The following is a 54,950-nucleotide window of genomic DNA, read 5'->3' as shown; positions in this document are numbered from 1 at the left end:
GCAGCTCGTACTGCGTCAAGATTTCCGAGGGAATTTCCACCGGATCGCAGTACTGGTAATGCTCCTGCAAAACCCGCTGCAAAATCAGGGCTGGATCGTCGCCCCGGTTTTCGGCCACAAACCCCAGCCGACCCACCAGCTTGCCCGCTCGCACCTGAAACAACTGAATACAAGCCCGCGAGTCGTCCATCGCCAAGGCCAGAGCATCGCGGCTAACTGTCGAGTTGGGCAAAGACACCTTCTGGGATTCGCCCAACTGTTCTAGGCCGCGGATTTGATCCCGATACCGCGCTGCTGCCTCGTAATTTTCTTGCTCGGCCGCCTGGGCCATTTTCTCCTTCAACTCCCGGATGAGCTCGTCCGTCTGCCCCTGGAAGATCATCGCCACTTGAGCAACGGTCTTGCGATACTCCTCGGGGCTGATCAAGCCCTGACAGACACCAGGGCAACGCCCGATGTTGTAGTTCAAACAGGGGCGGTCTTTGTAAAGTGGCTTGGGACGCTGGCGCAAGGGAAAAATCCGCTTCACTAGCCCAAGGGTGTACCGCAGCAGGCCTACATCGGTATAGGGCCCGTAGTACTTATCTTGATTTTGGTCGAGACGGCGGTGGCGGGTAATGTAAATCTGAGGGTAAGGCTCTGACCATGTAATGCACAAATAGGGGTACTTCTTATCCTCTTTGAGGAGAACATTGTAGGGTGGCTGATAGGTTTTAATCAGATTGTCTTCTAGAGCCAGGGCCTCACTCTCGTTATCAGTTACAATAAACTCGATCTCGCACACCTGGGCTACCATGCGCTGAATGCGAGGGGGGAGATCCCCAAGGCAGCGAAAATAGGATCGCACCCTGGAGCGCAACTTCTTAGACTTGCCCACATAGAGGATTTGATCGCTGGCATCTCGCATGAGGTAGACACCAGGCTCAGCTGGGATCTCCTTGAGCCGACTCTCCAGAAGCTCTGGGCTTTGGATGAGAGGGATAGTCATAGCGCTAGCCTCAGGGATCCTGGTTTTGCCCCCATTCCCTTTTCCGGCGGAAGGAGGGGAGTCAAAACTGTAACCCCAATCTAGCAACAGCCCTGCACCGCGGAGTGCAAGCGAGCTGGCTCAGGTAATATGGCTTGGCCAAGAGGGGTTTAGGGGTGAATCTGTACCGGGATCTGCTGCAGCCGCTACTGTTTTCCGGGCTAAGGGCTGACCCAGAAACCCTCAAGGTGGCGCTCCTACGCACCTTGGAGTGGCTAGATGCTACCCAGGCCACGGGGATCTTGAGTCTTTTGGAACGCCTCTTCTGCTACCGGAATCCCTGCTTGGAGGTGCGGCTGTGGGGGCTGAGCTTTCCCAATCCCCTGGGTCTAGCTGCGGGCTTGGATAAGGACGGCGTAGCTTTGGGAGTCTGGCCCTACCTGGGCTTTGGCTTTGTGGAGGTGGGCACCGTCACTCCCCAGCCCCAGCCGGGCAATCCAAAGCCGCGCCTATTTCGGCTGCCCCAGGATCGGGCTGCCCTCAATTGCATGGGCTTCAATAACCAGGGAGCAGCAGCTTTGGCCGAACGGCTGCGCCGGCTGCGTCAACGTCTTATCCCCATTGGCGTCAACCTGGGCAAAGGCAAAGCCACGCCGCTGGAAGCCGCCGCCACCGACTACCTGGCCAGCTTTCGGGTGCTGCGGGAGCTGGGGGACTATTTTGTGGTTAACGTCAGCTCCCCTAACACGCCAGGCTTGCGGTCCCTGCAGGCTGCCCAGCACCTGGAGCCCATCCTGGCCGCTCTCCAAGAGGAAAACCAAGCCAAGAAGCCTCTTTTGGTCAAGATTGCCCCCGACCTAGACTGGCCAGAGATTGACGCCATTCTGGAGCTAGCTCAAGCCTACGGCCTGGCTGGGATCATCGCCACCAACACCACTCTGCGCCGCGACAACCTGAAAACCCGCTTCCTCCCTGGTCTAGGGCCTTTGACAACAGCAGCCGGCGGCATCAGCGGCGCCCCGCTGCGAGAGCGCTCCACCCAGATCATCCGCTACATCCACCAGGCCACGGGGGGACAGCTGCCCATTATCGGCGTGGGGGGCATCTTTACCCTAGACGACGCCCTGGAGAAGCTTGCTGCCGGCGCCAGTTTGCTCCAGGTCTATACCGGTTGGATCTATGAAGGGCCAAGCCTGGTTCCTCGCCTGCTGCGCGGCCTTGCTGCTAGCCGGCAGGGAGCCTGCTCGATCCCATCCGGGCGTAAGATTGTTGGTTAAGGAGTTGGTTAAGGATCCCCAAGGGAGCCTGCCGGTGAGCCTGCTGCAACACCTTTTCAAAACTTCCCATCCCGTGATCGGAGTGGTCCATCTGTTGCCGCTGCCCACCTCCCCCCGTTGGGGCGGCAACCTGGAGCAGGTTATTGCCCAAGCGGAACAGGCCGCCACGGCCTTGGCTGCAGGGGGCGTTCACGGGATCCTGGTCGAGAACTTCTACGATGCCCCTTTTGCCAAGGATCAGGTAGACGCGGCGGTGGTGAGCGCCATGACGGTGGTTGTCCAGCGGATTAAGACGTTGGTCTCCCTGCCCATCGGGATCAACGTCCTGCGCAACGATGGCTGTAGCGCTCTAGCCATTGCCGCCTGTGTGGGGGCGCAGTTTATCCGCGTCAACATCCTCTGCGGGGCAATGGTGACCGACCAGGGCCTCATCGAGGGGAATGCCTACCGCTTGCTGCGCTACCGCCGCGAGCTAGGGGCCCAAGACATTAAAATCTTCGCCGATGTGCTGGTGAAGCACGCCCAGCCTCTCGGCCCCATTAGCCTTGAGGCGGCTATCCTGGATACAGTGGAGCGAGGTCTTGCCGATGCCATCATTGTCTCCGGCGAGGCGACCGGCAAGCCGCCTCTTTTGGAAGATCTCAAGCTAGCCCGCCAAGTTGCTCCTCAGGTACCCCTTCTCATTGGCTCAGGGGCCACCGCTGAGAACATCGGCACCCTCATCCAGCACGCCGATGGAGTGATCGTGGCCAGTTCCCTCAAGCGGCTGGCTCGTTCTGGGGGTACGCTGACAGGCCATGCAGAGCTTTTCCCCCTCATTGACCCCATTCGGGTGCGGGAATTTGTAGAGGCGTTGCAGCAGGCGGTAGGGGAGGGCCCCCCTGCCTCTACCTACTTAGCCACCCCTACTTCTAGTTGTAGCTAGACTTTGGGGGTTTCTCCCCATGCTGCCGTCTGACTACAGGGGCGGGGATTCTTCTAGTCCAGTACCTGAGTCCCTGGAGGAGAAGGCGTGGAGCCAGCTTAAGGATCAGGTTCCCCGCCTTTGGGTCGTCGACGACGATTCGGTGACTCGCTGCTTCGTGGGCGGGGTTCTCAAAGCCTGTGGCTACCAGGTGGAAACCTGGGAAGATGGCCAGATGGCCTGGGAGCAGCTGCAGGCGCTCGACGAAAGCCAGTGGCCGGATGTGGTGATCTGCGATTGGGTGATGCCCAAGCTGTCAGGGCTGGATTTTTGTCGCCGTCTCAAGGGATCCACCGCTGGCCAGTTTGTCTACTTCATTTTCCTCACGGCCCGCTCTGAACTCAAGGATTGCCTTCAGGGGTTGGAGGCGGGGGCAGATGAGTTTATCGCCAAGCCGGTGGCTCCTGAGGAACTGCGGGCACGGGTGCAGGCAGGGCTGCGTTTACAGCGGCTTGTCCAAGCTTTGGCTCAGGCCAACCGCCAACTGCAAGCCCGCAACGAGCTGTTGGAGTCTCTGGCTTTGACGGATCCCTTGACTGGAGCCTTGAACCGCCGCGCCCTTGACCAGGCACTGCCCCGTTTGCTGCAGCAGGTGGGGCCGCAAGGGAAAGCCCGCTACCGCTACCTCTGCCTATTGATGCTGGATGTGGATCACTTCAAGCAGATCAACGACACCTACGGCCACTTCATCGGCGACTGCGTTCTCCAGGCCATTGTTGAACGGCTGCAGCAGCACCTCCGCCCCTCCAGCCTGCTCTACCGCTACGGCGGGGAGGAATTTGTCTGCGTTACCCCTGGTCTAAGCCCCTCGCGCTGTCAACGGTATGCTGAGTCGCTGCGCCAGGCTATCGCCAGCCGTCCCGTTGAGGTTTCGCCCCGTCGCAGCCTGCCCGTAACCATTAGCATTGGCGGGGTCGTGATTAGCGAAGATCACCCTCTGCCGCCAGAGGTTGCCCTCCAGCAAGCCGATGAGGCCCTCTACCAAGCCAAACGGGCAGGACGCAACCGGCTGCAGCTTTTCTGGCCACCAGCACCCTTTTCGGGGAATACGTCGGAGGAGGTCCTCTGAGGGGCTTTACGGGCTGCTGTTAGCTTCTAGGCTGAGATCGGCAGTGGGAGCAATTTTGCTGAGCTTAATCTTGGGATTGCTACTGACAAATTGCTGCAGAGTCCATTCATTCTTAAAGAGCAGAACCGGCCTATCCTGAACATCCTTGACAATCAGAGTGTTAAACAGACTGGGAAGATCCCGAAGGGCCTCCCAGCCGTTTTCTACCCAGCGAGCCAGCGTGTAGGGCAGCATCTCCAGGCGGGTTTCAACGTTGTATTCATGTTCCAGGCGGTACTGCAGCACCTCAAACTGCAACTGGCCCACCGCGGCCACGATTGGATCCCGTTTGGATTCGTCAAGGGAGTACATAATTTGCACCGCCCCTTCTTCCCGCAGCTCTGACACCCCTTTCTGAAACTGTTTAAATTTGGAGGGGTTGGGATTTTTGAGATAGGCAAAAAGCTCCGGGGAAAAGCTTGGGATCCCGACGTAGCGCAGCTTTGGGCCAGTGTAGAGCGTATCCCCAATTGTAAAGAGGCCAGGGTTATTTAGGCCAATCACATCCCCAGGGTAAGCTTCGTCAATGGAGATGCGCTCTTGAGCAAACAATTTCTGGGGGTAGGATAGGCGGATTGGGCGGTTGAGGCGGGCATGGTTGACCACCATGTCTTTCTCGAACTTGCCGGAGCAGATGCGCACAAAAGCAATGCGATCCCGGTGGCGGGGATCCATATTGGCCTGCAGCTTAAAGACAAAGCCCGTGAACTCAGGATACTCTGGAGAAATCAGCCCAGCCGTACTTTCGTGGGGCATTGGCGGCAGGGAGTACTCCAAAAACGCATTGAGAAACAGCTCCACTCCAAAATTGGTCATGGCGCTGCCGAAAAAGACAGGAGTTTGTTTCCCAGCATGAACCTGTTTGAGATCCAAACTGGGCATAAGGCCATCCAGGATCTCCAATTCTTCCTTAAATCGGTAGTAGAGATCTTTTTCGATTAGGTCTTCCACTTGGGGATCCCCGAGTTTAATAACTGTATCTTTGACTCGTAGCCGTCCCCCTGAGACTCGCTCAAAGAAGTGAAACTCCTGGGTGCGTCGGTCAAACAAAGCTGTGAAGCGCTCCCCTGAGCCAATAGGCCAGGTAACAGGATAGGGCTTAAGGCCCAGCTCGCTCTCGATTTCGTCCATGAGCTCGAGGGGATCCCGGCTGGGGCGATCCATCTTGTTGATGAAGGTAAAAATCGGCAGCCGCCGCATTTGACAGACTTCAAACAACTTGCGGGTTTGGGGTTCTAGCCCTTTGCCGGCATCTTCTAGCATCACGGCGTTGTCCACTGCCGCCAGGGTTCGGTAGGTGTCTTCGCTAAAGTCCTGGTGGCCGGGGGTATCGAGGAGGTTGAGGCGAAAGTTGCGATAGTCAAATTGGAGCACCGTCGAGGTGATGGAGATACCCCGCTGTCTTTCCAGTTCCATCCAGTCGGAGGTAACCCGCTTTTGAGCGCGGCGGGCCTTCACGGCTCCAGCCTCCTGAATGGCTCCTCCGTACAGCAACAGCTTTTCCGTAAGGGTGGTCTTTCCAGCATCGGGGTGGGAGATGATGGCAAAAGTGCGCCGCTGCTGGATGGCTTTGGCCAGGTCTACTTCCTTCATCGTCAAGAAGCTCCTCTAGGTCAACCAGGGCGCTGGCAGCATCCAGTTTCCCGCCTTAGAGGGAGGAGAGAAAGCGGTGCAGTCGCTCCAGACCTTTTTCCAGGGTGACGCGGTCGGCGGCGTAGGAGAGGCGAATACAGTGATCGGCTCCGAAGGCCACCCCTGGCACGGCAGCCACATGGTGCTCTTTGAGCAGCCGTTGGCAGAACTCCACCGAGCTCAAGCCGGTCTGGCTGATGTTGAGAAAGATGTAAAATGCGCCCTCTGGCTCTGGACAGCTTACCTTTGGCAGGGTGCGGATCCCCTCCAGCATCAGATCCCGCCGCCGCCAGAACTCTTGGCGCATCTTTTCTACCGCTGGCGCTGAAAGGGGGCTGGTGAGGGCCTCTAGGGCACCGTATTGGGCAAAGGTGCAGACGTTGGAGGTGCTGTGGCTTTGCAGGCTGATGGCCGCCTCGACGATGGGCTTTGGCCCTGCCAAGTAACCGATGCGCCAGCCGGTCATGGCATAAGCTTTGGCAAAGCCGCTGCTAAGGATAGTGCGCGGCAGCAGCTCTGGAGAGAGGGATCCCAGGCTGAGGTGGCGAGCTTCGCCGTAGACGAGCTTCTCGTAGATCTCGTCGCAGACCACGTAGAGATGGGGAACTGAGAGGATCACCTCCGCCAGCGCCTCCAGCTCGTGCCGGTGATAGACGGCGCCGGTGGGGTTGGCTGGCGAGTTAAGAATGAGCAACTTGCTGCGGGGGGTGAGGGCCTGACGTAGCTGGTCGGCAGTGAGCTTGAAGCCCTGGGCCTCTTGGGTCTGAACCCGCACCACTTGAGCGCCTGCCAGAGCCACCATTTCGGGATAGCTGACCCAGTAGGGGACGGGCAGGATGACCTCATCCCCTGGATCCAGCAGCACCATGGCCAGGTTAAACAGGGTTTGCTTGCCGCCGTTGCTAATCAAGATCTGCTCGGGGCTATAGTCCAGGCCGTTTTCCCGACGCAGCTTGTCAGCTACCGCCTGGCGCAAGGCGGGGATCCCAGCGGTGGGGCCGTAGCGGGTTTTGCCTTCCTGCAAGGCGCGAATGGCAGCCGCCCGAATATGTTCAGGGGTGTCAAAGTCCGGCTCGCCGGCGCTCAGGATACAGACGTCCAGACCCTCTGCCTGCATGGCTTTGGCCAGGGCCGAGATCGACAGCGTTGCCGAAGGGGAAAGGCGGGCAACCCGTTGGGACAAGCCAGCAGCAGACACCATCAGTTGGGGATCCTGAGGTACAGTTGGGCTAGTTCTCAGCACCTAGGCTACGGCTGTCAAGAGGCGGCTGCCATCCACCAGCAGCAGCTTGTGACCTTCCCGCTCCGCCAGCAGATCCCAGAACTCCCCCGCTGTAGCCCCTGGCAAAAACCCTTCCAGGCGTAGCCGCAGGGGGGGAAATTGTTTGCTCCCCTGAGGCTTGCGCCGCACTGCTACCCAGATGTAGCCTTCGTGGGGCTCGACAACGCCGCGAATGTTAAAGCCTTCCTCCGCATCTTCAGGGGCAGGCAAAAAAGGCTCATCTTCTGCCGCTGGGTCTTGCTCCTCCTCTGGCAGAGCCAGGATGCGGATGACGCTCAGGCCCAGAGTGCCCCCCGAGCGCGGCTGGGGCTGCACGTAGTACCAGTAGGTGCGGCCGCTCTCAATACAGTGGGTAAAAGGGCGCAGCAGCCCGGCGCGGCCAGGGGTGGCCGGGTACTCCACGCCATCGCTGGCAACCAGCGTCGCCTGGGCATAGGTCTTCGGGATTGGCTTCAGGGATCCCTTAATCAAGCCCAGCGCGCGGAACTGGTAGGGGTGGGCAGGGGGGGGAATAGGGTTCATAGGGCCTAGGCAACGAAGGCAGAGCCTCTAGGTCTTAATCTAACTTTACTCTTACGGCGATAGCCTCCCCAAGAAGTATAGGAGGCTGCTAGTCCAGCAAAAATTGCACCCACTTTGGCGGCGGTGGCAGCGGACAGCGGAAGTGCTCCATGACCAAGGCTGCCACCAAATGCACAGTAAATGCATAGACAAGGGAGTTAAAGGCAATAAACCCTATGACCACCACCTGAACCATCCAAGGTTCCGCCACCCAGTACAGGCCGAATCGGCCCAGAGACACGTCCAGCAGCCAGTTGGTCAGGCCAGTGAGCTGGATGGTGAGATAGATCCAGAGGTTTTCTCCCAGCAGCAGCGAGGAGAGCAGCAATTGGAAAACCAGACCAAAAGTGCTGAGGGCAGCGCCGCTGACCACCGAGAGATACCAGGAGAGGCGTTGCCGCCACAGGCAGGCACACCAATAGCCTAGAAGGCCGTAGGGAATGACATAGAGGATACTGCGGGTAGGCCCCATCAGCACCGTCAGCAGCAAGGCGGAGACCCCCAGCGCCATGGCCCCAGTGTGGGGATCCCAGCGCATCACGGCCAGTGCCACCGGGATAGGGAAAAACAGGCGCATAAGCGGGGCCAGCGGCGTGTAGCTCAAGATCCAGATCAAAGCGGCAGTGCTGGCCAAGAAAGCCGTCTCCACCACCCTCAACGCAGGAGAAGGGGGTGGCGAGGGGGGTAAAGGGGGAGAATCACCCTGCACAGGAGGCTCAGCTAGGAAAAGACAACTGTTCCCAGCTTAGGCCAGCAGTGGCCGAGTTGGCGGAGTGGGATCTTGGCGCCAGGCGCAAGCTCTGGCACCCTCCCAGCGCACCTGCCAAACTTGGCCTGCCACCGCCACTGCATCCCCTGGGCGCAACTTGCGCCCCCGCCGGGTTTCCACCTCGCCGTTGACGCGCACCTGCCCCGCCTGGATGAGCTGCTTAGCCCGCCCGCCGGTGGGGACAACTCCCGTCAGCTTGAGAAATTGACCCAGCTTAATGTAGGGATCTCCCCCTCCAGAAGCTCGAGCTGTTGTGGCCATAGCGTTCTTGCTCGTCGGCTAATTCCATTCTCAGGCGCTCTGCTGGCAAGGTGCTGAGATGGCCTAGGGCTGCAAAGCTGAGGTTGCCGGAGCTTCTACAGTCGACCAGAACTCGTAGGCGGCCTGGGAGAGTTTGGCAATCAGCTCCTCCGCTCTGGGATCGTTGGGGGTTTCCCGCTTCACCCACACCGCTGCTATGTAACGCCGCCCGTTGGGCAGATCGAGGATCCCGGCATCTCCGACCACCGAGCTGAGGGTTCCCGTCTTGTGGGCAATGCGCACTTCTGGGTCTAGGCCAGGGCGAAAGTAGGAGGGCCGCTGCGTGCGCCAGAGGATGTCCAAAAAGCGGTCGCGGCTGCGACGGCTAAGCAGGCGCCCCTGCTCCACTTGGCTGAGCAGCCAGACCATATCGCGCGGGCTACTGGTGTTGGCGCCCTCTAGATCTGGCAGCCATTGGGAGATCTGCGTGTGTTGCAGCCCCCACTGGCGAAACTTTTGGTTGAGGGCTTCTCGACCGCCCAGGCGATCCAGGATCAAGTTGGCGGCGAAGTTATCGCTGACGGTGCTCATGAGGGTGGCTGCCTCAAGAGCAGAGACCTGGGATCCCAGAGGACGGGTTTGCAAAAGGCCAGCTCCCCCCCCCTTGAGCTCTTTCCGCAGCGTCAGCTTTTCCTCTAGCCGCACCTGCCCAGTTTCCACTGCCTGCAAAAAGGCTAGGAGAATCGGGATCTTGAGGACACTAGCAGCAGGAAAAACCTGATCCGGCCTCACCCCCGCAAAGGCGCCAGTTTCCACCTCCCAAAACAAGGCTCCCACTGTTAGGCCCGGCTGGTCGGCCAGGGCCGCTAAGCGCTCCTGCAAAGCAGGGATTTCCTCTCCTTTGAGGAAGTCTGTGGGCAAGGCAGGGGGGGGATCCCCAGATCCTGCTGCCACCTGCTCTGTCTGGGGAGGGGCGGTGGATTGCAGCAGGCGCGACAGGCCAGCCATCGTCAGACCCAAAATTAGGCTGAAGCCCAAGCCCCTGAGCAGCACCTCCTTAAAAGCCCTGGGCCGGCGTAGGCGAGAGGGACGAGTTGCCCGTTGGCGCACTCGGGCAAGGGCCTTTTGGCGAGAAAGGCGCAAGAGGGATCCCGCAGCAGGTAGCAGACGCTCAGAAGCAAGGTGTTGATGAGGCCCTGCCTGCCGGGATCTTTCTGGAGCTGAGCTGCTGATTCTTCCCTCCCTTCCTCTAGCCATGCCTGCCCCAACGCCACTCTTTTGGCCAATAATGGCAACTTGCCTCCGGAACCTCAGTTTAGCTGGGAAAGCATCCCCTGGCCAACTCAGCCATAGCAGAGGGACAACCTGCCCTGCTGTAGAGGAAGCAGATTCGGAGGGGGGCTGGTTGGCTATCCTGAAAGTAGGCTTTTGGGAAGAACTTTCCAGCTCCTGCGCTTGGTTCCCCACCCCACCGCTGGAGCTGGGGGAGGCGACGATGGCTAACTACAACCGCGGCATTATGCAGTTCAAGGGGGCGGATAGCCCCATTGTGGTGCTGATCTCGGCCAGCGTTGTGGCGGGGGTCGTCTCGGCCTTGATCTGGTGGGCCCTGCACTTTGCCTACGCAGCTTGAGATGCCATCTCTGCAACCCGGGGAGGTGGAGGTAGAGGCGGCAACCGTCGACGGGCAACGGCTGGGCTGGGAAGAGGCAGTTCAGCAGCGCCTGAGGCGTTCTTTGCTGCAGTGGTACCGCAAGGAAGGCCGGGATCTGCCCTGGCGGCGCACCCGAGATCCCTACGCCATCTGGGTAGCGGAAGTGATGCTGCAACAGACCCAGGTGGCTACCGTGATCCCCTACTTTCAGCGCTGGATGGAGGCTTTGCCCGGGATCCCCGACTTGGCGGCAGCCTCCCAAGAGCAGGTGCTGAAATTGTGGGAAGGCCTGGGCTACTACCGGCGGGCGCTAAATCTGCACAAAGCCGCTCAAATCCTGATGCGGGAACATGGAGGGCAGTTTCCCCGCGATCTGCAGCAGGTGCTGGCGCTGCCAGGGATCGGGCGCACAACGGCTGGGGGCATTCTCAGTGCTGCCTTTGACCTACCCCTGCCGATTTTGGAGGGGAACGTCAAGCGGGTGTTGGCTCGCCTGGTGGCTTTGCCCCAGCCACCAAGTCGCTGCCTGCCTCTCCTGTGGCGGCTTTCGCAGCAATTACTGGATCCCGAGCAGCCGCGCACCTTTAACCAGGCTCTGATGGACTTGGGCGCTACTGTCTGCCGGCCCAGGCGGCCTCGCTGTGGTCAGTGCCCTTGGCAGGCCGATTGCGCCGCTTACCATCGAGGTCAACAGCACCACCTGCCTATGGCTGAACCCCGTCCCTTGCGCCCTCACAAACAGATTGCGGTGGCCATTGTCCTGCGGGAGAACGAGATCCTCATCGATCGGCGCCCGGAAAGCTCGATGCTCAGCGGCCTGTGGGAGTTCCCCGGTGGCAAGATCGAGCCGGGAGAAACCCCTGCGGAGTGTGTGGTGCGGGAAGTGAAAGAGGAAGTGGGCATTGACATCGCAGTGGTAGCGCCGCTAGCCACCGTTGAGCATGCCTACACCCATTTCACCATCACCCTCATGGCTTTTATCTGCCGCTATTTGGGCGGAGAAGCTCAGCCTTTACAATGCAGTGAAGTCCGCTGGGTCAAACCGGCAGAGCTGTCGCAGTTTCCTTTTCCAGCAGCTAACCAAAAGCTATTTCCCTACCTGTACACTTGGCTAGAAGAACACGAGCTTTACGTGGAGCCCAGAAGATCTTCGCTGGGATGATACCTAATTGCTGCAGTGAGGCGCGGATATGCTGGTCACTTTGGAGAAAGCAGGGGAGATTCTCGCCAAGGGATCCCATACGGCCATTCCGACCACCGATGGCAAGGTCGCTCTGGTGCCCAAGGGAAAAGAAGACCTCAAGCTAACAGCTGCCGAAGCCATTAACTTGATGTTTTACGTCGTTCGCTCCACTGAGCCTCCGGAAAAGGTGATGGTGCAACTGCAGGAAGCTGTGGCCAAAGCACAAGCCCCCGATCCCGCCGAAGAGCGCGCCAGACGATATCGGGAAATCCGCGGCGTCTAGCCGGAGGGGGCGCACGCATTTTGGCCTAGAGGCGGCTGCGCAGTTTGTAGCTCTCCAGGGTGTTGGCCAGCAGCATGGTTACCGTCATTGGCCCCACGCCACCCGGCACGGGTGTGATGGCAGCAGCCCGCTCTTTGACTGCCTCGTAGTCCACATCTCCCACCAACTGCTCCGACCCGTCAGGGCCTTGGATGCGGTTAATGCCTACATCGACAACCACGGCCCCTGGCTTTACCATTTCTGCCTTGAGCAGGCGGGGACGCCCCACCGCCATGACCACAATGTCGGCACTGCGGGTTACTTCGGCCAAGTTGGGTGTGCGGGAGTGGGCCACGGTAACTGTGGCGTCGGCGGCCAACAGCATCAAGCTCAAAGGCTTGCCCACCAGAAGGCTGCGGCCGACCACCACCGCTTTTCGTCCGGCAACCGGGATCCCTTCTGCCTCCAGCAGGCGCATCACGCCTAATGGGGTACAACTGCGCAGGCCGGGCTCGCCGCGCACCAGCCGGCCCAGGTTGAGGGGGTGGAGGCCGTCCACGTCCTTGGCAGGATCGATGGCTAGAAGAGGCGGGATGGGATCCCAGGCAGGGGGCAGCGGCAGTTGCACCAGGATGCCATCGACGCGCTCGTCCTGGTTGAGTTGGGCAATGGTGTCGAGCAGATGGGCGGGGGAGTCCTGGGCGGAAAAATGGCGACCAAAGGAGGCGATGCCCACCCGCTCACAGGCCCGCTCTTTGCCGCGCACGTAGGCAGCACTGGCGGGATCCTCTCCAACTCGCAGCACTGCCAACCCTGGGGGGCGCCCCACCCGCGGGAGCCAAGCTTGCACTTGGGCAGCCATCTCGGCTTGCAGGCGAGCAGCTAAGGCTTTGCCATCCAAGATCTTGGCAGCCATGGAGGGCGCCCCGCGAGGTCTTGACAACTTGACTATCTTCAGGAGCTCAGCTCCCTTCGTCAAGCCTTGCTGCCGTCGAGAACCAGCAGCACGGGCATTGATGTCCCTAGAACTCGCGCAGCTCTTCTTCGTCGTCGGGCCCTAGCTGCTCAATGATGATCTCCACCTGCTGCCGTTTTTCCTCCAAAAACTCGGCACAGCGCTTTAGAGTTTGGGCGGCCTGCTGGAAGCGCTCCACCACCTCCTCCAGATCCAGCTCCCCCGATTCAATCTGGGCAATCAAACTTTCCACTTCGGCAATGGCTGCCTCGTAGCGCCAGGGATCCTCACGTTTGCGGCGGCTCATGGCTCTCCTCCACTCGAACCCAGAAGCTTCCCCCGGCCAGCTCTATGCGCAGGCGAGTCTGAGGCGGCAGGCAGGGGTTGCGGACGAGAGATCCCCGCTCGTCGCGCACGAGGGCGTAGCCCCGCCGGAGGACGGCGGCGGGATCGAGGGCTTGGAGGTGCTGCTGGAGAGCTTGGTGGCGCTGTTGCTGCTCTTGAAGGCGATGGCGCACGGCCTGAACTAGGCGCTGTTGCCGTTGCAGCAGGTGCTTCTGGGCCTGGTGCAGCAGCCGCTCGGGATGAATTTGGAGCAGACGGTGGTGGGCATGGTGCAGGCGCTCCTGGGCCTTCTCTAAAACCTGCAGGGTGCAGGTGACCAGCCGCTGCCGGAGCTGGGATCCCTGGCGCTGCAATTCCCGCAGATCCGGCACAACCCGTTCGGCTGCCGCTGTGGGGGTGTGGGCCGCATAGTCAGCGGCGTAGTCCGCCAAGGTCTCATCCCGCTGGTGGCCGATCCCAGTTACCACCGGAATGCGGCATTCGGCAATGGCCCGCACCACCCGTTCATCGTTAAAGCAGGCCAAATCCTCGCCGGCTCCGCCTCCTCGGGCAATCAGCAGCACCTCCGCCCGCCCATCCCGTTCCACCCGGCGAATGGCCCGCACAATGGACTCAGGGGCCGCTTCCCCTTGCACTTGAGCTGGCGAAAACAGCACCCGCAGCCCCGGGTAGCGCTGGTTGAGGGTGCGGCGGATATCTCCCCAGCCGGCGGCGTCGGGAGAGCTGACGACGGCAATGCACTGAGGGTGGGTGGGCAGGGGCCGCTGGTTGTCGAACAGGCCCTCGGCGGCCAGGCGGGCCTTGAGCTGCTGGAATCTCCACGCCAGGAGGCCTTCCCCTGCTGGCAGCAGTTGCCAGATGACCAGGCGGTAGTAGCTGCCGCCGCTGTAGATGCCAACTTGCCCCAGCGCCAGCACCTGTTGACCCACTTTTGGCCAGAAGCTGAGCCGGGCCGTCTGACTTTGCCACACAACCCCCCTGAGGACGTCGCCGCTTTCTGGATCCACCAGGGTCAGGAACAGGTGGCCCGTGTGGTTGCGCTGACAACTTGAGACTTCCCCAACCACCCACAGCCGGGTCAAGTAGGGATCCCCGCCCAGCAGCGACTTGAGGTAGCGGGACACCCCCCCAACCGAGAGGAGGGGAACTTCCTCGCCCAGCAGGGACTCTATCACCTCCTCCAGGTTACTGCGGTTAGCCAGAGCCCTTGCTTGTGGATCGGGATTCGGCATACGCAGCTCCCGAATACCGCTGGGAATGTCCGAGACCCCATCTAGAATAGGCGACGACAAACCAAGGGAGGAGGTGGCTACGGTGACTTTTGCCCATTGGCTGGGGCTGGGGGTGCTGCTGGGCCTGTTGGCGCTGCTCTGGCAGATTCGACAGATCCTGCTGCTGGTGTTTGCAGCCATCGTCCTGGCAGTAGCCTTGGATACTCTAGCCCAGATTCCCCAGCGCTACGGCTTTCGCCGCGGCCCCTCCCTTCTCATCACGGGCTTGACGGTTTTGGTGGGCGCGGTCTTGGTGGGGCTCATCGTGGTGCCGCCTCTACTGGAGCAGTTGCGCCGGCTGTTGACCGACGTGGTGCCTGCGGGGATTGTGCAGGCGCAGCGGCTGTTTGAGAGCCTAATCCTCTTGCTGCCGACCGACCTTGAGCTGCCGACGCTGCGGGAGTTGGCCAATAGTCTTGTGCCCCAGGCCACCGAATTGGTGCGCCAGGTGCGCGACTTTTTCTCCCAGTCCTTCACTGCTTTCTTTGCCACCCTGCTCAACTTCTTGTTTGTGCTCATCCTCACCATCTTGCTGCTGGTGGATCCCCCGGCCTACAGCCGCGCCTTTGTTTCCGTTTTCCCGGCCTTCTACCGCCCCCGCGTTCGCTACATCCTCAAGCGCTGCGAGCTGGTGCTGCGGGGCTGGCTGGTGGGGATCTTGTTTACCAGCACCTTGGTGATGGTGCTAAGCGGCATTGGCCTCTGGATTTTGGGTGTGCCCCTGATCCTAGCCAACGCGGTGCTAGCGGGCCTGTTTAACTTCATCCCCAACATTGGCCCCACCCTGAGCGTGGTTGCCCCAATGCTGGTGGCCCTCACCGACGCCCCCTGGAAGTCCCTAGCAGTGCTAGGGCTGTACATCTTCATCCAGCAGCTTGAAAGCAGCGTCTTTACCCCGCTTGTCATGTCGCGCCAGGTGTCGCTTTTGCCCGCCTTGACGCTGATAGCTCAAATCACCTCGGCCTTTTTCTTCGGGGTGCTGGGCCTATTCTTGGCCGTGCCCTTGGCGGCCATCCTGCAGGTGTGGATCCAGGAGGTGCTGATTCGAGATGTGCTGGATCCCTGGCGAGGCCCGCGAGCCCGCCCCTTGCTCCTGTCTGAGCTGGGAAGGGATGGGAGCTCGCCCTCCCGGCAGCCGGAGAGAACAGATCCCAAGCTGCTCCCCCCCTCGGGCGGAGAGGTTTAAAGCGTCAAGCTCCTTAACATTTGTCCTAGAACCGCAAAAGCGCTCCTATAGTGAGGATCCCCCTCTCCGTGTTGGGATGGGAAGCGCCATGTCCCACTTCACCACCCTGCAAGTGCAGATTAAAGATGCCGAGCTGCTGGAAGAAACCCTGAAGGAATTGGGCTACAGCGTGGAGCGGAACGCCAGCCTGCGGGGCTACCTCTGGAACCGCACCCACGCCGACTTGGTGATCCGGCAAAAGAACGGCTTCGACATTGGCTTTCGCCGCAAGGGGGATCACTACGAGCTGGTGGCCGATCTCTGGGGAGCCGGCATCGATCCCCAGACGTTCCTAGCGCCGATTTTGCAGCGCTACGCCTACAAAAGCCTGCTGCGCTCGGCCCAGCAACAGGGCTATGCCATCGAGGCGGAAGAGCGCCTGGAAGATGGCACTATCCGCGTGGTGGTGGGGCGCTGGGTGTAACTGAGCCCACCTCCGCCGATGAACAGCAATCCTCAGCCAGCGGTGGGGTCTAGCCCTCGCCCTTGGGATCTGGTGTTGGGAGGACAAGCTGCCGCCAGCGGTGCCCCGCCTTACGCCTTGGTCTTAGGGGGTCTTGAGGGGGCGCGGCGGCGGCTCACTCGGGGTGAGGAGGCGGTGCGTCTAGCCACCTTGCCCCAGTTGCTGCAGTACGGGCCGGCAGGTCTAGCGGAGCTAGTAGCAGCCCTGGCCGGCAACAGCTCCTGGGCGGTGCGCTTGGCAGCATGGCGGCTGCTCTCCCAGCTCGAGCAACCCGAGGCAGAGGAAGCTTGTCGGACCTACAGCCCCTTTCGGCCGGTGGGAGGAGCACAGGGGGTAATCGCGGCCTATCGGCGCGGGGAGCGAGACTTTGCCTACGCCGACTTGGAGGGAGCGGATCTGCAGGAGGCACGGCTGGGGGGTGCCAACTTCTACGAAGCCAATTTGAGAAAGGCTAACCTGCGCCTTTGCAACTTTAACGGCGCCCACCTGCGCCAAGCGGATCTGCGCCAAGCCAATTTGCAAGGGGCCAAGCTCAGTGGCGCCCTCCTGGAAGGAGCGGATCTGCGGGGAGCCGACCTGAGGGGGGTAAAAGTCAGTGGCACCAGCCTGCGCGGATCCCAGCTTTCAGACGCCACCCACTTGGAGGAGCGGCTGCGCCACATCTGGCAGTTGCAAAACTGGGGGGGAGAGGGGCAGGATCTGGCCGGCCAAGACCTCAGCAAAGCTGACCTGCGGGGGCTGGTGCTGCGGCAAATTTGTCTAAGGGGAGCCAACCTCAAGCGGGCGGATCTGCGCGGATCCAACCTGGAGGAAGCGGATCTGCGGGGGGCCAATTTGCAGCGGACAGATCTCCGGGGGGCCAACTTGCAGAGTGCCGACCTAGAGGGGGCCGATCTCCGCGGCGCCGAGCTGCGCCAGGCCCAGTTGCAGGGAGCTAACTTGCGCCGCGCCGACCTCAGCGGGGCTAATTTGGAGCAAGCCAACCTAGAAGGCGCCCAGATCGAGGGCCTCAAGCATAGCGGCGCCCGGATTGCCGGCCTGATCTTCCCCGACGGCACCCCCCTCAAGCCTTGGTGGTGGTAGGCCGACCCTCCCTCCCAAATCCAAAGGAATCCCAAGATCCCCACGCCCTTCTCCAAACCTAGCTCACCATGGGAGTAGAGATACCTAGGGGGTGGAGCTATGGTTTTGGCAGAACAGCTCTCGAGAAAACCGCTCACCGACGAGGAACTGCGCAAGATCGACGCCTACTGGCGGGCTGCCAACTACTTGTCAGTGGGGCAGATCTACTTGATGGACAATCCGCTGCTGCGGGAGCCCTTGAAGCCAGAACACGTGAAGCCGCGCCTATTGGGGCACTGGGGCACTACTCCAGGGCTGAACTTTATTTACGTGCACCTCAACCGCATCATCAAGCGGGAAAACCTCAACGTCCTCTACATCACCGGCCCCGGCCACGGCGGCCCTGCCCTAGTGGCCAACACCTACTTGGAAGGCACCTACAGCGAGGTGTACCCCAACATCACCCAAGATGTCGAAGGTCTGCGCAAGCTCTTTAAGCAGTTCTCCTTCCCCGGCGGCGTGCCCAGCCATGCGGCTCCGGAAACCCCCGGCTCCATCCACGAGGGGGGAGAACTGGGCTATGCCCTGGCCCATGCCTTTGGGGCTGCCTTTGACAACCCCGATCTGCTGGTGGCCTGTGTGGTAGGGGATGGAGAAGCGGAAACCGGCCCTCTAGCTGCCTCCTGGCACTCCAACAAGTTTCTCAACCCCATCCGCGACGGGGCGGTGCTGCCCATTCTCCACCTCAACGGCTACAAGATTGCCAACCCCACCATCCTGGGCCGCCTCAGCCGCGAAGAGCTGCAAAGCCTGTTTGTGGGCTACGGCTACAAGCCTTACTTCGTGGAGGGCTCCGAGCCGGCAGAAATGCACCAGTTGATGGCCGCCACCCTCGACACCGTTATCCATGAAATTCAAGAAATCCAGCACTATGCCCGCAGCAAGGGGGATCCTACCCGTCCGCAGTGGCCGATGCTTATCCTGCGCACCCCCAAAGGTTGGACTGGCCCCAAAGAGGTGGACGGCAAAAAGGTCGAGGACTTCTGGCGCTCCCACCAGGTACCGCTGGCGGATCTGGCCCAAAAGCCGGAGCACCTCAAGATCCTGGAAGAGTGGCTGCGCAGCTACAGGCCAGAAGAGCTCTTCGACGAAAACGGCCGCCTGCTCCCCGAGCTGCAGGAGCTAGCTCCCAAGGGGGAAAAGCGCATGGGCGCCACTCCCTATGCCAACGGCGGCTTGCTGACGCGGGAGCTGAGGATGCCAGATTTCCGCCGCTACGCCGTAGACGTCCCGCGCCCTGGCACCACGGAAGCCGAGGCCACCAAGGTGCTGGGGCAATTCTTGCGGGATGTGATGAAGCTCAACCCCCACAACTTCCGCCTCTTTGGCCCCGACGAGACGGCTTCCAACCGGCTGGATGCTGTGTTTGAGGCTAGTGACCGCACCTGGGTGGCCCCTATCTACGACTACGACGAGCACCTCTCCCCTGACGGGCGGGTTATGGAGATCCTGAGCGAGCACGTCTGTCAGGGCTGGCTGGAGGGCTACCTGTTGACCGGTCGCCACGGCTTCTTCTCCTGCTACGAGGCCTTCATTCACCTGGTGGACTCGATGTTTAACCAACATGCCAAGTGGCTGAAAACCTCCCGGCACATCCCCTGGCGGCGGCCCATCCCTTCCCTCAACTACCTGCTGACTTCCCACGTGTGGCGGCAGGATCACAACGGCTTCAGCCACCAGGATCCCGGCTTTCTGGATCACGTGGTCAACAAGAAAGCCGATGTTATCCGCGTCTACCTGCCCCCCGATGCCAACACCCTGCTCTCGGTGGCGGATCACTGCCTACGCAGCCGCCACTACGTCAATGTCATCGTGGCGGGGAAACAGCCGGCTCTGCAGTACCTGGACATGGACGCCGCCATCAAGCACTGCACCCAGGGCTTGGGGATCTGGGAGTGGGCCAGCAACGACCAGGGCTCGGAGCCGGATGTGGTCATGGCCTGCTGCGGCGATGTGCCGACGATGGAGACCCTGGCGGCGGTGGACTTCTTGCGGCAGCACCTGCCGGACATCAAGATCCGGGTGGTGAACGTGGTAAACCTGATGAAGCTGCAGCCGCCCAGCGAACATCCCCACGGCATCAGCGACAAGGAGTTTGTCAGCATCTTCACCCCCGACAAGCCCATCGTGTTTGCCTTCCACGGCTACCCTTGGCTGATTCACCGCCTCACCTACCGCCGCCCCAACCACCACAACCTCCACGTGCGCGGCTACAAGGAGGAAGGCACCACCACCACTCCCTTCGACATGTGCGTCCTCAACCAGGTGGATCGCTTTAACCTAGCCAACGATGTATTGGAGCGGGTGGAGCGCTTCAAATACCGACGGGATCACCTCCAGCAGTTGATTCGGGACAAGCTGGTGGAGCACAAGCAGTACATCTGCAAGTACGGCGAGGATCTGCCGGAGGTGCGCAACTGGAAGTGGCCCTACTAGGGGATCCCCCTCTGAGCCGTGGGCAAGCTAGAGTTTTCTTGAGCTCTGCCTGCTAGAGTTTTCCCAAGCTTGGAGATTGAGGGTGTGAGGGGTAGATGGAGGGGGATACCCTTTCCCGGCTGGAGGTGGAGGAGGCGGACTGGGGCGGGGCGGCGATCTCCCTAGTTCTGGGCCTAGCGCTCTCGGCCTTGGTGATGGGAAGCCAGCCCCAGGTGCTTCTTCCCTTTGGGCTGAGCGTGCTGGGATCGGCGGTGCTGGGATCCCTGCTTCTTCCGCTCTTGCGGCGCTGGAAGGCAGGGCAGGTCATCCGCGAGGAGGGACCCCAGTCCCACTACAAAAAAGCGGGCACGCCAACCATGGGCGGCCTTAGCTTTTTGCCGGTGGGGCTGCTGGTAGCCGGAAGCTGGAGCGGCTGGGATCCCCAGTGGTTGGCGGTGGCCCTCCTGACCCTGGCCTACACCTTGGTTGGCTGGCTGGACGATTGGCTGGTCATCCGGCAGCGCTCCAACAAGGGGTTGCCCCCCAAAGCGAAGCTTTTGCTCCAGGTGGGGATTGGCCTGGTTTTTTGCGGCTACTTGGCCTGGCAAGGGATCCCAACGGTTCTCACGCTTCCGGGAATAGGCTCCCTCCCCCTAGGCGGGCTGTTTTGGCCGCTGGCTTTGTTTGTGCTGGTGGGCACCAACAACGCCGTCAACCTTGCCGACGGCATGGACGGCCTGGCCGCAGGGGTGGTGGCCCTTGTCCTGGCAGGGCTGGGGCTGACGGCAACGGATCCCGTTTTGGCGCTCGTGGCCTTTGCCTTGAGCGGCGCCTGTCTGGGCTTTCTGGTGCACAACCACCATCGGGCCCGCCTGTTTATGGGAGATACCGGCTCCCTAGGCCTGGGGGGCGCTCTGGCGGGGTTGGCGCTGCTGGGAGATCAGCTCTGGGCTCTGGCCTGGATGGGCGGGATATTGGTGGCGGAGGCGCTGTCGGTAATCCTACAGGTAGGCTACTTCCAATACACCAAACGCAAAACCGGCCAAGGCCAACGGCTGCTGCGCATGTCTCCTCTCCACCACCACCTGGAGTTGGGGGGCTGGTCGGAGGTGCAGGTGGTGGGGTGCTTCTACGGGCTAACAGCGCTATTGGTGGGGGTGGGCTGGCTCTGCTGGCAGGGGTCTGGAGGGTGAGCCTCTCTAGGGCTGCAAGATCATCGACCAGGAGCCGCTTGCCTCATCCCAAAAAGGCGCCAGCGACTCTCCCACCACATTTGGCCCCCAGTAGCGGCGGGTTCCATCTAGGGTAAAAGCCACCACAACATCGCCGGGGCCAATCTGCAGCGGCTCCTCCCCTAAGCTCAGCAGCAAACCCTGGCTGCCTCCTTCGCCAGGGGCAAAATCCCAGTGAGCCGTTTCGGGGTTGGTCAGCCGACTGCTGCTGCGCAACAAGATCACTAAGCGAATGGGGTGGGGAGTGCGGTTGCCAACCCGAAAGGGACCGGTGCGAGCGGAGGTGGGGGAAACCGATTTCGAGGTTAGGACAGAGGTCCCCCCCTGCCTAGACGAACTGGGCGGGGATGTGGCAATTAGGGGAGCTGCGATCCCCCTAGGAACAGCCAGACTCCAAGCCAGGGCAGCAGCCAAGCCCAAGGATCCCCGCCGTACGCTAGCCGGCAATGACCTGCCGGCCACTTGGGCAAAGCGCTTTGAGAGGGCGGAAATGGCCATCAGAATTCCTGCCAGCAGGAAGGCTAGGTGTCGGATGGAGAGCGCTACCTCCCCAACTGCTCTCGGGCGGCGTTGCCCTAGGGGGTAGCACGTCTATTCTCTTCCTATTCTCTCGGAAAGCGAGAGGAAAAACAGCTCCCCTGCTAGGGATTGACCGCTCGACATTGCCATCCCTGCGGGCTGCGCTCATAGAGGGTTCGCCGTTGGGGGTAAATTGCATCCCCCCTGAGCTGCAGGTGATCCACCTCCGTTGGATCCAACAGCAGGAGGACAAAAGTGGGCGGCGGCGAAGAGGCCTTTTCGGGGGTTAGCTCGGCAACAAAGGCCTCTGGTGGAGCAAGAGGACCTTTGGGTTCTGGCCAAAACCAGAGCAGCCGTCCTTCTTCTGGGATTTGTTGCCACAACTGTTGCCGCTGCTGCTGCGCTTGCGGATCCGGATGGCCAGCGGTGATGGCTTCCAGGGTGCCGGCGATGCGGAATTGCTCGCGCGTTTTGGCAAAGTACCAGCAGATCTGGGCCAGGGGACAGTGGGCAATCTGGTGGATCTTCTCGCTGCGGCTGTCCACCGCCAACTGGATGCGGTCGGTCTCGCCCAAGAACCCCCGGAAGACCACTGTGCGGTTGCGCGGCCGCCCGCAGGGATCCACCGTGGCCAACTGCAAATAGCGTGCAGCCGGGTCGCTGCGGTTGCGGTGCAAGGCCGCTTGGAGCTTTGCTCGCCAGGAGGGATCCCCGGCTGGGCTATCCTTCAACTTGTCCATAGAGGTTCGCAGATGCCCGCCAAGCAAGACTTAACCGCCAGGGGGGAGCCTACCCTTGCGGATCCCTGGACTGCCCTGGCCCGGCGTTGGGATCCAGCGCAGGGGGATGAAAGCGGTGCTCCGGCCAGCCCTCCGCTGCCCCCTCAAACCGCTCTGGCACCGGCTGTTTCATTGGCAGTTTTTGGAACACTAGACTGAGATACTCGCTGTACCACGGCGAGCGGACTTCCCGCACCTTGTACCACACCGAGCGTGACATCAACAGCGTCCGCTCCACCTCCTGGGCTCCCAGCTTAAGCAAGAACTCTTCCCGTTCCGGCTGGTAATCGGTGGAGGCCAACGCCAAAGCCTGCGGCGGATAGGCTTGGGTGAGCTGGGCCATCTTGGCCATGAGCTCTGGGTAGAGCCAGGTGTAGGCGGGGTGAACCGTAAGCTTGGCCACGTGCGGCTGCTGCCCCGTCCGATCCAGCTTGAGGTTGAAATAGCCGATGGCGGTTCTCCGCTCGGGCTCATAGACACACATCTCCAGCCGTTCGGTTTGGCTGACGGCACACCTGGCCTGCTCCAGAAGCCACTCCAGGGGGCTAGTGCGGAAGTCGCCCACGTTGCGGTCGTACACCTGGCGCACCGTGGCCGGCATGGATCCCGTATCCAGTTGGTAGATGGCGTAGGCATCTCGGTTAGTCACCGGCACCAGGTTGGGCAGCTTGGGCTCGTGTTGGCTGAGGGCGGCCAGGATCTCGGGCGGGATCGACCAGTAGGTAATCTGGGCTAGGGGCTGGAAGCCATTGTGCCGGTAGAGGGCTATCGCCCCCTTGTTGTGGATGTTCACCTCCAGAATCCAGGTGCGGGCCTCGCGAAAGTGCTCCATGCAGTGTTTGAGCAACTTAGACCCAATTCCCTGACGCTGGGCCGAAGGCGCCACCGCAATGTGATCCACCCGCCAGGTGCTGCGGGAATGGTTAAAGGGAGAAACCTGAATAACCCCCTGGATTTTGCCCTCCAGCTCCGCCACATGCACGGTAAACATGTGCTGGAAGCGGTTGGGAAACAGGCTTAGGGCTCTTAGAAGCCCGTACCACTGGCGCAGCCTCCGCAGTTGGCGACGAATGTCTACCGAGCGACTGCCATACTCTTCTTCAAAAGCTTGCGCCAAAATCTCCTCCACCGCCTCCAGATCCCCCAGTTGGGCCGGGCGGAGAATCAGCTTGGGAGCCTCGCTGGGGGCTTCGGAATCTGGAGTAGGTTTTACCGTTGTCCTGTCCATGTTAAAGTTCCGGGGGGAACATTCAAAGCATAGCCCAGAATCCTCCTTCTTCTAGGGAGGTTGTTGCGGCCCCGAAAAAATTTTTTGTGGTCGCTTGGCCAGTTAGGCGCTGGCATCGAGCAACGCAAAGTTGCTGAAGCTAAAGCGCTTCTCAACAACACCAGCTTCCGTCTCGGTTTGAATGCGCCGCTCGGAGAGGATGTAGTACTTGCCCACTTTGGTGTAGAGGTCTTCAAATTGGCTGCGCCCACCCTTTTGCTCACCGGTCTTGGCGTCGTGGTAGACAGAGTCGTAGCGGTGGGAGAGGTAGCCTTCGCCGGTGTCGTGGCTGCTGAAGGTGTGAATGGTAACCACCACGCCGTGAATGTGCCGATGCACCATGGTGATTTGGTTGTCGCGCACGTGGTAGCGATCCCCCTCGGCTTTGCCTCCCACGAGGATCTCCACCGAGCCATCGGGCAGGATTTGGCCGTAGCGAAACGTGTTTTGGCCGTGGGCTTCGGCAAAGCTGCGGCGCACCCGGTGGACAGAAATCTCCCACATCTGCTCTTGGATGGCTTTCCGAGCTTCCTCATCTTCCACACCGGTTACCGTGGCTTTCAGGTCTGCCCCCAGGCGCACCTGACCCACAAACATGCGCTCTCCATCCCAGTAGGTGACCTCTGCGCTATAGCCCGGAAAGTCGGGATCCCAGGTGTAGCGATTTTCGTAGGCAGCCCGAAACAGTTCTTCTGCAGAAACGCGAGTTGCGGTCATCAGGGATCTCCTTCTTGCAAGAAATTCTCATCACTCTCCATTGTACCGCTCTCCCCTGTTGGGCTAAACCCAGCCGCCCGCGCTGGGAGCCTGCATTCAGGGAAGTGGCTTAGCGAATCCTCCTCTGCCACTATAGGGTAGAAGCAGGGCTGTAGGAACTTCTCTTCCTTCCTCACTCCCGGTTTGGGCCTGCTAGTTTAGCCGCTGCTGTGATCCCCAGAGTATTCTCTGAAGTGCCTACCTTTTCTTTTGTGTGAGGAGGAAGATTGAAAGACTTTGACAATCGCGGCAACAGAGCGTCCTCTCGCATTGACCCGGCGGGGCTCTTGGAGCCTGAGCTGTGGCCGACCCCCACAGGGATGGCAGCCTCGTCAGAGATAGCAGGGCCGGTGCTAAAAATTGTTGGCAAGCAGACCCTAAGCGGCCACGTTCCCATCGGGGGATCGAAAAACTCAGCTTTGGCTCTCATGGCCGGATCCCTCTTGGCCCCTGCCGCTTGTCGAATTCACAACGTGCCGCGCCTGCTGGACATCGAACGCATGGGGCAGATCCTGGCCACCCTGGGGGTTAAGGTGTCCCATGTCGGCAATACCCTTGACCTAGACGCCAGCTCCCTGAGGACTTGCCAGGCTCCCTATGAATTGGTCAGCCAGTTACGGGCCAGTTTCCTTATCATCGGACCGTTGGTGGCGCGGCTGGGAGTGGCCAGGGTGCCCCTACCGGGCGGCTGCGCCATTGGTTCGCGTCCTGTGGATCTGCATGTGCGGGGTTTGCAGGCGTTGGGGGCAACGGTTCAGATTGAGCACGGGGTGGTCCACGCCTATGCCCGTAAGCTGGTGGGAACCCGCATCTACCTCGACTATCCCAGCGTTGGTGCTACGGAAACTCTGATGATGGCTGCTACGCTGGCCGAAGGGGAAACGGTGATTGAAAATGCCGCCCAAGAGCCAGAGGTAGCGGACCTGGCCCGTTTTTGTCAGGCGATGGGAGCCCGCATCCGTGGCGTAGGCACCAATACCGTTGTGGTGGTGGGGGTGCCGCGTCTGCATGGCACAGAGTACACCGTCATTCCCGATCGCATCGAGGCCAGTACCTATCTCATCGCTGGAGCGATTACCCGCTCTGAGCTCACCGTGGGGCCGGTGATTCCGGATCACCTGCGGGCGGTGATTGCCAAACTGCGGGACATGGGGCTGCGGGTGGAGGAAGAAGGCCCCAACCGCCTGCGCATTGCCCCGGCTCAACTCAGCTCAGGCTGGATTTGTCAGGCCACCGATATCCAAACCCTGCCCTACCCGGGTTTTCCCACCGATGTGCAGGCGCCAATCATGGCTTTGGCTGCTCTCAGCGAGGGCAGTTGCACCATCGAGGAGACAGTGTTTGAAAACCGAATGCACCACATCCCGGAGCTTAACCGCATGGGCGCGGACATTCGTCTCAAGAACCGGGTGGCCATCGTCCGGGGGGTGCCGTCTCTGTCAGGGGCGCCGGTGGTGGCTACGGACTTGCGGGCGGGGGCGGCCTTGGTGTTGGCTGGCCTGGCGGCCGAGGGCTGCTCCACCATCTACGGGCTCCACTACATCGACCGCGGCTACGAAGCCATCGACGAAAAGTTGCGCAATGTCGGGGCCAAGGTGTATCGCTGTAACAACCCGGCAGAAGACCCGACTACGGCCTAGAGTCAGCCAGGGATAACCCCTTCCCGGCTTCAGCGTTCCCTGAATGTAGGTGTCAAGCCATGTCCTACGTGTATGACTGTGTCATCGTCGGCGCCGGCCCTGCCGGCGGAGCTGCCGCCTACCACCTAGCCAAGCGCGGGCGCTCGGTGCTGGTTCTGGAAAAGGATCCCTTGCCCCGCTACAAGCCCTGCGGGGGCGGCGTCTCCCCCATGGTGGCAGCCTGGTTTGACTTTGACTTCAGCCCCGCCATCTCGCTGAAGATTCGGCAAATTCGCTACACCTGGCGGGGTGGGGATCCAGTGGTGGTCGAGTTGGATCTGAAAGAGCCAGTGTGGATGGTGCGACGGGAGGTTTTCGACGCCTACCTAATCCAGCAGGCCCAGAAGCAGGGGGCCACCCTCTGGGCTGGATGTGCCGCTGCCGGCCTTGAGTGGCAAAGTGACCGCTGGCAGGTAATGACTCCTGCTGGCCCGGTCTGGGGCCGGTACGTGATTGGGGCTGATGGGGCCAAGGGGTCGATGGCAAAGTGGCTGGGCTTTCGCAGTCGCCAGTGCCGCCTGGCCGCTGCCCTAGAGGCGGAAGTAGCTGGCTTGGAACCGCAAACTGCCGCTGCTCACTTTGACTTCGGCAGCGTTAGCAATGGCTACATTTGGAACTTCCCCAAGGCGGACGGCTACTCGATTGGAGCTGGCACCTTTCGGGGTGGCCAGAAACAAAACCTGCGAGAAATAGCCAGCCAGTATGCCCACAACTTTGGCATCGACCTCAAGTCGGTTAAGTCCTTTGGCCATCCCCTCTGCCTTTGGGACGGGGATCAACCCCTGCACAGCCAAAATGCGCTCCTGGTGGGAGATGCCGCCTGTGTTGTCGACCCGTTTACCGCCGAAGGGATCCGTCCCTCCCTCCTCACTGGCATGCTGGCGGCGCAGGCCATCGACCAAGCCCTGGCAGGGGATCCCGAAGCCCTGGCCAACTACTCCGCCCGCGTCCAACAGGAGTGGGGCGCAGAGATGCGCTGGGCCAAGCGGATTGCGGCTCTGTTCTACCGCTTTCCCGGCGTGGGCTACCGAGTTGGCGTCAAGCGACCGGGAGCCACCCGGCGTATGGGCCAAATCCTAGCTGGCGAGCTGCGCTATAGCGATGTGGCTGGCGCGGCCATTCGCCAGTTGAGTGCTGGTCTCTTGGCCTAGACAGCTTGCTGGGAACTGCAGCCAGGATTGTCAAAGCGCCGGCTAATCAACAGACAGTTGCGGCCATCGGCCTGGCGAGTGTAGCTCAGGTGGGTGGAGAGGGCTTTCATCAGCAAAATGCCCCGTCCTCCCTCGGATTCGGCGTCGGGGAGGGGCTTGGCTGCTAGGTTTTGGGCAAAGCCCTCCAAGTCAAACTCCTGACCCTGATCCCAGATGCGTAGCTCTAGTCCCTGCGGCGTCAGCGTCAGCTGGATATCGATAGGCGTACTGGCGGGCAGGGCGCGATGGGCATGGCGGACGGCATTGGTAAACCCTTCCGCCAGAACCAACTGGCACTCCAACCAGATGGGATCTGGAATACCCGCGTTGCGAAAGGACTCAAACCAAGTCAAAACTTCACCTAGGGCATCCAAAGTCGTGTCAACCCTCAGCGCAAAGGCTCGTTTTTCCTCTGCCGGAATCTCTGCCTCACTCAAATTGCGCCCTACTCCGAAGTTCTCTCTCAGCAGGAATGACCCGGTCAAATTCTAAACCAACCTGCTTCAGCCGCTTACCCCCCCCCTTTTTAGGGGGCACTGAGGCTTGCTGTAGCCGCGCCTTCAACTTCCCAAGGGAATGAGAAGCTGCCCAGGAAGAAGCTAAGGGGAAGGGTCTGGGCAGTAGGGGTTAGGATCTGTGAAGATTTGGCCTGTTCTGGCTATGAGTCTCTCTACCTGGAAGCGCTGGTTGGACTCTTTTCTCATTGCCCTGGCCCTTCTGATGTTTGCCGGCTTTGTCTGGTTTGTTTTCTCGGTAACAGCAGCCTTCTTCGGGATTACCCTAGGCTACAAGCTCTGGCTGCGGCTGTGGCTGCCCTGGTTTCAGCCGTTGCTGGGGATCCTGACAGCCGGCGCTTTGCTAAGCGGCGTGTGGAGTTGGCTCTCCCGCAATCGAGACCATCAGCAGCCCTAAAGATCCGCCGGCGCCAAGAGGCCACGGACTGGCTCTATACTGAGAAACGTATCTAAATGTTGAGCACCTGAGGCAGTCTGGCGTCGTGTTTGTCCTATCTGGCTACGAGTACCTGCTGGCTTTCCTCATTGTCTGCGCCCTGCTGCCAGCTTTGGCCCTAGGGGCCTCAGCCCGTTTGTCTCCTAAACGGCAGGGAGCCCTGCGAGTCAGCACCTATGAGTCGGGGATGGAGCCGTTTGGGCAGGCCTGGATTCAGTTCAACATCCGCTACTACATGTTCGCACTTGCCTTCGTCATTTTCGATGTGGAGACTGTGTTCCTCTACCCTTGGGCAGTAGCTTTTCACCGCCTGGGGCTGCTGGCTTTTGTGGAGGCTTTGATTTTCATTGCCATCCTCGTGGTGGGTCTTGTCTACGCTTGGAGAAAAGGAGCGCTGGAATGGTCATGACCTCTAAGGAGCCGGAAGTTTTGTTTCCGGCCTCTCCTCCGCAAGTTACTACGGATCTTTCCAACAACGTTATTCTCACAACGGTAAACGACCTCTACAACTGGGCCAAGATGTCCAGCCTCTGGCCGCTGCTCTATGGCACCGCCTGCTGCTTTATCGAGTTTGCGGCGATGCTGGGATCCCGCTTTGACTTCGACCGCTTTGGCCTGTTGCCTCGGACTTCGCCGCGCACCGCTGATTTGCTCATCACAGCGGGAACGGTAACCATGAAGATGGCGCCGGCGCTGGTTAAGCTCTACCAACAGATGCCCGAGCCCAAGTACGTCATTGCCATGGGAGCTTGCACCATCAGCGGCGGCATGTTCAGCTCTGATTCCTACACCGCTGTGCGAGGGGTGGATAAGCTCATCCCCGTGGACGTGTACATTCCCGGCTGCCCGCCCCGCCCTGAGGCCATTATGGACGCCATTGTCAAGCTGCGCAAGAAGATTGCCGCTGAGGACATGCGGGAGCGGGGCCGTCTGCAGCAAACCCACCGCTACTACACCGTCAAGCACAACCTCAGACCGGTGCCCGAAGTCATCACTGGCAAGTACTTGGAGAGCGAAACCCGCCAGGCTCCGCCGCCGGAGCTAGCTGCCGCCATTGGCCTGCCCGTGCCGCCGGCCCTGCAGACTGCCGACTTCAAGCGGGTAGAGCAACAGCTCAAAGCCTTGCAAGGAGGGGCCTGAGATGACAGATCCCAAAACGCCGGAAAGTCCGCCTCCTGCCTCTGAGCCAGCCGAGTCGCTGGCAACGCGGGAGCGAGGTCCAGTTTCTCAGTTTCTTGCTGACAACGGCTTTGACCACCAGTATCTGGGCAGGGATGCGGCTGGAGTAGAGCTACTGGAGGTGGAGCGGGACTTTCTCCTGCCCGTATGCACCGCTCTCTACGCCTATGGCTTTAACTATCTTGCCTGCCAGTGCGGCTATGACCTAGGGGCAGGCCAGCCGTTGGTTAGCCTCTACCACTTGATTAAGCTGACGGACGGAGCGGATCGCCCGCCGGAGGTGCGCGTCCAGGTGAAACTGCCCCGCGACGATCCGCGGGTGCCCTCGGTGTACTGGATCTGGAAGTCGGCTGACTGGCAGGAGCGGGAGACCTACGACATGTACGGCATTATCTTTGAAGGTCACCCTAACCTAAAGCGGATCCTGATGCCAGAAGACTGGATCGGCTGGCCGCTGCGCAAGGACTACATTACGCCTGACTTTTATGAGTTGCAGGATGCCTACTAAGAGGGCTCCCTCAACCACCTGGCTGGCGTTTGCAGGATAAGCGAAAATGTGGCCGTTTTTGCTCTTGGCAATCTACGCAGGAGGGGTTTGGTACTCGCTCCGCAAGGCAGATCGCCTCTACTCGGGATCGGGAAAATGGCTGGTCTCAGCTCTCTGGCCAGTCCTGCTTTTCACAAACCGTCGGTTTCGCCAAAATTGGCGCCGCCCCTTGCAGAGATGAGTCTCCTAGCCTATAGGCACCTTGTTGCACCCCCAGACGGACCAACAACTTCGGGATCTCATCGCTAGCCGCATCCGCGCCCAGGGGCCAGTGACTTTTGCCCAGTTCATGGAGTGGGCCCTCTACGAGCCGGAGCTGGGCTACTACGAGCGGGGCTACCCCATTGGCCCTGACTACTTAACGGCTCCCCACCTGGCGCCCGACTTTGCTCACCTGTTAGCGGAGCAGATTCACCAGTTCTGGCAAGTTCTAGGCTCCCCTTCTGCTTTTGCGGTCGTTGAGATGGGGGCAGGCAGCGGTCGCCTGGCTGAAGATTGGTTAACCTACGTGCGCTCGGCTTACCCCGCGTTTTGGCAGGCTCTAGAGTACGGGATCCTGGAGCGCTCTGCCTCTTTGCGGCGGCTGCAGCAGGAGCGCTTGGCGGGCTTTGGGGAGAAGGTGCGCTGGCTGGCGTGGGACGAAATCCCGGAGGAATCGGTAACTGGCTGTTTTTTCTCCAATGAGCTGGTGGATGCCTTTCCGGTCCATCGGGTGCAGGTGCAGGGGGGCTCTTTGCGGGAAATCTACGTGGATTGGACAGAGGGAGGGTTTCAAGAGGTGCTGGGGGATCCCTCGACCCCCGCGCTAGAAGCGTACTTTGCCCGGCTGGGGATCCCAATTACCACCTACCCCTCTGGCTACCAAACCGAGGTCAACCTCAAGGCCCTTGAGTGGCTGCAGCTCCTGGCCCGTAAGCTGCGGCGGGGCTACGTGCTGACCATCGACTACGGCTATCCTGCCCAGCGCTACTACAACCCCCAGCGCTCCCAGGGCACGCTCCTAGCTTACCGCCGACACGCCACCTCTGCGGATCCCTATAGCCGGGTGGGGTGCCAAGATCTCACGGCCCATGTGGACTTTACAACCCTGGAACAGGTGGGGGAATCCCTGGGACTCAAGCGACTAGGCTTCACGCAGCAAAGCTATTTTCTGGTAAGCCTGGGGTTGGCGGAGCGGCTGGCCGCCCTCAGCTCAACGGGCGGTGGGGCAGGGGGCGTGGGCCAGGTGCTGCGGCGGCGCTTTGCGCTCCAAGCGCTGATCGATCCGCTGGGGCTAGGCAGCTTTGGGGTGCTGCTGCAGGCCAAGGGCCTGAGTGAGTTGGAATCTACCCAGCGGCTGCGGGGCTTTGCCGAGCCGGAGCTAATGCCTATGGGCGGGGCGGGCTTGAAAGTGAACCCTACGGCAGGGTTTGGTAGCGGCACTTACAGCAGTTCGAGAGATCCCTGGCTAAAATCCCGCGGCAGCTAGGCCGTAACTCCTGAGAGGTTCTCGGTGCGCTTGGAGCTGTTACAGGCTTTTCTAAACGTCGTCGAAAGTGGCAGCTTTTTGGCTGCAGCCCGCCGCAGTGGCCTAAGCCAGCCTACCATCAGCCGCCAAATTCAGGCCTTGGAGGAAGAGGTGGGCGCTCCGCTACTGCACCGCAAGAGCCCAGTGGCCCTGACGGTGGCGGGGGAACGGCTCCTACCCCATGCCCGGCGCATCTGTCAGGAGTGGCAGCAAGCCCAAGCCAGCATTCGGGAATGGCTGCAGGGCGGGCAAAGCGAGCTCTGCGTTGCCGGGATCCACTCCCTGACTGCCTATCGACTGCCGCCGGTGCTGCAGGAGTTCTGCCGAGAGTACCCGCAGGTGCAGTTGCGGGTTACAGCTCTAGGCAGCGACCGCGCCTTGAAGGTGCTCAAGGATGGGTTGGTGGATGTGGCTTTGGTGATGGAAAATCCCTGGCTAAGGCGGGGGGACGAACTGGTAGTGGAGCCCCTGTATTCCGAGCCCATCCAGGTGTTGATGGCCACCAGCCATCCCCTCAGCCGCTACGAGCGGATCCCTTGGCCGGTGTTGGCCGAGTACCCCCAGGTCGTGTTTAAAGATGGCTATGCCATGCGCACTTGCGTGGAGTCCCACCTGGCCCGCCAGGGGTTAACTCTCAAGGCAGCGCTGGAGCTGAACACGCTGGAGGCCTTTCGCGGTGTCGTTCGCCAGGGGCAGTTGATTGCTCTCCTGCCAGAATCGGCTCTAGTGGACTGTCACGCCGACCCAGGGTTGCAGGTGCGGCCCACCGACCCCCCCTTGTTGCAGCGACAGGTAGTGGCAGTAACCACCCGTGATCGCTATCGGATCCCGCCCATTCGCCGGTTTTTGCAGTTAGCAGCCCAGTTGCTCCGCCAGCCTGCTTCCGACGCCAAGGCAGATAGGGATGCCTCCTGGGTTTCTGCCAAGTTCGCTCGCCCTAGACTGCCAAAGCTATGAGCCACGAGTTTCGCGAGCTTTTGAAGAAAATCAGCAGCGGCACCCACACTCACGAGGATCTCACCCGCGGCGAAGCCGCCCAGGCTACTCGGCTGCTCCTTGCGGGCAAAGCCACCCCGGCCCAGATTGGGGCCTTTTTGATTGCTCACCGCATCAAGCGCCCCACCGCCGAAGAGCTGGCTGGTATGTTGGATGCCTATGCCGAGTACGGCCCTCGCCTTCCCCAACGAGATCTGCCCCATCCCTTGGTTATCTTTGGCCACCCCTACGACGGCCGCTCGCGAACAGCGCCGCTGGGGGTGTTGGTGGCTTTGGTATTGGCGGCAGCAGGAGCAGCTGTTTTGCTCCATGGTTCCGCCTGTTGCCCTCCCAAGTATGGTCTACCCTTGGAGGTGGTTTGGCGAGGCTTGGGGGTGGACTGGCGAGGATGGTCGCTGGAGCAGGTGGGCCGATGCCTGGAGCAAACTGGCTTGGGATTTTTGTACTTGCCAGACTGCTTCCCCCAAGCGCAAGCTCTGATGGAGTACCGGGATCAAATCGGCAAGCGCCCTCCCCTGGCTACGCTGGAGCTGGTCTGGGCACCCTATGAGGGCCCCTTCCACCTGGTGGCCGGCTATGTGCATCCGCCCACCGAGGCCACAATGCTGGAGTTGTTTGCCCTGCAAGGGATCCAAAACTTTACCACGGTCAAGGGACTAGAAGGCAGCAGCGACCTGCCGCGGGAGCGGACAGCTATCCTCAACCACCGCGGGGAACGGCTGCTGCTCAAAGCCCGCGACCATCACCTGGCTGGCCCGGAGATCCCGCTGGCGGAGGAGAAAGAGTTGCTGCGGCAGATGCACCAGCTCCTCAACGGGGATCCCTCCCCCCTTGCCCCAGCGGTACTCTGGAATGGCGGCAGCTACCTCTGGCTGCTGGGCTATGCTCAATCTCTCAGCGAGGGGATCCAGCAAGCAGAGGAATTGCTCCGCTCTGGCCGAGTGAGGGAAAAGCTGCAACAGCTCCAACACCTAGCTTGCCTGGCCCAGCTTTCCTAAAAACCAACTGGCCCAGCTCTTGAGGAGGGCCTGACCGGCTAGGCCCAGAGCATCAGCCGCAGCTCATAGGGATCGGGCATATCGGGGTGAAAGGGCAATAGGCGGATGGCCAACCCCTGCAAGCCGCTGCTCTCGTAGCGAACTTGGCCACAAAAGATGGCGCGATCCCCCACTGTCTCCACGTAGCGCAAGGGGGTTGCCCGGCCGTTTTGGATCTGGCCCTTGTCGTCCACCGACCCCTGGTAGGCTTGAACAATCACATCCTGCGGCTGCAGGGATCCCAGCTGCACCTCCACCGTTACGGTGAGGGGTTCCCCGGCCATCACCACTTCCTGGACCTGGCTATCCCGGCCGGCAGAAGGCTTGCCAGTGGGCTGTCTTGGGTTTTCAATCCGGACGTCGAGAACCCGGAGGTTGTACCAGTTCTCCTGCAGATGGTTCCGCCAACGGGTAAACTGGCGGGCCGCCTGGAAGTTGTTGCGCCGCATGCGGTCAAAGGAGTTGCTCAACGGAATGTAGGCTCGCTCGGCATACTCCCGAACCATGCGCTGGGTGCTGAAGCGAGGGCAGTTGAGGCGGATTGCCTGCTTCATGCGCTGAATCCAGGCATGGGGCAGGCCATCGCTGCCGCGTTGGTAGAAAAGAGGAGCTACTTCCTTTTCCAGGAGATCGTAGAGGGCGTTGGCCTCCACCTCGTCCTGGTAGGCGCGATCCTCAAACTCCTCGCCGCGGCCAATGGGCCAGCCAGTCTGGTAGTAATCTGCCTCATCCCACCAGCCGTCCAAGATGCTCAGGTGCAGTCCGCCGTTAGCCGCTGCCTTCATGCCGCTAGTACCGCTGGCCTCGCGGGGGCGCAGGGGGGTGTTCAGCCACACGTCCACCCCGGCCACCATTAAGCTAGCGATGTACATGTCATAGTCTTCGATAAACACCAGCCGCTGGCGGAACTCTGGCTGGCGCGACACCTGGACAATCTGGCGGATCAACTCCTTGCCGGCTGTATCGCGAGGGTGGGCCTTGCCGGCAAAGATAAACTGCATCGGGTACTGGGGATGGTTGATCAGGGCTTTGAGCCGCTCCAGGTTGTGGAGCAAGAGAGTGGCCCGCTTGTAGGTGGCAAAGCGGCGGGCAAACCCAATGGTAAGCACCTCTGGGTTGAGGGCTTCTGAGGCCCGTTGGATCTCAGCCGTCGAGGCTGCCCGCTTTTGCAGCTGCTCCACCAGGCGCTGGCGGGTGAAGTCAATGAGGCGAGCGCGGCTGTGCTCGTGCGCCCGCCACAGTTCCGCATCCGGGATCCGATCCACCTTCTGCCAGAGAGGATCCGAGGGAGGAGCCTCCGCCCAATCCGGCCCCAGGTAGCGGTCGTAGAGAGCTTGGTTTTCCTCCCCCACCCAGGTGCGGACATGCACGCCATTGGTGATGGAGGTAATCGGCACCTCCTCTTGCGGGATCCCAGGCCAGAGGGGGCCAAACATCTTGCGGGCGACCGCCCCATGGAGCTTGCTGACGCCGTTAACAAACGAGGCCATGTTGATGGCCAGCACCGCCATGCTGAAAGGGGACTGGAAGTCGCCTGGATTTTCTCGACCCAGGGCCAAAAAGTGCTCCCGACTTAGGCCCATCTGGCGGTAGTAGGAGCCCAGGTAGTAGTCGATTTTGTCTGGCGGGAACAGGTCGATCCCCGCAGGCACTGGCGTGTGGGTGGTAAACAGCTGGCTCGACTTAGCCACCTGCCAGGCCTCCTCAAAGCTCAGCCCTTGCTCCACCATCAACAGGCGGATCCGCTCCACTGCCAAAAAGGCAGAGTGCCCCTCGTTCATGTGGTAGACAGTGGGGTGGATCCCAAGGGCGCGCAGAGCCCGCACACCACCGATCCCCAGCATCATCTCCTGGTGGATGCGCACATCCTGGTCGCCCCCGTAGAGCTCATCGGTGATGTCCTGGTCGTACTGGCTGTTGGGCTCGATGTTGGTGTCGAGAAGGTATAGGGGCACTCGCCCCACCATGGCTTTCCAGATGCGGGCAAATACCTTGCGGTTGGGGTAGTCCACCTCAATGCGAATCTCGCGGCCCTCCGCGTCTCTTTGCAGCTCCAGGGGCATGTTAAAGAAATCGTTGGTGGGGTAGCGCTCCTGCTGCCAGCCATCGGGGCTGAGGTACTGGCGGAAATACCCCTTTTGGTAGAGCAGGCCCACACCCACGAGCGGCAGGCCCAAGTCGCTGGCTGCCTTGAGGTGATCCCCGGCCAACACCCCCAAACCCCCTGAGTAAAGAGGCAGACAGTCGGCCAAGCCAAACTCCGCGGAAAAATAGGCGTAGCATTCCCCTTCCACCGCATGGGATAAGCGGTACCGACGGTACCACGTGTCTCGTTGGAGATAGCTGTGTAGTTGCTGGCTAGCTCGCTCCAGTTGGGCTAAGAACCCCGGATCCTCTGCCAATTCATCCAGCCGTTCCTGCCGGATCTGGCCCAAAAGAGCCACAGGGTTGTGCCCGCAGGCATCCCACAGATCTGGATCCATGCGCCGGAACAGGGTGCGGGTTTCTACGTTCCAACTAAAATGCAGGTTGTAGGCCAAAAAGCGCAGGCTCTCCAAGGCAGGCGGCAGGTAAGGGATTACCCTAAACGTGCGTAACGGCTTCATATTAGGACAAGTGCAGGTCGCCACTGCCAAGCTACCCTGACCTCGGCGGGAGAGCTTAGCTTTTTACAGCTTCTTTCGAGTTAAGGCCGGGCTCCTGCCTACAGGGAACTAAGGCATAGCCCATTCACCTATGGATCCCACTACACCCCTGGCCGACACCATTGCTGCCATTGCCACCGCCGTGGTGCCCGAGCAGGGCAGCATTGGCATTGTGCGCCTTTCCGGCTCGCGGGCTCTGTCCATTGCCCAGGCGATCTTTACTCCCGCCCGCCGCAATGCCACCTGGGAGAGCCATCGCCTTCTCTATGGCTGGATCCATGACGAGAAGGGCCAACCACTGGACGAAGCTCTGGCTGTGTGGATGCAGGCCCCCCGCTCCTACACCCGCGAGGATGTGGTGGAGTTCCATTGCCACGGCGGCATTATGGTGGTTCAGGCTACCCTACAGCAGTGCCTGCGCCAGGGAGCCCGGCTAGCGCAGCCAGGGGAGTTTAGCCTGCGCGCTTTCCTAAACGGTCGCATCGATCTAACCCAGGCCGAAAGTGTGGCTGATCTGGTGGCAGCCCGCTCTCCGCAGGCAGCTCAAATGGCGCTGGCGGGTCTGCAGGGCAAACTGGGACAGTCTATCCGCGCCCTGCGCCAGGCGCTCCTGGGCTTATTGGCCGAGATCGAGGCGCGAATTGACTTTGAAGAGGATCTGCCCCCTCTGGATGTCCCGGCTTGGCAGGCCCGGCTGCAAGACATTCAGGCTCAGATGCAGGCCCTGCTGGCCACTGCCGAACGGGGGCAACTGCTGCGCACTGGGGTGAAAGTGGCCATTGTCGGGCGGCCCAATGTGGGCAAGTCCAGCCTGCTCAACGCCTGGTCAGGGCAGGATCGCGCTATTGTCACGGATCTACCTGGCACCACTCGGGATGTGGTGGAATCCCAGTTGGTGGTGAGAGGGATCCCCGTCCAGCTCCTGGATACCGCCGGCATTCGCGCCACTGACGATCCGGTGGAGCGGCTGGGGGTGGAGCGCTCCCAACGGCTGGCCCAGACCGCCGATGTGCTGGTGCTGGTCATCGATGCTCAGGCGGGCTGGACGGAGGCTGATGCGGCTATCTATGCTTCCATCCGCCACCGCCCCCTGATTCTAGTGATCAACAAAACTGACCTCGCCTCCCCCAACGGCATTTCTCTCCCCCCCGAAATCACCTACCGTGTCCCTGCTGTTGCCGCCCAGGGCAAGGGGATCCCAGAGCTGGAAGAAGCCCTGGAGCAGCTTGTTACCCAGGGGCGACCCCAGCCCAACTTGGAGGTCAGCCTCAACCAGCGCCAGGCCGCCGCCCTCCGCCAGGCCCAAGCCAGCCTAGAACAAGTGGCCCAGGCCATGCGGGAACAGCTCCCCCTCGATTTCTGGACCATCGACCTGCGGGGGGCGCTGCACGCCCTTGGCCAGATCACCGGCGAGGAGATCTCCGAGGCAATCCTGGATCAGATCTTCAGCCGCTTTTGCATTGGCAAGTAACCGCTTGCTAACTCATACTCATTCTGAGTTTGTGTTAGTATAGGCCCAGTTGGGAGCTGACAGACTGATGGCCCCAGCGGATTCCACAACAATTGGGAGGTTGGCTATGGTTAGCGCCGAAAAAACCCGTCTCTACCCCACTCAGCTCGACCTGCCGGCCGAGGCCCGCGCGCAACTGGTGGAGCTGCTCAACCAGTCTTTAGCGGACACCCTGGATTTGAAGACTCAGGTGAAGCAGGCCCACTGGAACGTCAAAGGCATGAACTTCATCGCCCTGCACGAGATGTTTGACACCTTTGCCAGCACCCTGGAAAACTACGTGGACATGCTGGCCGAACGGGTTACGGCCCTGGGGGGCATTGCCCGCGGCACGGCCCGCATTGTCGCCCAAACCTCGAGCTTGCCTGAATACGACCTGACGGCTGAAGACGGTCGGGCTCACCTGCAGGCTTTGGCGGCCCGCTACGGTCAGTATGCCGCTGCCGTTCGGCGCAACATTGACCGCGCCACCGAGCTGGGGGACGCCGACACTGCCGACCTGTTTACCGAGATCTCGCGGCAAATCGATAAAGATCTCTGGTTTATCGAGGCCCACCTGCAGGCTTAAAGAGCTAATTGTGGGGTAACAAAATGGTTGCCAGTGCTTCTCTCCTTTACTTGGCAGCTTTGGCAGGCATCCTGGGGGTGGTGGGTTTCTTTGTCTTGCGTGGGGTGCTACGCCTATGGGCGCAGGAAAAAGTCATTCGCGAGCTCCAGCCCCGCCTAAGTAAGGGCAAGGGATCCCCCCAGGAGCACTACGAGTTGGGCAGCGTCTACCTGCAAAAGGGTCTCTACGAGCAGGCCATCGTCCAGCTCAAAAAAGCCCTGGAAGTGGCTGGGGAAAACATCCCCCCGGTTTGCAACGCTCTTGGCTTTGCCTACTTTAGCCAGGGGCAATACGATCTGGCCATTCGCTACTACAAAGATGCGGTGGCGGCAGATCCGGCCTATGTAACCGCCTGGAATAACCTGGGCCATGCCTACGAGAAAAAAAATCTCTATGGCCCTGGCCTGGAAGCCTACGAGACCGTGTTGAAGCTGGATCCCCAAAATGCCATTGCCAAGCGCCGCGCCGAGTCCCTGCGCAAGCGTCTGCAGCCCAGCTCCCGCGGCTAATTGACAATTGCTGGCCTTAAAAGAAAGTGGAGGTTAGGGATCCGGTACCGTATTGCCGGGGCTGGTATCATGTTTTGGAAAACGCGAGAGACCGCTTCATGAATGCACAGTCGGTGGCACCGGTAGTTTTGGTCATTCTAGATGGCTGGGGTTATCGCGAGGCCGCGGAGGGCAACGCCGTGCTGGCTGCCCGAACCCCCGTCATGGATAGCCTATGGGCTACCTATCCCCATACCCTGCTGCAAGCTTCGGGGCGGGCCGTGGGTTTGCCAGAAGGGCAGATGGGCAACTCCGAGGTGGGCCACCTAACTCTGGGAGCAGGGCGGGTAGTGCCGCAGGAGTTGGTGCGCATTAGCGATGCCATTGAGACGGGATCCCTTTTTCAAGAGCCTCTTTTGGTGGAAGTTTGTCGTCAACTCAAGGAGCGGGGAGGCCGGTTTCATTTCATCGGGCTCTGCTCTGCAGGAGGGGTTCACTCCCACATTGACCACCTCTACGGCCTGCTGAAACTGGCAGCGCAGGTGGGGATCCCTGCCTACGTTCATGCCATTACCGATGGCCGCGATACTCCCCCTTGTGAAGGGGCAACAGTTCTGGCCGCCCTCCAAAAAGAGCTGCAATGGCTGGGCAACGGCGTCATCGCCACCCTGAGCGGCCGCTACTACGCCATGGATCGGGATCGCCGTTGGGAGCGCACCCAGAAGGCCTACGAGGTTATGACGGAAGATGGCCCTGGCTGTGGCCGCAGCGCTGCCGAGGTGATGGCAGACTTTTACGCCCAGGATATTACCGACGAGTTCATTCCCCCCACCCGTTTGGCGCCGGGAGCAGTAAGGCCGGGAGATGCAGTCATCTTCTTCAACTTCCGCCCGGATCGGGCCCGCCAGCTTACCCAAGCTTTCGTCTGCCCCGACTTTTCCGGTTTCCAGCGCTGCCTTATTCCGGACCTCACCTTCATCACCATGACCCAGTACGATCCCACCTTGCCGGTGCAGGTGCTCTTTAAGCCGCAGAACCTGGATCACCTGGTAGGGCAGGTGGTAAGCGAGGCTGGCCTTAAGCAATTGCGCATTGCCGAAACGGAAAAATACGCCCACGTCACCTACTTCTTCAACGGCGGCCTAGAGCAGCCCTTCCCTGGGGAAGATCGCATCTTGGTTCAAAGCCCGCTGGTGGCCACCTACGACCAAGTGCCGGAGATGTCGGCGAGGAAAGTCACCGACAAGGCTATCGAAGCCATTGCCCGCGGCGAGTACAGCCTGGTGGTGCTGAACTACGCCAACCCTGACATGGTGGGCCACACCGGCAACTTTGAGGCCACGGTGCGGGCTCTGGAAACGGTAGACCACTGCCTAGGTCGCCTGCTGGCGGCAGTGGTAGACGTAGGGGGCACCACCCTCATCGTTGCGGATCACGGCAATGCCGAGCTGATGTGGGACGAGCAGGGCAACCCCTGGACCGCCCACACCACCAACCCCGTGCCCTGCATTCTGGTGGAGGGCGAAAAGCGCAAGATCCCGGGCCGCGGTGGCGACGCCAGGCTGCGTTCCGGCGGCACCTTGGCTGATGTCGGACCCACCCTGCTCGAGATCTTGGGCTTGCCGCAGCCCCCAGAGATGACGGGGCAGTCCCTCCTGCAGCCGGCAGAATACACCCTCCTGCAGCGGCAGCCGGCGCCTGTGGGGCGCTAAAACCCGCCCTCCCCTACTCGGCTACTGGGATCCCTTCTTGGATTAGCCAAGCCCTCAACTCCTCCCAGCTGCGGTAGAGAGCTAAAACCTGGGAGTGCTCAGGGTGGTAAGGGGCCCTGAGGCGCTCTAACTGTAAGAAGCGAGCCTGAGGAGGGATCACCGGCACCTCTGGATCGGGGGGGGTGGGCCGGCGCAGGGAGCTGCTATAGCCGCGGTAGATGAGCACCAAGTCCGTTTCCCCCTCGCTTTCCACCTCCACCCGCAGCACCTCCTGGGGGTGGGCTTGGCTGTAGCGCTCTAGAGCCAGCGGCCAGGGCAGGGCGCTCATGCTGCCAACTCCCTTTTCTCGGTAGGGGGCCGCAGCCGCCAGACGAAATAGACGCCGTAGAGTAGGTAAACTACCAAGCCCCAGGCCCCTAGGCTCCCGAGCAGCTCGGGGGGTACATTGGGATGGAAGATCTCCCGAAAGCCCAGCGGCGGCTCAAACCAGGCTCGACACTGCAGCGACAAAGAAGCCTGGAAGGCGCAGGGCATAAAGGCTCCTGAAAAGAAGAACCCGACCCCCATATAGCCAGTCAGGATCCACCGCCAGAGCAAGAAAGCCCGCGCTGCCCAGCTTCTCGACTGCTCGAGGGCGGTGCTCCAATCCCGCCAGAACCAAAGGCTGAGCGGGATCAAAAGCCGTGCCATTGCCCCGCTCAGGAAACTGATGGGCAGGCCGCCAATCATGAGATATACGGTTACCGCCAACAGGCTAGACACCCGCCAGTAGACAATCAGAAGCTGGATCAGGGGCCCCAGCCCCACCGCAAAAGCCCAAACCAAGAGAGCTAGCGGCACCACCACGGTCAGCGCCACAGCTAGGCTGTAGTCCGCCCAAATGGCTTTCAGCAGCCACTCCTGTGGGATCATCCTCTCCTTCTCTCCTTCCTGACCCTAGTATGCCGGGATCTGCAGCAGGATCCCCCAGGGGTACAGAATACTACCCCTCCCCAAGACTTTACGCTGCAGGCTTTTGGAAAGTTTTCCAATTCTCGCCATTGCCCATCCAGGAAGGTGGTAGATTCTTAAAGGAACACCTCGTGGGCCAGCCGTCTTTCTGGAAGGCAGATGAGAGTTTCCTAGGGCCTTGGTTTGGCCTAGTGTGTTAGTGTGTTAAGTATTGTTACTCAGCCATGGTATTTTGGGTTAAGGCCGACCCCTAAGAGGTAGGAATCCCGCTTCCATGTCCCCTTCTTTCAGACTTCTCTCTCACAGTCCTAGCCGCTGGAAGGCAGCCCAGTGGAAGCCCAGGCCCTTGCCTCCCCTAGAGGACGTGCCCCTTTCTCAAAACGATGGGGAAGAGAGGGGTTGCCAAGCTTCGCTGCAGCCAGAGCCAACCTCTCGCGAGGGGACAGTGGGCAGAAGCTATGCGGCACTGCAGTTATGGCTGGCGCTAGTTACCCTTAGCGTGAGCCTGCCCATTGCCCTGGGGTTGGCTTTGGTTTACTCGCCAGGGGTTGCAGGCAACTACTTGCTAGGGGCAATGGTCGGCGTAGTCTATCTGCGCATGCTGGGCCGCAGCGTGGCAGAGCTGGGCAAAACTCGCAGCCGTTTAGGGGTGACGCGCCTGGCTTTGTTTGTTGGGCTGATGGTTTTGGCTGCGAAGGTGAAGTCCCTACAGATTTTGCCCATCTTCTTTGGGTTTATGACGTATAAGGTCACCCTGCTCATCTACCTCGTCCAGACGTTGAGCCGTTTATCTTCCTCTTCCTGATGCTTATGAGCCCGTCCTTCTCCTCGCCTTTTCTCTTAGCAGAGCTTGAGGTTGGCCATCACCTCTACTGGCACCTGGGCAAGTTTACGGTCCACGGCCAGGTTCTGATTACCAGTTGGATTGCCATTGCCCTGATTTTGACGGTGGTGCTGCTGGGCACTCGTCAACTGCAGCGGGAGCCCGCTGGCTTGCAGAACTTTGTTGAGTATGTTTTGGAATTTGTGCAAAGCATTGCCCGTGCCCAGATTGGCGAGAAAAACTTCCGGCCCTGGGTGCCCTATGTTGGCACCTTGTTTCTGTTTATTTTTGTCTCCAACTGGATGGGGAATCTTTTCCCCTGGAAGTTGATCCCGTTGCCGGAAGGGGAGCTGGCTTCTCCCACCAACGACATCAACACCACTGCCGGCTTGGCGCTGCTTACCAGTATCATGTATTTCGTGGCCGGCATCAGCAAGCGGGGGCTGTCCTACTTTAAAAAGTACATCGAGCCCACGCCGGTTCTCTTGCCCATCAACGTTCTAGAGGACTTCACCAAGCCCCTCTCCCTAAGTTTCCGTCTGTTTGGCAACATCTTGGCCGAGGAGCTGGTGATTGCGGTGTTGGTGTTGCTGGTGCCCTTGTTGATCCCGGTGCCGGTGATGATCCTGTTCCTGTTTACCGGAGCCATTCAGGCTTTAATCTTCGCAACCCTCTCGGCGGCTTACATTGGAGAGGCGCTGGAAGGCCATGGGGGTGGGGATCACCACGATTGAGCTGCCGAGGAGTCGGCGAGGGCTGGGGCGCTCAGCTCTCCCCACCTCTTCCGGGGGTTGTTGCCGGGGCTGGGTAAGGTTTGTTGGGGCCGAGGGCCTGTGCCCAGAGGTCGCCGACAAGGGGGCGATCGGCTCGGAGACTCCAGCCAGATCACCTCAAACCAAAGGCGCTGTTGCAGTCGTGCCTACTTCTGTTCTGTAACGACGAGGAGAATCTCACGATGGCTATGGATTCGTTAACCTCTGCTGCCTCTGTTTTGTCTGCTGCTCTGGCTATTGGTTTGGGATCCCTGGGTCCAGGGCTGGGCCAAGGGAATGCTGCTGCTGCGGCCATGGAGGGGCTGGCCCGCCAGCCAGAGGCGGAAGATAAGATCCGCGGCAGCCTGTTGATCAGCCTGGCCTTCATGGAAGCTCTGACCATCTACGGCTTGGTGGTGGCGCTGGTGCTTTTGTTTGCTAACCCCTTCGCCTCCTAGTGCTGTCGTCTCGGGGGCAGTCTGGACAGTCCCTGCCGGCTTGCCCCCTAGTCTTGCTTCAGCTCAGAATCCCGTTTTTGTCCCTGAGGCCCCATGCTCTCCTCAGCCCTTTTGGCCGTCGAGGCCGCCGAGAAAAATGGTCTCTTCGACTTGGATGCCACCCTGCCCATCATCGCCATTCAATTTCTGTTGTTGGTAGCCGTGCTTAACTCTCTCTTCTACGAGCCGGTTACTCGGGTTATTGACAGCCGCAACGACTACATCCGCTCCACCCAGGCGGAAGCCCAGGAGCGGTTGGAGAAGGCAGCGGCCCTGGCCCAAGAGTACGAGGCGGAGATTAGCCGAGCTCGCCTGCAGGCGCAGGCCGTGATTGCCGAGGCGGAAGCGGCTGCTGCTCGCATCCGTTTAGAGAAGCTGGCGGCAGCTCAGGCAGAGATCCAAGCCAAGCTGGAAGCGGCGCGGCGGCAGGTTGAGCAGGAAAAGCAAGCAGCCCTTGAACAGCTGCAGCAGCAAGTGGAGGCCATCGCCGCCCAGATTACCGAGAAATTGCTAGGCAGCGTCCGTTGAGTGGCTGGTTAAACGTTCCTTGGGGAGTAGCTTGTGATGCTAGGGTTTAGCTGGATGCCCGCTTGGCTTTTGGCCGTGGCTGAGTCGGGGATCCTCGAGGCGGTTCTAGAAAGCAACCTCATCAACATCGCCATTATCCTAACTTTGCTGTACCTCTTGGGTCGCCGAGTGGTGGGGGAAGCGCTGGCCAAGCGGCGGGAAAGCATCCTCGAAGAGCTGCGGCAGGCGGAGCAGCGCAAGCAGGAAGCCCTCGAGAGGCTGGCGAAGGAACAGCAAAAGCTGGCGCAGGCCCAGCAGGAAGCAGAGCGCATTCGCCGTCAGGCGGAAGCTAGCGCAGAGGCCCGCCGTCAGGAGCTGTTGCAGCAGGTGGAGCAGGAGATCGAACGGCTGCGCGCCAAAGCGGCAAGGGATCTCGCCGCCGAGCAAGAGCAAATTCTCCAAGAGCTGCGCTGCCAAATTGTTCGCCAAGCGCTGCGCAAGGTGGAACAGGAGCTGCCGCAACACCTCAATGAGCAGATTCACCATCGCCTCATTGAGCAAGGGATCCAGATGCTTGCCCGCTAGGTGAGTTCAGGAGAAACGGAAACCCATGCTGAACCGGAAAATGGCTCTTAGGGTAGTGGATCCCTACGCCGAGGCTTTGGTTTCTCTGGCTTCTGGACAGGGGTTGCTAGACACCTTTACCGCCGATGTGCGCTTTATTGCCGCTGTTTTGCAGGCCACGCCGGAGCTGGGCCAGTTTCTGGCTAGCCCCCTGGTGAAGACGGAAGCCAAGAAAAACCTTCTGCAGCAGGTGTTTGCCGATCAGATCCACCCGCTGCTGCTCAACGCCCTTCAGCTGTTGACCGACCGCCGCCGCATCATGTTCCTTGGGGCTCTCTGTCAGCGTTTCTTGGAGCTGCAGCGGAAACTGCAAAACATTGTTCTTGCGGAGGTAACTGCCGCAGTGCCCTTGACCGAAGCCCAGCAGCAATCCATCCGGGAGCGGGTAAAGGACTTCACGCAAGCCAGCAGCGTGGAGCTGCAGATTAGCCAAGATCCCACAGTGCTAGGCGGAGTGATCCTCAAGATTGGCTCCCAGGTCATCGACCTCAGCTTGCGCGGCCAGTTGCGCCGGCTGGCGCTGCAGCTAGCTTAAGTTTTGAGATCCCCTTTCCTGAGAGGACTGCCATGCCTACCATTCGCCCAGATGAGATTAGCACCATCATCAAGCAGCAGATCGAGCAGTACAACCGGGAGATGCAGGTCTCCAATGTCGGCACGGTTCTGCAAGTAGGAGACGGCATTGCCCGCATCTATGGCTTGGAGAAGGTGATGGCCAGTGAGCTGCTGGAGTTTGAGGATGGCACGCTGGGCATTGCTCTCAACCTCGAGGAAGACAACGTTGGCGCCGTGCTGATTGGCGACGGCCGTAACATCCAAGAAGGCTCTACTGTCAAGGCCACAGGCAGAATTGCCAGCATTCCCGTAGGGGAAGCCCTGCTGGGCCGCGTGGTCGATCCCTTGTGCAATCCCCTCGACGGCAAAGGGCCGATTCACTGCACCGAGACTCGCCTCATTGAGTCCCCAGCTCCCAGCATCATTGACCGCCGCTCGGTGTATGAGCCGCTCCAGACCGGCATCACCGCCATCGACGCCTTGATCCCCATTGGGCGGGGACAGCGGGAGCTCATTATCGGCGACCGCCAAACGGGTAAGACCACCCTTGCGGTCGACACCATCCTCAACCAAAAAGGACAGGACGTCATTTGCATCTATGTGGCCATCGGCCAGAAGCAGAGCAACATCGCCCAGGTGGTGAACATCCTAACCGAGCGGGGGGCAATGGACTATAGCGTCGTGGTGGCTGCTGGCGCCGACAGCCCGGCCCCCCTACAGTGGCTGGCTCCTTACTGCGGGGCCACCATTGCCGAATACTTCATGTACCAAGGCAAGCACACCCTGGTGGTCTACGACGACCTGTCCAAGCAGGCAGTAGCCTACCGCCAGATGTCGCTGCTGTTGCGCCGTCCCCCCGGTCGGGAAGCCTATCCGGGCGATGTGTTCTATCTGCACTCGCGGCTACTGGAACGGGCAGCCAAGCTCAACAGCCAATTGGGCGAGGGATCCATGACCGCCCTGCCGATTGTGGAAACCCAGGCCAATGACGTGTCGGCCTACATTCCCACCAACGTTATCTCCATTACCGACGGCCAGATCTTCCTGGAGTCGGATCTGTTCAACGCTGGCATTCGCCCAGCCATCAACATTGGCATTTCCGTTAGCCGCGTTGGCTCGGCGGCGCAAACCAAGGCTATGAAGAAGGTCGCTGGCTCCCTGAAGGTGGAACTGGCGCAGTATCGGGATCTGGAAGCCTTTGCCCAGTTTGCCTCCGACTTGGATGAGGCCACCCAAAAGCAACTGGCCCGCGGCCAACGGCTGCAGGAGATCCTCAAGCAGCCCCAATATTCGCCCCTGTCTTTGGACCAGCAAGTAGCCATTATCTATGCGGGAACGCAGGGCTACCTGGACGACATCCCGCTAGAGAAGGTCTCCAGCTTCAAGCAGGGACTGCTGTCCTACTTGAGCACCGCCCATCCCAAATATGGCGAAATCGTCCTCTCCACCAAGCAGCTTACCGAGGAGGCGGAAGAGATCCTAAAAACCGCCATTGCAGAGTTCAAGCAAAGCTTTGTAGCTCAGGCAGCCTAGGGGCAGATCCAACAAGAGAGAGGGTTATGGCCAAGCTAAAGCCAATTCGGGATCGCATCAAGGCAGTGAAGAACACCCGTAAAATCACGGAGGCCATGCGCCTGGTGGCGGCAGCGCGGGTGCGGCGGGCTCAGGAGCAGGTGATGGCTACCCGTCCCTTTGCCAATCGCCTGGCCCAGGTTTTCTATCGGCTGCAGACGCGGCTGCGGCTGGAAAATGTCGAGCTGCCCTTGCTAAAGCAGCGCCCTGTGGCAACAGTGGGCCTGCTAGTGGTGGCTGGGGATCGGGGTCTGTGTGGCCCCTACAACGCCAACGTTATCAAGCGTACTGAGGAGCGAGTGGGCGAGCTGCAGGAAACAGGGCAGCAGGTGCAGCTTTACCTGGTAGGCCGCAAGGCGGTGCAGTATTTTCAGCGGCGCTCTGCCCCTATCGCCAAGACCTACGTGAATCTGCCGCAGATCCCCACTGCCGCTGAAGCCGCTCCAATTGGGGATGAGCTGCTCTCCGCTTTCCTCTCCGAGAAGGTGGATAAGGTGGAGCTCATCTACACCCGCTTTGTCTCGCTGATTAGCTCGCGGCCAGTGGTGCAATCCCTGCTGCCTCTAGACCCTACGCGCCTGGCTGCTCGCGACGACGAGATCTTTAACCTGCTGGTGCGGGGGGGAGAGTTTACCGTCGAGCGCAGCAAGATCGTTGCTCCTGTCTCAGCCCCGCCGCCGGACATGATCTTCGAGCAGGATCCCGTGCAAATCCTGGATGCGCTCCTGCCTCTGTACCTGAACAATCAATTGCTGCGGGCTCTGCAGGAGGCAGCAGCCAGCGAGCTGGCGGCCCGGATGACAGCTATGAGCAATGCCAGCGACAACGCCACTGAGCTTATCCGTACCCTCACCCTTGCCTACAACAAAGCTCGGCAAGCGGCCATTACCCAGGAGATCCTCGAGGTGGTGGCAGGTGCCGAGGCCCTCTAGGTCTCTTCCCGTCCGGAAGAGTACAAGTTACGCTGCCGGGCCATTTGGGAGTTGAGCAGGATGACAGGCAAGAGCCCCACCAAGACCATTGCCAAAGCAGGGGCACCGGCCTCGGCCAGGCGTTCGTCGGCAGCCATGCGGTAGGTGTAAACGGCCAGGGTATCAAAGTTAAAAGGCCGCAGCACCATCGTGGCTGGCAGCTCCTTCATGACATCCACAAACACCAGCAGCATTGCCCCCAAGATCCCGCCTCCCATCAGCGGCAGGTGCACTCGCCACAGGGTGCCCAGGGATCCCTGCCCCAGGCTGCGGGCTGCCTCGTCCAGGCTGGGGGGGATGCGCAGCAGGGTTGCCTCGACGGTGGCTAGAGCCACTGCCAAAAAGCGCACCAAATAGCCAAATACCAGGGCGGCGATGGTGCCGCTAAGAACCAAACCGGGTGGCTGCTGAAAGAGCACCTGCCGCAAGTAGCTCAGCAGTTGATCCAGTCGCCCCAGGGGAAGCAGAACTCCCACGGCAATCACCATACCTGGCAGCGCGTAGCCTAAAGAAGACAAGCGCACTGCCAGCCGCAGGCTCCAGGTGGATCCCCGCTGCAGCCGCAGCCCATACAGCACCACCACCGACACCGAAACGGCAATCACCGCTGTGATGGTGGCTAGTAGAAGGCTATTCCGGGCGTAGCTCCAAAAGTGGCGGCCCACCGCTCCCTGGCGCAGCGTCATCTGGAGCAGGATAAGGGCGGGGACGACAAAGCCTAGCCCAACCGGGATCCCACAGGCTAGCCACGCTCCCACCGCTCGGATCCCCTGCAGACGGTAGCGGGCTAGAGCTGGCCTAAGCCCTTGGCGATAGTAGCGCGCCCGCCGGCGCAAGAATTGCTCCAAGCCCATCAGCAGCAACACCCACAGCAACAGCAGCGCCGAGAGCTGAGCTGCTGCCACCGGATTGCCGAGGGCCGTCCAAGTGCGGTAGATGCCGGTGGTAAAGGTATCGACCCCGAAGTAGCTGACGGTGCCGAAATCGTTCAGGGTCTCCATCAACGCTAGGAGGCAGCCAGCCACGATCCCTGGCCGCGCCAAAGGCAAAGCCACCCGGAAAAAGCTAGCCCAGGGCCCGTAGCCTAGGGAACGGCTCACCTCCAAACAGGCCACCGACTGTTCCTGGAAAGCTAGCCGCGCCGAGAGATACACATAGGGGTAAAGAGTCAGCGTCATCAGCAGGATTGCCCCCCCCAGCGAGCGAATGTTGGGGAACCAGTAGTCGCCGATCCCCCAGCCGGTGACCCGCCGTAGCCAGATCTGGAAGCCCCCAGTTACTTGCAAAAAATCGGTGTAGGCGTAGGCCAACACATAGGTAGGGGCCGCCAGGGGCAACACCAGCATCCACTCCAGCCAGGCCCGCCCCCAAAACTCGCACATCGTCACCAGCCAGGCGGTGCCGCTGCCCACCAGGATGACTCCCAGCGCCACCCCCGCCATTATCAGCAGGCTGTTGCGCACATATAGCCCCAAGACCGTGTCAACCAGGTGCCCCCAAACCTGCCGCTCGTCGGCAAGGAGGCTGAGCAGCACTGTTAGCGTGGGAATCAAAATTAAGCCCGTCAAGGCTACGGTCAGCAACGTCCAGCCGCTGAACCATCGCCTCCAAGCGCTCTTGAATTTAGCCAAGCTAGCTTTCCCATCAACTGCAATGGCAATTCCTGAGAGCTGGCAAAAATCTGATCTAGCCATACCGGGGAGCCAAGAAGAAGGCTCTCGGCAACCCCGGCATTTTGGGTGAACCTAGCCCTTACCGCCAACCAGCCCGATCCATGACTTTCAGGGCCTCGGGGGTAACGCGGCCAATGCTGGCGGCGTTGATCGTGTCTTCCTTGAAGGTGCCAAAGCTGGCCACCACCGAGTCGATCTCCGCCCCCCGCAGCACCGGGTACTCGTTGTTGCTCTGGGCAAAGATGGCCTGCGCCTCTGGGCCGGAGAGAAACTCCAGAAACTGGATGGCAGCCTCTTTATTGGGAGCGGTTTTCAGAATGCCGGCGCCGCTGATGTTGACGTGAGTGCCGCGATCCTCTTGGTTGGGGAAGAAGACGCCGATTTTCGCGGCTACAGCGCGATCTTCTGGATTGTCGGATTTGATCAAACGCGCCAGATAGTAGGTGTTGGCCAGGGCCACGTCTCCTACGCCAGCGGCTACGGCTTTGATTTGATCAATGTCTCCCCCCTCTGGCGGGCGGGCAAAGTTGGCCACCAAGCCCCGCGCCCACTTTTCCGTCTCCGGGATCCCGTGCGCCAAGATGATCGAAGCCGTCAGAGACTGGCTGTACACATTGCTGGAGGAGCGAGTGAGCACCTTGCCCCGCCACTTGGGGTTAGCGAGATCCTCATAGGTGGACAGCTCCTTGGGATCCACCTTGTCCTTGTTGTACATGATTACTCGCGCCCGCTTGGTCAGGCCGAACCAGTAGCCTTCCGGATCCCGCAGGGATTCTGGGATGTTTTTAGCGAGCGTCTCCGACTGGATAGGTTGAAACAAGCCTTCGTTTTGAGCCCGCCACAGCCGGGCCGCATCCACTGTCATGAAAATGTCAGCGGGGCTGTTGGATCCCTCGCTGCGGAGGCGCTGGAGAATCTCGTCGGCGTTGCCCTGCACCCAGTTTACCCTAATGCCCGTTTTCTGTCTGAACAGTTCGTATAGTTTTTCATCTGTGCTGTAGTGCCGAGAGGTGTAGAGGTTGACCTCCCGGTTGGCGCCGCGAGCCGAACGCCCCAGCGAGCCTACTGTCAAGGCTACCGATCCCAACACAGCTGCGTTAACCAACTGCCGTCGCGATAAGCGCATACCCAACTCCTAAACTCAAAAAAAATCTCAGGAAAAGCTGCTGCACTGATTTCGTCAGCAGCAACGGATCTGGCCCTAGAAGCGGACCAACCCTTCCAAATCCTGCTTTTCTAGACCAAGCCTATTGAGAGTCTGTATCAGTAGCTTCGCCCTAGGCAATGATAGGGGATCTCAAGTACTGAGTCAAGCTCTTAGGAGCTATTCTCACCAAGCAGATTAAAGTTGCGGCAGATGGGGCAGGTGGAGCGTAAAGGTTGTCCAGCCGGCGGCGCTGCTGACCTCGATGGATCCGCGCAGCTGATCCACCATCTGTTTCACCAAGGCCAGGCCTAGACCGGTGCCCCCTTCCTTCCAGGGATCATTGCTGGGAATGCGGTAAAAGCGCTCAAAGATGCGCGTGAGCTCCTCGGCAGGGATCTCTTGACTATTGCTGACCTGGATGCGGCTTCGACAATTTTCCGTTTCGATCTGCAAGCGGATGGATCCCTGGGGTGGGGTGTATTTCACCGCATTGTGCAGCAACTCGCGCAGGATTCGCCCTAAGAGCAAGGGATCTGTCGTGAGGGATCTCTCCAGGGGAACGCTGGCTTGGAAAGTTTGCCCCTTGGCGCGGGCCCGCTCTTGGGTAACCGTCAGCAGATCCCCCAGCAGCTCCCGCCAGGTGAGGGCTTGGATGTTCAGGGCATAGGCCCCGGCTTGTAGCCGCTGCAGATCCAGCAGGTCGCTGACGAGCTCGATTTCCCGCTGGCATTCCCGCTCGGCAATAGCCAGGTATTGGGCTCGCTTCTCCTCAGAGGGAGCTATCTGCAGCATTTTGAGAGCCATCCTTAGGCTAGTGAGGGGAGTGCGCAGCTCGTGGCTGACGGTGCTGATGAAGTCGTCTTTCAATTGGTTGAGGCGCTCTAGAGCTTGCACCTGCTCTTGGGCAGCTTGGAACAAGCGCGCCTGGCGCAGTCCAATGGCACATTGGTTGGCCACCTGCTGGATAAGTCGGATCTCCTGGTCGTCGAAAGGACGCCGAGCCGATCGAAAGATCCACAGATCCCCCAGGACTTGGCCTTTATCTAGCAAGGGACAAGCCATCACTACTTGGCGGTCTTCCAGGGCTTTCCCTGAAAAGCAAAATAGACAAGACTGCCCCCTGAGCAGTTGTCGATGAACGTCTCCGTAAGGGCCTCTCTGCAAAGGTACAGAGAGATTTAGGTAAGACTTCGAGCGGGGGCAATACTCGTAGCGGATGGTGGCAAGGGTGAAATCGGCGTTGTAAAGGCTGATATCGCAGCCATCGGCATCTAGACTTTCTCCCAGCTCGCGCACGGCGGCGCTGAGGATCTCAGCTTCGTCGAGAGAATCGCGCACGCGGTTGGTAATGCTTCTTAGGAGAGCCTCAAATTGCAAAGCCCGCTCTAGCTCTGCAGTGCGCTGCCGCACTTTTTCTTCTAGCGTTTGGTTTAGAGCTTTTACCTGCTCGTACAACTGAGCCTGTTGCAACGCGATAGCCAACTGGTCGGTCAGTTTCTGCAAAAGCTCAATTTCCCACTCCTGCCACGGGCGGCTGGATTGGCAGTGCTGCGCCACCAAGAGGCCCCAAAGGTCTTCACCCCGTCGGATTGGGATCACCAAGTTGGCCTGGGCCTGGAAAGATTCCAAGAGCTGCCGATAGCAAGGATCCAAACTGGCGGTCGCCACATTTTCGATGGCTTGCACAAAGCCCTGCTGGTACTTGCGATGGCAGGGATCCCTGGGGAAATACTCATCCCACACGTAGCGGCCCAAGTGACTAGGCCAGGGATCCACCACTGACTCAGCGGCCACAAACCCCCCTGCCCCCTCCTGCAACTGGTAGATCATTACCCGATCCACCTGGAGAAACTCCCGCACCTCGGCAGTGGTTGTTTGCAAAATAACTGGCAGGTCTAGAGCTTGTCGGATCCGCCGCAGCAAAGCCCCTAGTAGTCGCTCCCGCTCTGCTTCTTGCATCAACAGATCCTGAGCCTGCTTAAGAGGCGTTATGTCCACAACAACGCCACAGACGGCATAGGGATCCCCCTGGCAATCTCGCAGGGCAAATTTGGTAACCCACTGGCTCAATTGCTTGCCATTGCGGGAAAAAATCCGCTCGTAGCTGACAGGATCCGGAGATTGGAGAGCTCTCTGATCCTGCTCTCGGAACTCGCGGGCCTCTTCGGGAGTGAAAAGCTCATCATCCAGCTTGCCAATAAGTTCTCCTAGCTCAGAACCTCTCTGTTGTAGATAAAACCTGTTGGCGTGAAGATAGCGCCCCTCCAGGTCTTTGAGGAAGATGGAAAAGGGGATGCTGTCCAGAATAGCTCTAAGGCGAGCCTCACTTGCTTGTAGAGCCAGCTCCACCTCTTTTTGCTCGGTGATGTCTTCCGTAACACCTACAAAGCGGATGATTTCTTGCTGCTCATTAAAAATAGGCTGACAGGAAGTGCGTAACCAGCGCAGGCTGCCATCTCGATGGAAGATGCGGTAGGTGATTGGCTGCTCCCCTCGAATAACTCGAGGAAGAGATCGAAAAACACGGGGCAGATCTTCAGGGTGAAGCCTTGCTTTCCAAAGATCCGGTTTTTGATAAAACTCCTCCGGGGTGTATCCCCAGATGCTTTGACACCGGGGGCTTTCGTAGAGAACTTGGCTGAGATCTGCGGAACAGACGAAGAAATTCACCGGCACAGCCTCGGCCATTTCCCGAAAGCGGGCTTCGCTTTCCCGCAAAGCTAGTTCCACCTGCTTTTGTTGGGTAATGTCGCGGCTGCTGCACACAATTCCCTGCACTAAAGGATCCTGCAAAAGGTTGGTGCAGCGGCTCTCCAGCCACACCCAATGGCCATCGGCGTGCTGGGCCCGATAGACAAAGCTGAGCGTCTCGCCTGGGCTAGCTCTTAGGCGCTGGAAAGCGTTGACAACAGCCTGTCGATCTTCAGGGTGGATCCACTCCCAAGGCAGCGGCTCTCCCTCTTCAAGAAAGCGCCCTAGGATCCTCTTAGCCGCCGGTGGGTTAAGGCAATGCAACCGGTCCTGGCCGTCAATTCGGCACAAGATCTCATGGCTGTTGTTGATGAAGGCGCGAAAGCGCTCCTGCTGCTCTACTAGCTCTTGTTGCATAGGTATAGCGCTCTTCTCCCTGAACGAGCTCTTTCCCCTCGTACTTGACAACTTCCCCTCGAAGGGCGCGGGCGACATACTCTTGCCAGTCCCCGTGTTCTTGAGCCACTGCCTCCAAAGAAGTGCCCAGCAGATCGCCAAACCAGGCGCGGTCGGTGGCATTTTGTAAAATCAGCACTCCTTGAGGATCCCTGGCCCACACCGCCAACGGCAGGGCATCTAGCAAAGCGCGCAGTTGGGCTTCCTGCAGCCGCAGGTTTTCTTCCCATTGCTTCTTCTCGGTAATGTCTCGGCCTAGCCCACGAATAAACTGCAACCGGCCCCGCCAGTCAAAGATGCCCTGGTTGACCCACTCCAACCAGCGCACCTCTCCCCGCCCATCTATTAACCTACTGACTTGGCTAAAGAAGGGGTGCTGAGGAGTGAGCTGGGCTATTTTCTGCCGCACCTCTTCTTGTTCCTCTACTGGCAGGGCCTCAAGCCAGCGCCTGCCCCGCCAATCGCCTAAAACCTTCCGACAAGTTTCGTTGCACTCCACAACCGTTGTATCCGCCCGCGCCAGCATGACGATGTCTGCAAAGCCCAGCTGAGCTTGCTGCAGCCGCCGCCTTTGCCAGTAGATCAGCACTGCTAGAGAAGATCCCCAAAGGACTAGCCCAAGCCAAGTGGGCAAAGTGTTCTGGCTGAGTAAGGTAATCAGGTTAACCAAATCCCTAGGGACGCTCATAGAAGTTAGGCTGGCCGATTAATCGGTAGCATTTCTAACCTAGACTCAGGCATTGTGCCAGCATTTCCGCTATCTCCCTGGGGAGGACAGTATCCCCTGACAAGGGAGCTTTAGGACAAGGGGTTCTTTTTTGGATTTCCTAGATATGCTTGAATCCAGCCCACCAGCCGCTGAGAGAGCACGAAAGCCTCTGGCTCGCTCCCTTTGACGCCTACTTGGCTATTGAAGCAAGCGATGACCTCCTCTTTTGGATCAAGTTGGGAAGGGTCTTCGCGAAACTGGAGCCGCACCTGACTTTGGACTTGGAAACTCTCTTGGGCTTGGTTGTCTAAGAGCTCCCAGCCTACCCGATGTATCCGCACCCCTTGCAATTGAGCCAAGGGATAGGAGAACGCCTGCTGCCGCCAAATTCCCCAAGGGCCACGCAGACGGGTTAAGGTGACCCGTTGGTTTTCGCGATCCAAGCTCAAGATTTGCCCCAACCCCCAAGGGATCCCAGTCCATAGGCCCACCCCCACAAGCACCAACCCCAAGAGCAGCGAACGAGCCCACAGCTGGGATCCCAGCGCCAACAGCCCTAGGCCCACAACCACCCGCCAGGCCAGTTGCTCAGGGGTAAACCTTTGCAGGGCAATCCGCAGCCGTCTGGGGTTGCGCTCCAGGACTTGCAGGTGAAGTGGTGCCATGAAAGCGGATCCCGTTTTTGGGACCAGTTTACCAGGTGCCTTAGAACCCTAGAACTCAGGC

General features: G+C 60.2%; 56 protein-coding genes (2 of these 56 running past the window's edge). 32 read left to right on the top strand and 24 right to left on the bottom strand.

All coding sequences use genetic code 11. The features are described from left to right. A protein-coding gene (uvrC, locus tag NW812_RS08245) for an excinuclease ABC subunit UvrC (RefSeq protein WP_414395775.1) crosses the window boundary here: on the bottom strand, positions 1-988 show its 5' portion. 896 nt of this gene lie to the left of the window's left edge; only the first 988 of its 1,884 coding nucleotides appear in the window; the start codon lies at positions 986-988; its stop codon lies off the left edge, out of view. Between the two features lie 155 nt (positions 989-1,143). Between uvrC and NW812_RS08240 the strand changes: the two genes are divergently transcribed. Genes NW812_RS08240 through NW812_RS08230 form a run of 3 tightly spaced genes read left to right on the top strand, consistent with a single transcriptional unit; the run spans position 1,144 to position 4,277 of the window. Beyond that, on the top strand, positions 1,144-2,244 hold the full coding sequence (locus NW812_RS08240; RefSeq protein WP_414395773.1) for a quinone-dependent dihydroorotate dehydrogenase: 1,101 nt from the start codon (positions 1,144-1,146) through the stop codon (positions 2,242-2,244). 34 nt (positions 2,245-2,278) lie between these two features. After that, a complete protein-coding gene (gene btpA, locus NW812_RS08235) occupies positions 2,279-3,169 on the top strand; it encodes a photosystem I biogenesis protein BtpA (RefSeq protein WP_414395922.1) in 891 nt (296 codons plus the stop codon). Positions 3,170-3,188: 19 nt separating this feature from the next. Then, a complete protein-coding gene (locus NW812_RS08230) occupies positions 3,189-4,277 on the top strand; it encodes a diguanylate cyclase (protein ID WP_414395771.1) in 1,089 nt (362 codons plus the stop codon). A 6-nt stretch (positions 4,278-4,283) separates the two neighbouring features. Here the strand turns inward: NW812_RS08230 and NW812_RS08225 are convergent, their stop codons facing one another. The 6 genes from NW812_RS08225 to NW812_RS08200 all read right to left on the bottom strand — a co-directional run bounded on the left by NW812_RS08225 (position 4,284) and on the right by NW812_RS08200 (position 9,943). Then, positions 4,284-5,909 carry a peptide chain release factor 3 gene (locus NW812_RS08225; RefSeq protein ID WP_414395769.1) on the bottom strand — a complete coding sequence of 542 codons (1,626 nt, stop codon included), beginning with the start codon at positions 5,907-5,909 and terminating at the stop codon, positions 4,284-4,286. 55 nt (positions 5,910-5,964) lie between these two features. Further along, complete coding sequence (locus NW812_RS08220) at positions 5,965-7,149, bottom strand: pyridoxal phosphate-dependent aminotransferase (protein WP_414395767.1); 1,185 nt, start codon at positions 7,147-7,149, stop codon at positions 5,965-5,967. Positions 7,150-7,191: 42 nt separating this feature from the next. Then, the gene (locus NW812_RS08215) at positions 7,192-7,752 is read right to left on the bottom strand and encodes a hypothetical protein (protein ID WP_414395766.1); all 561 of its coding nucleotides are present in this window, start codon (positions 7,750-7,752) and stop codon (positions 7,192-7,194) included. Between the two features lie 88 nt (positions 7,753-7,840). Further along, positions 7,841-8,500: a DUF2232 domain-containing protein gene (locus NW812_RS08210; RefSeq protein WP_414395764.1), complete on the bottom strand. Its 660-nt coding sequence runs from the start codon at positions 8,498-8,500 to the stop codon at positions 7,841-7,843. Between the two features lie 36 nt (positions 8,501-8,536). Next, a complete protein-coding gene (locus tag NW812_RS08205; protein ID WP_414395762.1) occupies positions 8,537-8,821 on the bottom strand; it encodes an RNA-binding S4 domain-containing protein in 285 nt (94 codons plus the stop codon). Between the two features lie 63 nt (positions 8,822-8,884). Then, entirely contained in the window at positions 8,885-9,943 is a 1,059-nt protein-coding gene (locus NW812_RS08200) for a serine hydrolase (RefSeq protein WP_414395760.1), read from the bottom strand. Positions 9,944-10,295: 352 nt separating this feature from the next. On the opposite strand from NW812_RS08200, the gene NW812_RS08195 reads away from it, so the two are divergent. Genes NW812_RS08195 through NW812_RS08185 form a run of 3 tightly spaced genes read left to right on the top strand, consistent with a single transcriptional unit; the run spans position 10,296 to position 11,920 of the window. Next, positions 10,296-10,433 (top strand): hypothetical protein, encoded by a 138-nt coding sequence (locus NW812_RS08195; protein ID WP_414362608.1) that lies wholly within the window; start codon positions 10,296-10,298, stop codon positions 10,431-10,433. Position 10,434: 1 nt separating this feature from the next. Further along, positions 10,435-11,616, top strand: a complete 1,182-nt coding sequence (mutY, locus tag NW812_RS08190; RefSeq protein WP_414395758.1) for an A/G-specific adenine glycosylase — start codon at positions 10,435-10,437, stop codon at positions 11,614-11,616. Positions 11,617-11,644: 28 nt separating this feature from the next. Continuing rightward, on the top strand, positions 11,645-11,920 hold the full coding sequence (locus NW812_RS08185; RefSeq protein WP_414395756.1) for a hypothetical protein: 276 nt from the start codon (positions 11,645-11,647) through the stop codon (positions 11,918-11,920). A 25-nt stretch (positions 11,921-11,945) separates the two neighbouring features. Here NW812_RS08185 and folD read toward each other — a convergent pair whose 3' ends face one another. The 3 genes from folD to xseA all read right to left on the bottom strand — a co-directional run bounded on the left by folD (position 11,946) and on the right by xseA (position 14,431). Further along, positions 11,946-12,815 (bottom strand): bifunctional methylenetetrahydrofolate dehydrogenase/methenyltetrahydrofolate cyclohydrolase FolD, encoded by an 870-nt coding sequence (folD, locus tag NW812_RS08180; protein ID WP_414395754.1) that lies wholly within the window; start codon positions 12,813-12,815, stop codon positions 11,946-11,948. 106 nt (positions 12,816-12,921) lie between these two features. Continuing rightward, positions 12,922-13,161: an exodeoxyribonuclease VII small subunit gene (gene xseB / locus NW812_RS08175; RefSeq protein WP_414395752.1), complete on the bottom strand. Its 240-nt coding sequence runs from the start codon at positions 13,159-13,161 to the stop codon at positions 12,922-12,924. After that, positions 13,142-14,431: an exodeoxyribonuclease VII large subunit gene (gene xseA, locus NW812_RS08170; RefSeq protein WP_414395750.1), complete on the bottom strand. Its 1,290-nt coding sequence runs from the start codon at positions 14,429-14,431 to the stop codon at positions 13,142-13,144. The genes xseB and xseA overlap by 20 nt, the downstream gene beginning before the upstream one ends. A 73-nt stretch (positions 14,432-14,504) precedes the next feature. Between xseA and NW812_RS08165 the strand changes: the two genes are divergently transcribed. From NW812_RS08165 to mraY, 5 genes are all read left to right on the top strand, one after another. After that, positions 14,505-15,656: an AI-2E family transporter gene (locus NW812_RS08165; protein ID WP_414395748.1), complete on the top strand. Its 1,152-nt coding sequence runs from the start codon at positions 14,505-14,507 to the stop codon at positions 15,654-15,656. An 88-nt stretch (positions 15,657-15,744) separates the two neighbouring features. Then, entirely contained in the window at positions 15,745-16,119 is a 375-nt protein-coding gene (locus tag NW812_RS08160) for a DUF1257 domain-containing protein (RefSeq protein ID WP_414395746.1), read from the top strand. Between the two features lie 18 nt (positions 16,120-16,137). Further along, positions 16,138-17,241, top strand: a complete 1,104-nt coding sequence (locus tag NW812_RS08155; RefSeq protein ID WP_414395744.1) for a pentapeptide repeat-containing protein — start codon at positions 16,138-16,140, stop codon at positions 17,239-17,241. A gap of 99 nt (positions 17,242-17,340) precedes the next feature. Further along, entirely contained in the window at positions 17,341-19,716 is a 2,376-nt protein-coding gene (locus NW812_RS08150; RefSeq protein ID WP_414395742.1) for a phosphoketolase, read from the top strand. Between the two features lie 95 nt (positions 19,717-19,811). Then, entirely contained in the window at positions 19,812-20,888 is a 1,077-nt protein-coding gene (gene mraY, locus NW812_RS08145; RefSeq protein WP_414395740.1) for a phospho-N-acetylmuramoyl-pentapeptide-transferase, read from the top strand. Positions 20,889-20,894: 6 nt separating this feature from the next. Here the strand turns inward: mraY and NW812_RS08140 are convergent, their stop codons facing one another. The 4 genes from NW812_RS08140 to NW812_RS08125 all read right to left on the bottom strand — a co-directional run bounded on the left by NW812_RS08140 (position 20,895) and on the right by NW812_RS08125 (position 24,209). Further along, the gene (locus NW812_RS08140) at positions 20,895-21,425 is read right to left on the bottom strand and encodes a hypothetical protein (RefSeq protein WP_414395738.1); all 531 of its coding nucleotides are present in this window, start codon (positions 21,423-21,425) and stop codon (positions 20,895-20,897) included. Positions 21,426-21,568: 143 nt separating this feature from the next. Beyond that, complete coding sequence (locus NW812_RS08135; protein ID WP_414395737.1) at positions 21,569-22,186, bottom strand: Npun_F5749 family FMN-dependent PPOX-type flavoprotein; 618 nt, start codon at positions 22,184-22,186, stop codon at positions 21,569-21,571. A gap of 49 nt (positions 22,187-22,235) precedes the next feature. Further along, positions 22,236-23,453 (bottom strand): GNAT family N-acetyltransferase, encoded by a 1,218-nt coding sequence (locus tag NW812_RS08130; protein WP_414395735.1) that lies wholly within the window; start codon positions 23,451-23,453, stop codon positions 22,236-22,238. 102 nt (positions 23,454-23,555) lie between these two features. Next, a complete protein-coding gene (locus tag NW812_RS08125) occupies positions 23,556-24,209 on the bottom strand; it encodes a DUF3386 domain-containing protein (protein WP_414395733.1) in 654 nt (217 codons plus the stop codon). Between the two features lie 359 nt (positions 24,210-24,568). Here NW812_RS08125 and murA point away from each other — a divergent pair, with 359 nt between their 5' ends. Both murA and NW812_RS08115 read left to right on the top strand, forming a co-directional pair. After that, the gene (gene murA, locus NW812_RS08120) at positions 24,569-25,888 is read left to right on the top strand and encodes a UDP-N-acetylglucosamine 1-carboxyvinyltransferase (RefSeq protein ID WP_414395920.1); all 1,320 of its coding nucleotides are present in this window, start codon (positions 24,569-24,571) and stop codon (positions 25,886-25,888) included. A gap of 59 nt (positions 25,889-25,947) precedes the next feature. After that, entirely contained in the window at positions 25,948-27,078 is a 1,131-nt protein-coding gene (locus NW812_RS08115) for a geranylgeranyl reductase family protein (RefSeq protein WP_414395732.1), read from the top strand. Here the strand turns inward: NW812_RS08115 and NW812_RS08110 are convergent. Then, the gene (locus NW812_RS08110) at positions 27,075-27,602 is read right to left on the bottom strand and encodes an ATP-binding protein (protein WP_414395731.1); all 528 of its coding nucleotides are present in this window, start codon (positions 27,600-27,602) and stop codon (positions 27,075-27,077) included. The genes NW812_RS08115 and NW812_RS08110 overlap by 4 nt on opposite strands. A 175-nt stretch (positions 27,603-27,777) precedes the next feature. On the opposite strand from NW812_RS08110, the gene NW812_RS08105 reads away from it, so the two are divergent. From NW812_RS08105 to NW812_RS08075, 7 genes are all read left to right on the top strand, one after another. Then, positions 27,778-28,029, top strand: coding sequence for a hypothetical protein (locus NW812_RS08105; RefSeq protein ID WP_414395729.1), 252 nt, complete (start codon positions 27,778-27,780; stop codon positions 28,027-28,029). Positions 28,030-28,114: 85 nt separating this feature from the next. Next, entirely contained in the window at positions 28,115-28,477 is a 363-nt protein-coding gene (gene ndhC, locus NW812_RS08100; protein ID WP_414395727.1) for an NADH-quinone oxidoreductase subunit A, read from the top strand. Next, entirely contained in the window at positions 28,468-29,208 is a 741-nt protein-coding gene (locus NW812_RS08095) for an NADH dehydrogenase subunit K (RefSeq protein ID WP_414395725.1), read from the top strand. The genes ndhC and NW812_RS08095 overlap by 10 nt, the downstream gene beginning before the upstream one ends. Position 29,209: 1 nt before the next feature. Continuing rightward, a complete protein-coding gene (locus NW812_RS08090; protein ID WP_414395724.1) occupies positions 29,210-29,755 on the top strand; it encodes an NAD(P)H-quinone oxidoreductase subunit J in 546 nt (181 codons plus the stop codon). A 244-nt stretch (positions 29,756-29,999) separates the two neighbouring features. Beyond that, positions 30,000-31,262 carry a class I SAM-dependent methyltransferase gene (locus tag NW812_RS08085; RefSeq protein WP_414395722.1) on the top strand — a complete coding sequence of 421 codons (1,263 nt, stop codon included), beginning with the start codon at positions 30,000-30,002 and terminating at the stop codon, positions 31,260-31,262. 24 nt (positions 31,263-31,286) lie between these two features. Then, entirely contained in the window at positions 31,287-32,258 is a 972-nt protein-coding gene (locus tag NW812_RS08080) for a LysR family transcriptional regulator (protein ID WP_414395720.1), read from the top strand. Then, positions 32,255-33,295, top strand: coding sequence for an anthranilate phosphoribosyltransferase family protein (locus NW812_RS08075; protein WP_414395718.1), 1,041 nt, complete (start codon positions 32,255-32,257; stop codon positions 33,293-33,295). The genes NW812_RS08080 and NW812_RS08075 overlap by 4 nt, the downstream gene beginning before the upstream one ends. A 38-nt stretch (positions 33,296-33,333) precedes the next feature. Here the strand turns inward: NW812_RS08075 and glgP are convergent, their stop codons facing one another. Next, the gene (gene glgP, locus NW812_RS08070; protein ID WP_414395716.1) at positions 33,334-35,940 is read right to left on the bottom strand and encodes an alpha-glucan family phosphorylase; all 2,607 of its coding nucleotides are present in this window, start codon (positions 35,938-35,940) and stop codon (positions 33,334-33,336) included. A gap of 130 nt (positions 35,941-36,070) precedes the next feature. Here glgP and mnmE point away from each other — a divergent pair, with 130 nt between their 5' ends. The 4 genes from mnmE to gpmI all read left to right on the top strand — a co-directional run bounded on the left by mnmE (position 36,071) and on the right by gpmI (position 40,296). Then, positions 36,071-37,450 carry a tRNA uridine-5-carboxymethylaminomethyl(34) synthesis GTPase MnmE gene (gene mnmE / locus NW812_RS08065; protein ID WP_414395714.1) on the top strand — a complete coding sequence of 460 codons (1,380 nt, stop codon included), beginning with the start codon at positions 36,071-36,073 and terminating at the stop codon, positions 37,448-37,450. 106 nt (positions 37,451-37,556) lie between these two features. Next, positions 37,557-38,057: a DNA starvation/stationary phase protection protein Dps gene (gene dps / locus NW812_RS08060; protein ID WP_414395712.1), complete on the top strand. Its 501-nt coding sequence runs from the start codon at positions 37,557-37,559 to the stop codon at positions 38,055-38,057. Positions 38,058-38,080: 23 nt separating this feature from the next. Beyond that, on the top strand, positions 38,081-38,605 hold the full coding sequence (locus NW812_RS08055; protein ID WP_414395710.1) for a tetratricopeptide repeat protein: 525 nt from the start codon (positions 38,081-38,083) through the stop codon (positions 38,603-38,605). 98 nt (positions 38,606-38,703) lie between these two features. Next, positions 38,704-40,296 (top strand): 2,3-bisphosphoglycerate-independent phosphoglycerate mutase, encoded by a 1,593-nt coding sequence (gene gpmI, locus NW812_RS08050; RefSeq protein WP_414395708.1) that lies wholly within the window; start codon positions 38,704-38,706, stop codon positions 40,294-40,296. Between the two features lie 13 nt (positions 40,297-40,309). Here the strand turns inward: gpmI and NW812_RS08045 are convergent, their stop codons facing one another. After that, positions 40,310-40,624, bottom strand: a complete 315-nt coding sequence (locus NW812_RS08045; protein ID WP_414395706.1) for a hypothetical protein — start codon at positions 40,622-40,624, stop codon at positions 40,310-40,312. After that, complete coding sequence (locus NW812_RS08040; protein ID WP_414395704.1) at positions 40,621-41,208, bottom strand: DUF3177 family protein; 588 nt, start codon at positions 41,206-41,208, stop codon at positions 40,621-40,623. The genes NW812_RS08045 and NW812_RS08040 overlap by 4 nt, the downstream gene beginning before the upstream one ends. Before the next feature lie 313 nt (positions 41,209-41,521). On the opposite strand from NW812_RS08040, the gene NW812_RS08035 reads away from it, so the two are divergent. The 8 genes from NW812_RS08035 (at position 41,522) to NW812_RS08000 (ending at position 47,509) form a co-directional block, all read left to right on the top strand. After that, a complete protein-coding gene (locus NW812_RS08035; protein WP_414395702.1) occupies positions 41,522-42,052 on the top strand; it encodes a hypothetical protein in 531 nt (176 codons plus the stop codon). Between the two features lie 5 nt (positions 42,053-42,057). Further along, entirely contained in the window at positions 42,058-42,804 is a 747-nt protein-coding gene (gene atpB / locus NW812_RS08030; protein ID WP_414395700.1) for a F0F1 ATP synthase subunit A, read from the top strand. A gap of 227 nt (positions 42,805-43,031) precedes the next feature. Then, positions 43,032-43,280: an ATP synthase F0 subunit C gene (atpE, locus tag NW812_RS08025; protein ID WP_414395918.1), complete on the top strand. Its 249-nt coding sequence runs from the start codon at positions 43,032-43,034 to the stop codon at positions 43,278-43,280. A gap of 93 nt (positions 43,281-43,373) precedes the next feature. Further along, positions 43,374-43,847 (top strand): F0F1 ATP synthase subunit B', encoded by a 474-nt coding sequence (locus NW812_RS08020; protein WP_414395699.1) that lies wholly within the window; start codon positions 43,374-43,376, stop codon positions 43,845-43,847. Positions 43,848-43,901: 54 nt separating this feature from the next. Continuing rightward, on the top strand, positions 43,902-44,411 hold the full coding sequence (locus NW812_RS08015) for a F0F1 ATP synthase subunit B (protein WP_414395697.1): 510 nt from the start codon (positions 43,902-43,904) through the stop codon (positions 44,409-44,411). Positions 44,412-44,436: 25 nt separating this feature from the next. Next, complete coding sequence (atpH, locus tag NW812_RS08010; RefSeq protein ID WP_414395695.1) at positions 44,437-44,985, top strand: ATP synthase F1 subunit delta; 549 nt, start codon at positions 44,437-44,439, stop codon at positions 44,983-44,985. 32 nt (positions 44,986-45,017) lie between these two features. Continuing rightward, on the top strand, positions 45,018-46,538 hold the full coding sequence (gene atpA, locus NW812_RS08005; protein WP_414395693.1) for a F0F1 ATP synthase subunit alpha: 1,521 nt from the start codon (positions 45,018-45,020) through the stop codon (positions 46,536-46,538). 26 nt (positions 46,539-46,564) lie between these two features. After that, positions 46,565-47,509: a F0F1 ATP synthase subunit gamma gene (locus NW812_RS08000; protein WP_414395691.1), complete on the top strand. Its 945-nt coding sequence runs from the start codon at positions 46,565-46,567 to the stop codon at positions 47,507-47,509. Here the strand turns inward: NW812_RS08000 and NW812_RS07995 are convergent. The 6 genes from NW812_RS07995 to NW812_RS07970 form a co-directional block, all read right to left on the bottom strand. Next, positions 47,506-49,131 (bottom strand): ABC transporter permease, encoded by a 1,626-nt coding sequence (locus NW812_RS07995; RefSeq protein WP_414395689.1) that lies wholly within the window; start codon positions 49,129-49,131, stop codon positions 47,506-47,508. The two genes, NW812_RS08000 and NW812_RS07995, sit on opposite strands and share 4 nt — an antisense overlap. Positions 49,132-49,300: 169 nt before the next feature. Next, positions 49,301-50,347 carry a Fe(3+) ABC transporter substrate-binding protein gene (locus NW812_RS07990; protein WP_414395687.1) on the bottom strand — a complete coding sequence of 349 codons (1,047 nt, stop codon included), beginning with the start codon at positions 50,345-50,347 and terminating at the stop codon, positions 49,301-49,303. Positions 50,348-50,563: 216 nt separating this feature from the next. After that, positions 50,564-53,476, bottom strand: coding sequence for a PAS domain S-box protein (locus NW812_RS07985; protein WP_414395685.1), 2,913 nt, complete (start codon positions 53,474-53,476; stop codon positions 50,564-50,566). Next, positions 53,415-54,203 (bottom strand): PAS domain-containing protein, encoded by a 789-nt coding sequence (locus tag NW812_RS07980; RefSeq protein WP_414395683.1) that lies wholly within the window; start codon positions 54,201-54,203, stop codon positions 53,415-53,417. Before NW812_RS07980 ends, NW812_RS07985 begins: the two co-directional genes overlap by 62 nt. A 110-nt stretch (positions 54,204-54,313) precedes the next feature. After that, the gene (locus tag NW812_RS07975) at positions 54,314-54,889 is read right to left on the bottom strand and encodes a hypothetical protein (RefSeq protein ID WP_414395681.1); all 576 of its coding nucleotides are present in this window, start codon (positions 54,887-54,889) and stop codon (positions 54,314-54,316) included. A gap of 48 nt (positions 54,890-54,937) precedes the next feature. Beyond that, positions 54,938-54,950: the 3' portion of a Uma2 family endonuclease gene (locus NW812_RS07970; RefSeq protein ID WP_414395679.1), read on the bottom strand. It continues 596 nt past the right edge of the window; only the last 13 of its 609 coding nucleotides appear in the window; its start codon lies off the right edge, out of view; the stop codon is at positions 54,938-54,940.

It is taken from the genome of Synechococcus sp. O70.2, assembly GCF_047462135.1.
Lineage (GTDB): Bacteria > Cyanobacteriota > Cyanobacteriia > Thermostichales > Thermostichaceae > Thermostichus.
Note: the sequence above shows the minus strand (reverse complement) of the source record. Positions and strands in the feature narration are given on the sequence as shown.

What these genes read in the sequence shown, in the direction of transcription:
- atpE (WP_414395918.1), top strand. Translation starts at nt 43,032, where the DNA reads ATGGATTCGTTAACCTCTGCTGCCTCTGTTTTGTCTGCTGCTCTGGCT.
- NW812_RS08150 (WP_414395742.1), top strand. Translation starts at nt 17,341, where the DNA reads ATGGTTTTGGCAGAACAGCTCTCGAGAAAACCGCTCACCGACGAGGAA.
- NW812_RS08020 (WP_414395699.1), top strand. Translation starts at nt 43,374, where the DNA reads ATGCTCTCCTCAGCCCTTTTGGCCGTCGAGGCCGCCGAGAAAAATGGT.
- NW812_RS08040 (WP_414395704.1), bottom strand. Translation starts at nt 41,208, where the DNA reads ATGATCCCACAGGAGTGGCTGCTGAAAGCCATTTGGGCGGACTACAGC.
- xseB (WP_414395752.1), bottom strand. Translation starts at nt 13,161, where the DNA reads ATGAGCCGCCGCAAACGTGAGGATCCCTGGCGCTACGAGGCAGCCATT.
- glgP (WP_414395716.1), bottom strand. Translation starts at nt 35,940, where the DNA reads ATGAAGCCGTTACGCACGTTTAGGGTAATCCCTTACCTGCCGCCTGCC.
- NW812_RS08195 (WP_414362608.1), top strand. Translation starts at nt 10,296, where the DNA reads ATGGCTAACTACAACCGCGGCATTATGCAGTTCAAGGGGGCGGATAGC.
- atpA (WP_414395693.1), top strand. Translation starts at nt 45,018, where the DNA reads ATGCCTACCATTCGCCCAGATGAGATTAGCACCATCATCAAGCAGCAG.
- NW812_RS08215 (WP_414395766.1), bottom strand. Translation starts at nt 7,752, where the DNA reads ATGAACCCTATTCCCCCCCCTGCCCACCCCTACCAGTTCCGCGCGCTG.
- NW812_RS07975 (WP_414395681.1), bottom strand. Translation starts at nt 54,889, where the DNA reads ATGGCACCACTTCACCTGCAAGTCCTGGAGCGCAACCCCAGACGGCTG.
- mutY (WP_414395758.1), top strand. Translation starts at nt 10,435, where the DNA reads ATGCCATCTCTGCAACCCGGGGAGGTGGAGGTAGAGGCGGCAACCGTC.
- NW812_RS08115 (WP_414395732.1), top strand. Translation starts at nt 25,948, where the DNA reads ATGTCCTACGTGTATGACTGTGTCATCGTCGGCGCCGGCCCTGCCGGC.
- NW812_RS08155 (WP_414395744.1), top strand. Translation starts at nt 16,138, where the DNA reads ATGAACAGCAATCCTCAGCCAGCGGTGGGGTCTAGCCCTCGCCCTTGG.
- folD (WP_414395754.1), bottom strand. Translation starts at nt 12,815, where the DNA reads ATGGCTGCCAAGATCTTGGATGGCAAAGCCTTAGCTGCTCGCCTGCAA.
- xseA (WP_414395750.1), bottom strand. Translation starts at nt 14,431, where the DNA reads ATGCCGAATCCCGATCCACAAGCAAGGGCTCTGGCTAACCGCAGTAAC.
- NW812_RS08125 (WP_414395733.1), bottom strand. Translation starts at nt 24,209, where the DNA reads ATGACCGCAACTCGCGTTTCTGCAGAAGAACTGTTTCGGGCTGCCTAC.
- mraY (WP_414395740.1), top strand. Translation starts at nt 19,812, where the DNA reads ATGGAGGGGGATACCCTTTCCCGGCTGGAGGTGGAGGAGGCGGACTGG.
- NW812_RS08205 (WP_414395762.1), bottom strand. Translation starts at nt 8,821, where the DNA reads ATGGCCACAACAGCTCGAGCTTCTGGAGGGGGAGATCCCTACATTAAG.
- NW812_RS08095 (WP_414395725.1), top strand. Translation starts at nt 28,468, where the DNA reads ATGGTCATGACCTCTAAGGAGCCGGAAGTTTTGTTTCCGGCCTCTCCT.
- NW812_RS08130 (WP_414395735.1), bottom strand. Translation starts at nt 23,453, where the DNA reads ATGGACAGGACAACGGTAAAACCTACTCCAGATTCCGAAGCCCCCAGC.
- NW812_RS08220 (WP_414395767.1), bottom strand. Translation starts at nt 7,149, where the DNA reads ATGGTGTCTGCTGCTGGCTTGTCCCAACGGGTTGCCCGCCTTTCCCCT.
- NW812_RS07985 (WP_414395685.1), bottom strand. Translation starts at nt 53,476, where the DNA reads ATGCAACAAGAGCTAGTAGAGCAGCAGGAGCGCTTTCGCGCCTTCATC.
- NW812_RS08045 (WP_414395706.1), bottom strand. Translation starts at nt 40,624, where the DNA reads ATGAGCGCCCTGCCCTGGCCGCTGGCTCTAGAGCGCTACAGCCAAGCC.
- NW812_RS07990 (WP_414395687.1), bottom strand. Translation starts at nt 50,347, where the DNA reads ATGCGCTTATCGCGACGGCAGTTGGTTAACGCAGCTGTGTTGGGATCG.
- NW812_RS08090 (WP_414395724.1), top strand. Translation starts at nt 29,210, where the DNA reads ATGACAGATCCCAAAACGCCGGAAAGTCCGCCTCCTGCCTCTGAGCCA.
- NW812_RS08015 (WP_414395697.1), top strand. Translation starts at nt 43,902, where the DNA reads ATGCCCGCTTGGCTTTTGGCCGTGGCTGAGTCGGGGATCCTCGAGGCG.
- dps (WP_414395712.1), top strand. Translation starts at nt 37,557, where the DNA reads ATGGTTAGCGCCGAAAAAACCCGTCTCTACCCCACTCAGCTCGACCTG.
- NW812_RS08035 (WP_414395702.1), top strand. Translation starts at nt 41,522, where the DNA reads ATGTCCCCTTCTTTCAGACTTCTCTCTCACAGTCCTAGCCGCTGGAAG.
- NW812_RS08075 (WP_414395718.1), top strand. Translation starts at nt 32,255, where the DNA reads ATGAGCCACGAGTTTCGCGAGCTTTTGAAGAAAATCAGCAGCGGCACC.
- NW812_RS08135 (WP_414395737.1), bottom strand. Translation starts at nt 22,186, where the DNA reads ATGGACAAGTTGAAGGATAGCCCAGCCGGGGATCCCTCCTGGCGAGCA.
- NW812_RS08105 (WP_414395729.1), top strand. Translation starts at nt 27,778, where the DNA reads ATGAGTCTCTCTACCTGGAAGCGCTGGTTGGACTCTTTTCTCATTGCC.
- NW812_RS08000 (WP_414395691.1), top strand. Translation starts at nt 46,565, where the DNA reads ATGGCCAAGCTAAAGCCAATTCGGGATCGCATCAAGGCAGTGAAGAAC.
- NW812_RS08055 (WP_414395710.1), top strand. Translation starts at nt 38,081, where the DNA reads ATGGTTGCCAGTGCTTCTCTCCTTTACTTGGCAGCTTTGGCAGGCATC.
- gpmI (WP_414395708.1), top strand. Translation starts at nt 38,704, where the DNA reads ATGAATGCACAGTCGGTGGCACCGGTAGTTTTGGTCATTCTAGATGGC.
- atpH (WP_414395695.1), top strand. Translation starts at nt 44,437, where the DNA reads ATGCTGAACCGGAAAATGGCTCTTAGGGTAGTGGATCCCTACGCCGAG.
- mnmE (WP_414395714.1), top strand. Translation starts at nt 36,071, where the DNA reads ATGGATCCCACTACACCCCTGGCCGACACCATTGCTGCCATTGCCACC.
- NW812_RS08230 (WP_414395771.1), top strand. Translation starts at nt 3,189, where the DNA reads ATGCTGCCGTCTGACTACAGGGGCGGGGATTCTTCTAGTCCAGTACCT.
- atpB (WP_414395700.1), top strand. Translation starts at nt 42,058, where the DNA reads ATGAGCCCGTCCTTCTCCTCGCCTTTTCTCTTAGCAGAGCTTGAGGTT.
- NW812_RS08185 (WP_414395756.1), top strand. Translation starts at nt 11,645, where the DNA reads ATGCTGGTCACTTTGGAGAAAGCAGGGGAGATTCTCGCCAAGGGATCC.
- NW812_RS08225 (WP_414395769.1), bottom strand. Translation starts at nt 5,909, where the DNA reads ATGAAGGAAGTAGACCTGGCCAAAGCCATCCAGCAGCGGCGCACTTTT.
- murA (WP_414395920.1), top strand. Translation starts at nt 24,569, where the DNA reads ATGGCAGCCTCGTCAGAGATAGCAGGGCCGGTGCTAAAAATTGTTGGC.
- NW812_RS08140 (WP_414395738.1), bottom strand. Translation starts at nt 21,425, where the DNA reads ATGGCCATTTCCGCCCTCTCAAAGCGCTTTGCCCAAGTGGCCGGCAGG.
- NW812_RS07980 (WP_414395683.1), bottom strand. Translation starts at nt 54,203, where the DNA reads ATGAGCGTCCCTAGGGATTTGGTTAACCTGATTACCTTACTCAGCCAG.
- NW812_RS08160 (WP_414395746.1), top strand. Translation starts at nt 15,745, where the DNA reads ATGTCCCACTTCACCACCCTGCAAGTGCAGATTAAAGATGCCGAGCTG.